This window comes from Bradyrhizobium sp. CER78 (genome assembly GCF_029846235.1).
Taxonomy (GTDB): Bacteria; Pseudomonadota; Alphaproteobacteria; order Rhizobiales; family Xanthobacteraceae; genus Bradyrhizobium.
This window is the reverse complement of record NZ_JARVWP010000021.1, coordinates 1-56475: the sequence shown is the minus strand read 5'-3', so window position 1 is coordinate 56475 and position 56475 is coordinate 1. Positions and strand designations below refer to the sequence as shown.

52 protein-coding genes and 1 tRNA gene (1 of these 53 only partly in view) are annotated in these 56475 nt (G+C 65.1%); 24 read left to right on the top strand and 29 right to left on the bottom strand.

The genetic code is table 11. The features are described from left to right. The 3 genes from QDT69_RS32020 to QDT69_RS32010 all read right to left on the bottom strand — a co-directional run. Positions 1-1304, bottom strand: the start of a protein-coding gene (locus QDT69_RS32020; RefSeq protein WP_279710458.1) for a calcium-binding protein. 3727 nt of this gene lie to the left of the window's left edge; 1304 of the gene's 5031 nt are visible here — the first part of the coding sequence; it begins with the start codon at positions 1302-1304; its stop codon lies beyond the left edge, outside the window. A gap of 399 nt (positions 1305-1703) precedes the next feature. Continuing rightward, on the bottom strand, positions 1704-2591 hold the full coding sequence (locus QDT69_RS32015) for a helix-turn-helix domain-containing protein (RefSeq protein ID WP_279710457.1): 888 nt from the start codon (positions 2589-2591) through the stop codon (positions 1704-1706). Between the two features lie 950 nt (positions 2592-3541). Then, positions 3542-5260: a peptidoglycan-binding domain-containing protein gene (locus QDT69_RS32010; RefSeq protein ID WP_279710456.1), complete on the bottom strand. Its 1719-nt coding sequence runs from the start codon at positions 5258-5260 to the stop codon at positions 3542-3544. Between the two features lie 347 nt (positions 5261-5607). Between QDT69_RS32010 and QDT69_RS32005 the strand changes: the two genes are divergently transcribed. The 4 genes from QDT69_RS32005 to QDT69_RS31990 all read left to right on the top strand — a co-directional run bounded on the left by QDT69_RS32005 (position 5608) and on the right by QDT69_RS31990 (position 8773). Beyond that, positions 5608-6006, top strand: a complete 399-nt coding sequence (locus tag QDT69_RS32005) for a hypothetical protein (RefSeq protein ID WP_279710455.1) — start codon at positions 5608-5610, stop codon at positions 6004-6006. Between the two features lie 22 nt (positions 6007-6028). Next, positions 6029-6244 carry a hypothetical protein gene (locus tag QDT69_RS32000; protein ID WP_279710454.1) on the top strand — a complete coding sequence of 72 codons (216 nt, stop codon included), beginning with the start codon at positions 6029-6031 and terminating at the stop codon, positions 6242-6244. Between the two features lie 121 nt (positions 6245-6365). After that, complete coding sequence (locus QDT69_RS31995; protein WP_279710453.1) at positions 6366-7940, top strand: bifunctional diguanylate cyclase/phosphodiesterase; 1575 nt, start codon at positions 6366-6368, stop codon at positions 7938-7940. Next, positions 7937-8773 (top strand): hypothetical protein, encoded by an 837-nt coding sequence (locus tag QDT69_RS31990; RefSeq protein ID WP_279710452.1) that lies wholly within the window; start codon positions 7937-7939, stop codon positions 8771-8773. Before QDT69_RS31995 ends, QDT69_RS31990 begins: the two co-directional genes overlap by 4 nt. A 75-nt stretch (positions 8774-8848) precedes the next feature. On the opposite strand, the gene QDT69_RS31985 is transcribed toward QDT69_RS31990, so the two are convergent. After that, complete coding sequence (locus QDT69_RS31985; RefSeq protein WP_279710451.1) at positions 8849-10402, bottom strand: winged helix-turn-helix domain-containing protein; 1554 nt, start codon at positions 10400-10402, stop codon at positions 8849-8851. Positions 10403-10547: 145 nt separating this feature from the next. Between QDT69_RS31985 and QDT69_RS31980 the strand changes: the two genes are divergently transcribed. Both QDT69_RS31980 and QDT69_RS31975 read left to right on the top strand, forming a co-directional pair. Continuing rightward, entirely contained in the window at positions 10548-11528 is a 981-nt protein-coding gene (locus tag QDT69_RS31980) for a tripartite tricarboxylate transporter substrate-binding protein (RefSeq protein ID WP_279710450.1), read from the top strand. 155 nt (positions 11529-11683) lie between these two features. Then, positions 11684-11992: a hypothetical protein gene (locus tag QDT69_RS31975; RefSeq protein ID WP_279710449.1), complete on the top strand. Its 309-nt coding sequence runs from the start codon at positions 11684-11686 to the stop codon at positions 11990-11992. Between the two features lie 727 nt (positions 11993-12719). On the opposite strand, the gene QDT69_RS31970 is transcribed toward QDT69_RS31975, so the two are convergent. Both QDT69_RS31970 and QDT69_RS31965 read right to left on the bottom strand, forming a co-directional pair. Continuing rightward, positions 12720-12794, bottom strand: a tRNA-Val gene (locus tag QDT69_RS31970). 79 nt (positions 12795-12873) lie between these two features. Further along, a complete protein-coding gene (locus QDT69_RS31965) occupies positions 12874-13233 on the bottom strand; it encodes a response regulator (RefSeq protein WP_016843340.1) in 360 nt (119 codons plus the stop codon). A 305-nt stretch (positions 13234-13538) separates the two neighbouring features. Between QDT69_RS31965 and QDT69_RS31960 the strand changes: the two genes are divergently transcribed. From QDT69_RS31960 to QDT69_RS31950, 3 genes are all read left to right on the top strand, one after another. Further along, complete coding sequence (locus QDT69_RS31960) at positions 13539-14426, top strand: N-formylglutamate amidohydrolase (protein WP_279710448.1); 888 nt, start codon at positions 13539-13541, stop codon at positions 14424-14426. A gap of 577 nt (positions 14427-15003) precedes the next feature. Then, entirely contained in the window at positions 15004-15783 is a 780-nt protein-coding gene (gene hisN, locus QDT69_RS31955; RefSeq protein ID WP_279710447.1) for a histidinol-phosphatase, read from the top strand. A gap of 85 nt (positions 15784-15868) precedes the next feature. Beyond that, entirely contained in the window at positions 15869-16837 is a 969-nt protein-coding gene (locus QDT69_RS31950; protein WP_279710446.1) for a tripartite tricarboxylate transporter substrate binding protein, read from the top strand. Positions 16838-16905: 68 nt separating this feature from the next. Here the strand turns inward: QDT69_RS31950 and QDT69_RS31945 are convergent, their stop codons facing one another. Both QDT69_RS31945 and QDT69_RS31940 read right to left on the bottom strand, forming a co-directional pair. Beyond that, complete coding sequence (locus tag QDT69_RS31945; protein WP_279710445.1) at positions 16906-17553, bottom strand: glutathione S-transferase; 648 nt, start codon at positions 17551-17553, stop codon at positions 16906-16908. A gap of 17 nt (positions 17554-17570) precedes the next feature. Further along, positions 17571-18464, bottom strand: a complete 894-nt coding sequence (locus QDT69_RS31940; protein ID WP_279710444.1) for a LysR family transcriptional regulator — start codon at positions 18462-18464, stop codon at positions 17571-17573. A gap of 92 nt (positions 18465-18556) precedes the next feature. Here QDT69_RS31940 and QDT69_RS31935 point away from each other — a divergent pair, with 92 nt between their 5' ends. Continuing rightward, positions 18557-19309 (top strand): sulfite exporter TauE/SafE family protein, encoded by a 753-nt coding sequence (locus QDT69_RS31935; RefSeq protein WP_279710443.1) that lies wholly within the window; start codon positions 18557-18559, stop codon positions 19307-19309. Between the two features lie 69 nt (positions 19310-19378). On the opposite strand, the gene QDT69_RS31930 is transcribed toward QDT69_RS31935, so the two are convergent. Further along, positions 19379-20014 (bottom strand): LysE family translocator, encoded by a 636-nt coding sequence (locus QDT69_RS31930; RefSeq protein ID WP_279710442.1) that lies wholly within the window; start codon positions 20012-20014, stop codon positions 19379-19381. A gap of 238 nt (positions 20015-20252) precedes the next feature. On the opposite strand from QDT69_RS31930, the gene QDT69_RS31925 reads away from it, so the two are divergent. Both QDT69_RS31925 and QDT69_RS31920 read left to right on the top strand, forming a co-directional pair. Beyond that, entirely contained in the window at positions 20253-22052 is a 1800-nt protein-coding gene (locus QDT69_RS31925; RefSeq protein WP_279710441.1) for a tetratricopeptide repeat protein, read from the top strand. Positions 22053-22112: 60 nt separating this feature from the next. After that, a complete protein-coding gene (locus QDT69_RS31920; protein ID WP_279710440.1) occupies positions 22113-22772 on the top strand; it encodes a hypothetical protein in 660 nt (219 codons plus the stop codon). A gap of 48 nt (positions 22773-22820) precedes the next feature. Here QDT69_RS31920 and QDT69_RS31915 read toward each other — a convergent pair whose 3' ends face one another. Together QDT69_RS31915 and QDT69_RS31910 are read right to left on the bottom strand one after the other, a co-directional pair. Continuing rightward, a complete protein-coding gene (locus tag QDT69_RS31915; RefSeq protein ID WP_279710439.1) occupies positions 22821-23000 on the bottom strand; it encodes a hypothetical protein in 180 nt (59 codons plus the stop codon). Positions 23001-23037: 37 nt separating this feature from the next. Continuing rightward, the gene (locus QDT69_RS31910; RefSeq protein ID WP_279710438.1) at positions 23038-23985 is read right to left on the bottom strand and encodes an alpha/beta hydrolase; all 948 of its coding nucleotides are present in this window, start codon (positions 23983-23985) and stop codon (positions 23038-23040) included. 220 nt (positions 23986-24205) lie between these two features. Between QDT69_RS31910 and QDT69_RS31905 the strand changes: the two genes are divergently transcribed. After that, positions 24206-24679, top strand: a complete 474-nt coding sequence (locus tag QDT69_RS31905; protein ID WP_279710437.1) for an Hsp20 family protein — start codon at positions 24206-24208, stop codon at positions 24677-24679. Positions 24680-24865: 186 nt separating this feature from the next. On the opposite strand, the gene QDT69_RS31900 is transcribed toward QDT69_RS31905, so the two are convergent. Then, complete coding sequence (locus tag QDT69_RS31900) at positions 24866-25684, bottom strand: hypothetical protein (protein ID WP_279710436.1); 819 nt, start codon at positions 25682-25684, stop codon at positions 24866-24868. 488 nt (positions 25685-26172) lie between these two features. Between QDT69_RS31900 and gltB the strand changes: the two genes are divergently transcribed. Both gltB and QDT69_RS31890 read left to right on the top strand, forming a co-directional pair. Then, positions 26173-30909: a glutamate synthase large subunit gene (gene gltB / locus QDT69_RS31895; RefSeq protein WP_279710435.1), complete on the top strand. Its 4737-nt coding sequence runs from the start codon at positions 26173-26175 to the stop codon at positions 30907-30909. A gap of 137 nt (positions 30910-31046) precedes the next feature. Continuing rightward, the gene (locus QDT69_RS31890) at positions 31047-32504 is read left to right on the top strand and encodes a glutamate synthase subunit beta (protein WP_279710434.1); all 1458 of its coding nucleotides are present in this window, start codon (positions 31047-31049) and stop codon (positions 32502-32504) included. A 178-nt stretch (positions 32505-32682) separates the two neighbouring features. On the opposite strand, the gene QDT69_RS31885 is transcribed toward QDT69_RS31890, so the two are convergent. Continuing rightward, entirely contained in the window at positions 32683-34359 is a 1677-nt protein-coding gene (locus tag QDT69_RS31885) for an outer membrane beta-barrel protein (RefSeq protein ID WP_279710540.1), read from the bottom strand. 246 nt (positions 34360-34605) lie between these two features. Between QDT69_RS31885 and QDT69_RS31880 the strand changes: the two genes are divergently transcribed. Further along, the gene (locus QDT69_RS31880) at positions 34606-35613 is read left to right on the top strand and encodes a KpsF/GutQ family sugar-phosphate isomerase (protein ID WP_279710433.1); all 1008 of its coding nucleotides are present in this window, start codon (positions 34606-34608) and stop codon (positions 35611-35613) included. A gap of 65 nt (positions 35614-35678) precedes the next feature. On the opposite strand, the gene QDT69_RS31875 is transcribed toward QDT69_RS31880, so the two are convergent. Beyond that, the gene (locus QDT69_RS31875; RefSeq protein WP_279710432.1) at positions 35679-36245 is read right to left on the bottom strand and encodes a carboxymuconolactone decarboxylase family protein; all 567 of its coding nucleotides are present in this window, start codon (positions 36243-36245) and stop codon (positions 35679-35681) included. A gap of 87 nt (positions 36246-36332) precedes the next feature. On the opposite strand from QDT69_RS31875, the gene QDT69_RS31870 reads away from it, so the two are divergent. Next, the gene (locus QDT69_RS31870) at positions 36333-36668 is read left to right on the top strand and encodes a helix-turn-helix domain-containing protein (RefSeq protein WP_279710431.1); all 336 of its coding nucleotides are present in this window, start codon (positions 36333-36335) and stop codon (positions 36666-36668) included. Here the strand turns inward: QDT69_RS31870 and QDT69_RS31865 are convergent. The 3 genes from QDT69_RS31865 to hemH all read right to left on the bottom strand — a co-directional run bounded on the left by QDT69_RS31865 (position 36665) and on the right by hemH (position 39528). Further along, positions 36665-37111 (bottom strand): NfeD family protein, encoded by a 447-nt coding sequence (locus QDT69_RS31865; RefSeq protein ID WP_279710430.1) that lies wholly within the window; start codon positions 37109-37111, stop codon positions 36665-36667. The genes QDT69_RS31870 and QDT69_RS31865 overlap by 4 nt on opposite strands. 191 nt (positions 37112-37302) lie before the next feature. Next, positions 37303-38307: an SPFH/Band 7/PHB domain protein gene (locus QDT69_RS31860; RefSeq protein WP_279710429.1), complete on the bottom strand. Its 1005-nt coding sequence runs from the start codon at positions 38305-38307 to the stop codon at positions 37303-37305. Between the two features lie 183 nt (positions 38308-38490). After that, entirely contained in the window at positions 38491-39528 is a 1038-nt protein-coding gene (hemH, locus tag QDT69_RS31855; protein ID WP_279710428.1) for a ferrochelatase, read from the bottom strand. Positions 39529-39641: 113 nt separating this feature from the next. On the opposite strand from hemH, the gene QDT69_RS31850 reads away from it, so the two are divergent. Then, on the top strand, positions 39642-40040 hold the full coding sequence (locus QDT69_RS31850; protein ID WP_279710427.1) for an MAPEG family protein: 399 nt from the start codon (positions 39642-39644) through the stop codon (positions 40038-40040). Between the two features lie 177 nt (positions 40041-40217). Here QDT69_RS31850 and QDT69_RS31845 read toward each other — a convergent pair whose 3' ends face one another. From QDT69_RS31845 to QDT69_RS31835, 3 genes are read right to left on the bottom strand one after another with little or no spacing between them, the layout of a single operon-like run. Then, a complete protein-coding gene (locus QDT69_RS31845) occupies positions 40218-41336 on the bottom strand; it encodes a nickel/cobalt transporter (RefSeq protein WP_347952175.1) in 1119 nt (372 codons plus the stop codon). Next, positions 41327-41953 (bottom strand): DUF1007 family protein, encoded by a 627-nt coding sequence (locus tag QDT69_RS31840; protein ID WP_279710539.1) that lies wholly within the window; start codon positions 41951-41953, stop codon positions 41327-41329. Before QDT69_RS31840 ends, QDT69_RS31845 begins: the two co-directional genes overlap by 10 nt. A 23-nt stretch (positions 41954-41976) precedes the next feature. Further along, entirely contained in the window at positions 41977-44052 is a 2076-nt protein-coding gene (locus tag QDT69_RS31835; protein WP_279710425.1) for a M3 family metallopeptidase, read from the bottom strand. Between the two features lie 129 nt (positions 44053-44181). Between QDT69_RS31835 and QDT69_RS31830 the strand changes: the two genes are divergently transcribed. From QDT69_RS31830 to QDT69_RS31805, 6 genes are all read left to right on the top strand, one after another. Then, positions 44182-44442 (top strand): hypothetical protein, encoded by a 261-nt coding sequence (locus QDT69_RS31830; RefSeq protein ID WP_279710424.1) that lies wholly within the window; start codon positions 44182-44184, stop codon positions 44440-44442. 663 nt (positions 44443-45105) lie between these two features. Continuing rightward, on the top strand, positions 45106-46248 hold the full coding sequence (locus QDT69_RS31825) for a type III PLP-dependent enzyme (protein ID WP_279710423.1): 1143 nt from the start codon (positions 45106-45108) through the stop codon (positions 46246-46248). 130 nt (positions 46249-46378) lie between these two features. Further along, the gene (locus QDT69_RS31820) at positions 46379-46987 is read left to right on the top strand and encodes an N-acetyltransferase (protein WP_279710422.1); all 609 of its coding nucleotides are present in this window, start codon (positions 46379-46381) and stop codon (positions 46985-46987) included. A 10-nt stretch (positions 46988-46997) separates the two neighbouring features. Further along, a complete protein-coding gene (locus QDT69_RS31815) occupies positions 46998-47165 on the top strand; it encodes a hypothetical protein (RefSeq protein ID WP_167351880.1) in 168 nt (55 codons plus the stop codon). 100 nt (positions 47166-47265) lie between these two features. Continuing rightward, positions 47266-47655 (top strand): RidA family protein, encoded by a 390-nt coding sequence (locus tag QDT69_RS31810; RefSeq protein ID WP_279710421.1) that lies wholly within the window; start codon positions 47266-47268, stop codon positions 47653-47655. Between the two features lie 40 nt (positions 47656-47695). Beyond that, positions 47696-49138, top strand: a complete 1443-nt coding sequence (locus QDT69_RS31805; RefSeq protein ID WP_279710420.1) for a homospermidine synthase — start codon at positions 47696-47698, stop codon at positions 49136-49138. Positions 49139-49205: 67 nt separating this feature from the next. On the opposite strand, the gene QDT69_RS31800 is transcribed toward QDT69_RS31805, so the two are convergent. The 9 genes from QDT69_RS31800 to QDT69_RS31760 form a co-directional block, all read right to left on the bottom strand. After that, positions 49206-49946 carry an acetoacetate decarboxylase gene (locus QDT69_RS31800; protein WP_279710419.1) on the bottom strand — a complete coding sequence of 247 codons (741 nt, stop codon included), beginning with the start codon at positions 49944-49946 and terminating at the stop codon, positions 49206-49208. A gap of 118 nt (positions 49947-50064) precedes the next feature. Beyond that, a complete protein-coding gene (locus tag QDT69_RS31795; protein ID WP_279710418.1) occupies positions 50065-50397 on the bottom strand; it encodes a hypothetical protein in 333 nt (110 codons plus the stop codon). Between the two features lie 182 nt (positions 50398-50579). Beyond that, positions 50580-51296 carry an MgtC/SapB family protein gene (locus QDT69_RS31790; protein ID WP_279710417.1) on the bottom strand — a complete coding sequence of 239 codons (717 nt, stop codon included), beginning with the start codon at positions 51294-51296 and terminating at the stop codon, positions 50580-50582. Positions 51297-51347: 51 nt separating this feature from the next. Then, on the bottom strand, positions 51348-52367 hold the full coding sequence (locus QDT69_RS31785; protein WP_279710416.1) for a WD40 repeat domain-containing protein: 1020 nt from the start codon (positions 52365-52367) through the stop codon (positions 51348-51350). Next, positions 52367-53422, bottom strand: a complete 1056-nt coding sequence (locus tag QDT69_RS31780) for a GTP-binding protein (protein WP_279710415.1) — start codon at positions 53420-53422, stop codon at positions 52367-52369. Before QDT69_RS31780 ends, QDT69_RS31785 begins: the two co-directional genes overlap by 1 nt. Positions 53423-53567: 145 nt before the next feature. Continuing rightward, on the bottom strand, positions 53568-54440 hold the full coding sequence (locus QDT69_RS31775; protein WP_279710414.1) for a zinc ABC transporter substrate-binding protein: 873 nt from the start codon (positions 54438-54440) through the stop codon (positions 53568-53570). Between the two features lie 2 nt (positions 54441-54442). Beyond that, a complete protein-coding gene (locus QDT69_RS31770; protein ID WP_279710413.1) occupies positions 54443-55312 on the bottom strand; it encodes a metal ABC transporter permease in 870 nt (289 codons plus the stop codon). Positions 55313-55317: 5 nt separating this feature from the next. After that, positions 55318-56073: an ABC transporter ATP-binding protein gene (locus QDT69_RS31765; protein WP_279710412.1), complete on the bottom strand. Its 756-nt coding sequence runs from the start codon at positions 56071-56073 to the stop codon at positions 55318-55320. 5 nt (positions 56074-56078) lie between these two features. Continuing rightward, positions 56079-56261 carry a hypothetical protein gene (locus tag QDT69_RS31760; RefSeq protein WP_279710411.1) on the bottom strand — a complete coding sequence of 61 codons (183 nt, stop codon included), beginning with the start codon at positions 56259-56261 and terminating at the stop codon, positions 56079-56081. Positions 56262-56475: the final 214 nt, after the last annotated feature.

Here is a 56475-nt window from a genome sequence, read left to right as displayed (position 1 = left end):
TTAAAGCCCCCTGCAAAGGCGTTGGCACCGCCGGCGTTGCTTCCGGCACCTGTAGCGACCGAATTGGTGCCGCCGGAGTTCGCGTTGTTACCGAGCGCGACGCCACTGGTCGCCGTGCTGGCGACAATTGCGCCCGATCCGATCGCGACCGCACCCCCGGTCGCCTGCGCCTGCGCCTGGTTACCCACGGCGACGGCGAAATCGGCCGACGCGCTGGAGAGGTTGCCAGCCGCCAATGAACTGGTGCCCGACGCGGTGGACTGGATGCCGAAGGCGGCGGCGTTGGAGCCGCTCGCATTGGCGAGGTATCCCATGGATGCGGCCCCAACAGCGGAGGCTTTCGCGCCGTTGCCGACCGCGGTGGCCTGGTTTGCCGTAGCCGCGGCCGATGTTCCGAACGCGCTGGCCCCGGTCCCCGTCGCGGATGAACTCGGGCCGACGCTGGTCGACCACGGACCCGTCGCGGTGGAACCGGTGCCGAGCGCAACGGCCTCATACGTGAAACCGGCGGGCGCGGTCCCGCTTGCATTGGCATTCACGCCGATGGCAATCGGAGAGCCGCCGCCCGTCCCGGCGATTGCCCTGGCGCCGGACCCCAAGGCCATGGCCGCACCGTTTGATGATGTCGCCGCGGCGCCCAATCCCAGCGCCATGACGCCGGTGCCGGTCGCGCTGGAGCCGTTGCCGATCGCGGTCGCACCCGGCCCATTTGCAGACGTGTTGACGCCGAAGGCGCTCGAGCCGTCCCCGTTGGCGTGAGCGTTGCCGCCGACGGCAAGGGCATTGGTGCCGACTGCGTTCGCAAAGACGCCCATGCCGATCGCATTGAGGCCGTTCACGGAGTTGGCATAGCCCACGATGATCGAACCATCTCCGGTCGCCGTGTTGGAATCGCCGATCGCAAGCGAGTTCTGGCCATTTGCGTTGGTGCCGGTGCCGATGGCGGTCGCGTTGGCACCAGCGGCGTTGGCGCCGCAACCCATTGCAGTGCTGCCGGCGGTTGCCGCGGTGGGACTGGTGCAGTTGGCGGGGTTGCTCAAAACCCCGTTGCCGATGGCGACCTGCGCGAACGCCCCTTGCGGGGACATCATTGTCATCACGGCAAGCACTGCGCCCGCGCCGAGCGACCCGAGCCCAAGCCGGTCGCGCTTCATGCCGAGCGTCCGATGCGCCTGACGCAGCACGGCGAGCAGCCGACGCCGCAGCGAGCGGCTATCCGCGCCACCGGACGCGACCCAGCTCCGGACGAAGCCGGTACGGCCGTGACGCTTCAGCGATGCAGTCGGAGTCTGTGCGGCAGACATGGTGCGCCCCTTTGATGACATCTGGTCGAGACGTCGGGGGTGCCGTGCCACAGCAGACCGAATGCGGTCCCGCCGGACACGCGTATGGAGACGTCATGAGCACGCGATCCGCGCTCGTCTTCCGGTCCTGGCGAACGATGTGTCAAACTCAACGAGCGCATCTTGCCACCCAGCGCTCGCTCGACTGCCCCACCAATTTGCCCCGAGTCGTCATAACGGAAAATGATAGACACATATTTGACAACGTCACTCAGCAGGCCGTCCAAATAGATGGCAGATCGTCTCACAAGTTGAACGATCATTAAGACACACGGTGCGCGGACGTGTCATATGAATCCGACCGTGCACTACGCACGCCCCGCGTCCACGCCTGCGCCATTGGATGATTCGAGCGGGAGATCAACTTGCGCTTGATGTGCGGCGCGCGTGTTCGCGCATCTCGCGAGGACTGACGCCGAATTCGCGGCGAAACGCGCGCGTGAAATCGGACGCCAGCTTGAAGCCATGGCGATAGGCGACTTCCTGCACCTGCCGGTCGGGACTGCCGACGAGTTCGGCATACGCAGCGTGCAGGCGCTTGCGCATGATGTAGCCGGCTACGCCGCCGACGCTTTCGAATGCCCGGTATAGGTTCGATCGCGAGATTTTCAACTTTTGCGCGATTCGATCCGGCGTCAGGTCGAAGTCGCCGAGATGCGTCTCTATATAAAGACGCGCACGCTCGAACAGCACCGACTCGATCGCACCGCGCGCCTGCTCCAGCCGATCCGAGGACAGCTGAATGCAGGCGGAAATCATCTGCGCAGTCGCCCGTCCCGCCTGCCGCAACTCCTCCGGGGACATCAGGATCAGGCGCGTCTCGAGTCGGTCGAGGTAGTCGGTCAACAGTTCGATCAGGTTGCCCGAAAGGAGGACATTGCTGATCTCCCCAAGCTGGTCCGCCACGCCTGCGAACGACCTGCGCGGCAAAGCCATCAACAGCCCATCATAGTTCGTGATGCTGCCGCGGAAATCGTCATCGAGCGAGATCAGGAACAGCGCGCCTGGTCCGGCATGAATCCGCCGCTCCGCGGTTTCGAACCGGGCTTCGCCGGCGCGCACCCGGAACAGCCACCAGATATCGACCGGCGTGCCCTGCGACGGCTGGGTCGCGCGCGCGAATGTTTGCGCGGCAAATCGGCCTGACGTGAAGACGACATCGGCCATGTTGCAGGTCAGATATTCTACCTCGAAGCCCTGCGCAGGACTGTGCCCCTCGGGCGGCGCGACGTCGACCAGCGAGGCCATGCGCGTCTTCCAGACCTCGAACTGCTCAGACGGCGGATAGGGCCGTGTCGTGAAAAGTCGCGGTGGCGCCGGGGCTACGTCCCTGATGTCTCGAGGTTCGCGAGGCAAGGGAACTTGTTCCAGGAGCTTCGCTGCGCTCACCGGCGTGTTGTCGTCTTGTTGCATGTACTTTCGTCCCCGCTGTCGCAAACGACGAACGTCGTCTCAACGAGGGGGCATTCCCATGGTTGCGTCGCCGGCCACTGGCGGGCTGGCAATTTTCTGGCGGACAAGGAAGCAGCATGTTCTGGATGCGGACATCATCCGCTTATGCCGGCCGCTCCTGATAGGGCCGATGGTTCCTGCGGCAGTCGTGCTCACACATGGCATTCATCATTGTCGCGTCATTGCATTGTCGCGTCACAGCCGATCCGGCTCGGAAGCTCCGTCACCGGGTCGGCTCGACTGATCTAGAGAACAATCTGTGCAAGGACCAGAGGGGCGACGACGTGCGTCGTGCGGAAATTCAAAATTTGCCTTCATGCGATGCGATCGGGCAACGCATCGTCGCGGACTGTTCGGAAAATTTTCTCGATCTCCGCGCCGAGACGAAACGAACGTCATAAGCGAGACGCGATCTAAGCACGGTACATGACACATCGAGAATCCCGCGCACGGGTTCCTCGGCGACCGCGACCAAGGACATTTGCCTAATCATGCAGCATCTCACCAGGTGCAACGTGAATGCAATCCATGCGGACGGCATACGTGAGCTGCACGAGGCGCAAATGTTGTCGCACGTTGCGGCATTCTCATTTGAACGTCGAGATGACGAAGGTCACAACGGCTCATCACGTTGCGAAGAACTTCCCGCTGGACACACGACGCGCGAAAGTAGGGATGCCTCAAGAAAGGAGCCCCGCCATGCGGCGGGGCTCCTGCTCGAGCATCCTGTTTCCGATCCGAATATCCTATTTCCGATCGGGGTTTTGCGCCGGCGTCTGCGTGCTCTGGCCTGCGCCGGACGATGGCGGATTGCTGCTCTGGTCAGGTTGGCTGGACTGCTTGTCCCGGCCGGCGCCTGGCTGGTTGGCGCTGCCCTGACCAACGGTGGACTGGCTGCGCGGCGCAGCCTGTCCTGTCGTATTGTGCTCCGGGGCCTGCTGTTGAGCGGATGGCTCATTTCCGGTCCGGCCGGATGATGACTGGCTCTGCGGCGAGTTCACCTGTCCCGTTGTTTGTCCATCCCGCGTTTGCCCGGTCGTGCCCTGCTCGGCGGGCTGCTGCCGTGCGCCGCCCCGGCCGACCGTCGACGGCTCTCGCCCCGCACCCTGGCCGATCCGGTCCGACAGGCCCAATGCGGCAACCGTGTGCGTGTCGACACTTCCGCTGGTCGCGATGCCCTCCCGGCGCTGGAACGTGATCAACGCCTCGCGGGTCCGCGTTCCCATGACACCGTCAGCCTCGCCGACCAGCAGGCCGCGGTCGATCAGCACCTGCTGCACCTCGCGGATCTGCTGCGGGTTCAGATCCATCATCGCATAGCTATCGCTGCGACCGCGATGGTGGCTGAAGCGCGTCCGCGGTCCGACCGGGACCACGTCGACCACGCGGCGATCGCGGTCGAGGAACACGACTTCATCCTCGACGACGAAGAAGCTGTCGTCGCGATAGTCCGGGAACGCATCGATCAGCACCGGGAAGGCGGCGACCGACACGACGTTGAACCTCCGGGGCACCACCACGCCCGGATTGACCGCGAAGTTGATCGCGTTGACGTTCACGCGCGGCGCGTTGCGCGCCGACAGTACGGAGCGCTGGATCGTGCTTTGCTGTTGCGCGGTCACGGTGCGCCCGGCCTCGGTCTGGACCGCGGCATTCGATTGGGTCTGAGCACTTGCACCGGCTTGTCCTTGGGCCTGACCGGTGGTCTGTCCGGAATTGACCTGTCCGGACTTGGCACCGGAGTTAACCTGGCCCTGCGTCGTGCCGGACTGCGAGGTGGCCGCGCCCGTGGTCTGGCCGGCTCTGGTGTTCTGGCCAGCCGGTGTGCCCTTGCCGGCTGTCGTGCTCTGGCCGGTCGTTGTGCTCGCACCCTTGCCTTGCCCCGACGCCTGGCCCGTTGTGGTGCCCTGACTGCGGTTCGCGGCGTTGGCGCGGTTCTCCTGCTGCTGGCTCTGCCGCGCTGTCGCGTTGCTGCGTTCGCGGGATTCAGATCGGCCCATCTGCTCGCGCTGGCTTCGGCCCTGGCCGACGGTCTGCTCCTGCCGGCCCTGAGCGCGCTCGCTCTGTCGATCGCCTCTCTCCTGCAACCGGCCGCTTTCGCGGGCTTGCCCGGTGGTCTGGCCCTGCACGCGTCCGGCTGCGCCGCCGCCGACCCGACCTTCAGCGCGGCCACCTTCTCTTGCGCCTGCGCCTTCTCTTGCGCCCGCGCCCTGGCCGACCGTCATGCCTTCGCTTCGCGACGGGCCGGGACTTCCATGCATTGCGCCGCCGGCATGTCCGCCTGATGATCCTGCGGACGGTCCGTGTTCGCTAGCACCGGCTCCGGCGCCCGCGCCGCCCGCACCACCACCCATGCCGCCGCCGCCTGCACCTTCGCGCATGCCTTGCGCCGATGCGAGACTGACGCCGGCGAACAGGATGGCTGTCGTCAGCAGCAATTTGCTCTTCATGATTCGGTTCTGCATTGCGGATTCCTCCTAAAAGTTCGACGGCTACCGGGTTCGCGAAAGCTGGCACGTAATGACCAGCGCTATCGCCGCAAAAGCCGCTTTCCAACAGGGCCGGTGAGATGCGCGGCGCAAGCGTGCACGCGACTCGACCAGTGAACCTGCGTTACGAAGAAACAGCGTCGCCGCCCTCGCCGTTCCTAGAAACGCGCTCGACGCGACATTTCGCATCGGGGAACTGCGGCGGAATCGTCCTGATCCCGCTCAAGGAACCGATTGCCGCCTCCCGCAGGCGCGTGGCGATTGGCAACCATTGCCACCCTGCCCCGTTGACCGGCTGGGCAATCACTATCGAGGAGGACGTCATGAGGAAAACAGCCCTTGTTCTTGCAACAGTCGGCGCGCTCGGGGTGGGCGCTATCGCAGCCCCCGCGCCCGCCGAAGCACGATGGGGACACGGAGGATGGGGTCCCGCGCTCGCAGGCGGATTGATTGCCGGCGCAGTCGTCGGCGGCCTCGCCTCGTCAGCCTATGGCTACCCCGGCTATGGCTATGACTACGCGCCCGCCTACTACGCGCCCGGTTACGCTTACGACTACGGCTACGACGCGCCGTATCGCTGGGGCGGCGGCTACACCACGACATATTATAGCGGATACAGCCCGGCCTATTACGGCTACCGCTATCGTCACGTGGTTCGACCGGCATACGCCTTCTATGGCGGCCCCTACCACCGCTGGCATCATCGCTGGCATCGTTGGTGAGACCGGGTAGAAGCTCGCCGAATTGCGCGGGCATGGCGGATGCCCGCGGCGGTTCGTCGGGCATGACGCTGGCGCCGTCAGCGGCAGCAACATCCGCGACATCGTGATCCTGCGCGTGCTCGGAACCATTCGGGATGCCGATCAAACGTCGAACACGTTTGTTCCGAGCCAGGCGCGGGAACCCGGTGTTTTTACCGTCGACGAAAGTCTCAATAAATGGACCGCGCCGCCATCGTAGATTTGTAACCATCTTGCAAATCGTTATCGCGCAAAAGTCGCGGACGGCCTTCACGCAACCTTTTGCAAACTCCAGACTGCCTACCGTCGCCGGATATTTGATTGGTAGTGGGGACGAGGAGATGGTTGGACCGCGGCCCAATATTTCGATGCGGCTCGGGGCCACGATCAGGGAACTGCATTCTGGCGTCGAGAACGATCCCGCCGTTTCGTTGGCCGGGACAAGTTCGGAGGTCGAGCGCCTGCGGGGCGTGATTGCACGCCTGATGCACACGGCGGCGCATGACCAGCTGACCGGGCTTCCGACGCGCAGCCTGCTGCTCGAACGGCTGGATCGTGAGCTGGCGCGCGAGGCCGATGGCGGCGCGCGGGTCGCGGTGCTGTTCGTCGATCTCGACAATTTCAAGCTCGTCAACGATTCGCTCGGCCACAGCAGCGGCGACAAGGTGCTGACCGAGATGGCCCGGCGCATCGTTGCATGTCTTGAACCTGAAGATACCGCGAGCCGGTTCGGCGGCGACGAGATGGTCGTCCTGCATCCGCGCGCCTCGGATTCTTCCGGCGCAGCGCTCGGCCGGCGGATCCTCGCCGCGCTGGCCGAGCCGATCCTGCTCTCCGGCAAGGAAGTCGTGGTCTCGGCAAGCGTGGGGCTCGCGCATTGCAAGCCCGGCACGAAGTGCGCCGAACAATTGCTGCGCGAGGCGGACACCGCGCTCTACGCCGCAAAGGTCCGTGGCCGGGCGCGATTGGCGGAGTTCAACGACGAGCTGCATGCCCGCGCCGAGAAGCGCGTCCAGATCGAATCCGATCTGCGGGCGGCGCTGCGGGAATCACAGCTGTTCGTCGAGTATCAGCCGCAGGTCCGCCTCAAGGACGGATGCGTGGTGGGTGTCGAGGCGCTGGTGCGCTGGCGGCATCCCGAGCGCGGCATCATCTCGCCCGCCGACTTCATTCCCGTCGCCGAGGAATGCGGCCTCATCGTCAAGATCGGACGGCAGGTGCTGCAGGAATCCTGTCGCCAGCTCGCCGAGTGGACGAGGCAGATGCCGGGCTGCCGGCTGGCCATGACCGTCAACGTGTCGCCGCGCGAGATCGCGGAGCCGACCTTCATCGAGGAGCTCCGCCAGGTGCTCGCCACGACCGCCGTCGATCCGACCGCCCTGTGCCTCGAAATCACCGAAAGCGTCATGATGAGCGCGCCGGAGGAGGTCGTCCAGGTCCTCGATCAGATCCGGCAGCTTGGCGTGTTTGTCGCGATCGACGATTTCGGGACCGAGCACTCGTCGCTGTCGCGCCTGCGCGACATGCCGGCGGAAGTCCTGAAGATCGACCGCAGCTTCATCGACGGTCTCAGCAGCGAGCCGGGCGATACCGCGATCGTGTCATCGATCCTGAGCCTCGCCTACGCGATGGGCAAGCACACCATCGCCGAGGGCGTGGAGAGGAGTGAGCAGGCCGCCATGCTGCTGCGCATGGGCTGCGACGTCGCCCAAGGCTATTTCTTCTCGCGGCCGGTTGCTGCCGAACAGATCGCGCCGATGCTGACCAAGGCACTCTGGCATCCAAGTTCGGGACGCGCGCTGCACGCCGCGCAGCCCGTCGAAGGGCCGGTGCGGCGCGGCCATCACTATTTCATCGATGAGTTTCTCGATCACATCGGGGCGCCGATGGGCACCAAGGCGACGGTCTCGCGATGATGTACCTCGTCATTGGCCTCAGCAATCTGGCGATCGGACTGGCCTACGCAGGCCTTGGGCTGTTGTCGGCGTGGGAAACGGTCAGCCTGCATCGCTATCGCGGCTGGTCCCGCTTCGGCATCGGGTTTTCGATGATGGCCGCGAGCTGCGGCCCGCATCATCTGGTGCATGGCTTTCAGGTGCTGCAGGGCGAGAGCGTGTCCTGGTCGATGCTCGCCGTCACCCTGCTTGGGCTGCCGGCGGGACTGACATTCGTGTTCTTGCGGTTCGAGACGGTGTTGGGCGGCCAGGGCGAGCGACTGATCGCGCTCTCGCCGCATCGCGCGATGCTGCTGGTCGGCGGGTTCGCGATCACCGCGGGCTGGCTCGCGGCCTGGGCGATGGCCCAGCCCGGTGCATACGTCCCGTTCCTTTGCACGTCGGCCGAGCTTGCCGCACGCGTGACGACGCCGGGCAGCTGGATCGACGTTGCCTCAGCCACGTTCTTCGCCAACGTGTTCGTGACCGTGACCTACGGCCTGGTCGGCTGGTATCTGGGTGACCATCAAGTGCGCCGCTATCTTGCGACCGGCGTGTGGTCGCTGTCTGGAGCGGCCTTGACTGGCGTGTTCTTCAGCTGCGCATTGATCCACCTGATCGATGCCACGACCCACGGCAGCGGCTCGATGCTCGTGTTCGACCTGATCGGCATTCCCGCCTCGGTGTATTTCCTGTGGGTCGTCGAGCAGCTGCACAGCGACTCCGTGCTGGACTGGAATCGGCGTCCGCTGGTCGGCGCCGCGGCCGCGCCGGCACGGCCCTCACCCTGGAGCGGCGGCGGCGTGCCGCGCTGAGCCGCCGCTTTCGGTCGGCCCGGGGGCGACATACCCGCCGGCGCAAGCACTCGGACGAAAATATCTGGATGCTCTTCACTCCGGAAAGTTCGCCCTGCGCAAGCCCTCGGCGATGCGATCGCTATCGGCCTGCCTCGCAAAACGGTGCAGCTCAAGCCATTTTCCGATCGTGAACGCGGGATCACGCCGAAGCACGGCGGCGGCCGCCTCCTGGGCTTCCTCATGGTTGCCAAGTTGGGCCGCGGCGGCGGCAAGCCATACGAAGGTCGGACGAAAGGTAGGCAAGCGCCGCGCGGCTGCGCGAAGACTTTCGATCGCTTCGGAATAGCGGCCGATGAAGTAATATGCGTTGCCCAGGAAGGTCTGGCAGGCGGGCGGGTGGAAGGGATCGAGCCTCATGATCCGTTCGAGGTGCTCCAATCCGTCTTCAAGGCGCCCCCAATGGATCAGCGCGAGCCCATAGCGATAGTCCACCAGATTCGGATTCAGTTCATATCCGCGAGCGAACTCCGCCTGGCTCTCTTCAGTGCGGTGTAGCCAACGCAAGATATGGGCAAGCGACACGCGTGCATCGGGCAGATGCGGGTCCAGTTCGACTGACTTTTGCGCCAACGTCAGGCCCCGCTCCTGCGTCGCCCGCTGCTGATACTCCGCTGCCAGCATCTCGTAGGGCTCGATCCAGGCCGCATGGCATGTCGAGGCGAGGCCGTGCACCGGCGGCGCATAGTTGCCGTCTGCCGCGATGGCCTGCTCGAAGAATAAGCGGGCAGCGATGATTCTTTGCCCGGTCGGATCGCCATGCAAGGTCTTCATAATCGCGTTGCCGCGCAACCAATAGTCATAGGCGGAGAAAGCGCCAGGCGGCTTGGCCATCGCGCGCTCGACCTCGAACCGCGAGAGATGCGCAACGAGGGTTCCGACGATTTTCTGGGTTACCTCATCCTGGACTGCAAAAATGCCCGTCAGCTCGCGGTCATAATACTCGGCCCACAGCTGCTCGCCGGTTGCTGCGTCGACGAACTCGGCGGTGATGCGAACCCGCGTGGCGTCGTGGCGGACGCTGCCCAACAGCAGGTAGCGGACGCCAAGTTCTGCCCCGATCTGCCGCACGTCGAGATTGGCGCCGCGATAGCGGAACGACGAGTGCCGCGCGATCACGAACAGGCCGGCAAATTTGGACAGGTTGGTGACAATGTCCTCCGAGATGCCGTCGCTGAAATAATCCTGCTGAGGGTCGCCACTGAGATTGGTGAACGGGAGAACGGCGATCGACGGGCGATCGGGAAGCGGCGGCCCCGCGCGGACGATGGGACGTGTGACGGGCACGGCTACCATGTAGCCCCGTCTCGGGATCGTCTTGATGATGCTCTGCTCGGCGTCACCGAGCGCAAGCCGAACGTCACTCATGCAGCGCGCAAGCGAATCGTCGGACACGACGACGTTGGGCCAGACCGCACCGATGATTTCTTCCTTGGAGAGGAGCCGCTCGGCGTTCTCGACGAGATGGCGCAGCACCTCAAAGCTCTTCGGCCGCAATTCGATATCCCGCCCGTCGGCGCGAAGGCAGCCGCGCGCCAAGTCCAGCGTGAACCGGCCGAACTGAAGATTGGTCGTCGCGGAGCCGTTCATCGCAGCCTCAGGAAGGTGACTCCGGCTCACGATAGCCAATCTTCAGCGCAATTTCAGCCGAATTGGAGCGGGCTTTCAGGACGATTTGTGCGGCGCTCCCTATGGTGCCCCTGCACGCCCCCGTGAATCCAATGGGAGAAGACCGATGAATGGGCGGAAATCCATCCTCTTGCTGGCGTCGCTGGTGAGCGCGCTCGCGGCATTCGACTGTGCCAGCGGGGCGGACGGCAACCACGGGGGGCCAGTCAAGATCGTCGTCCCCTATCCGGCTGGCGGCCCCGCAGATTTCGTCGGCCGCATCGTCGCGCAAAAGCTGTCCGAAAAGGCGGGCGCGAGGTACTATGTCGAGAACCAGCCGGGTGCCGGCGGCGCAATCGGCGCTGCCGCGGTGGCGCATGCGCCGGCGGACGGCCGGACGATCTTGCTGATGAATCAGGATTTCGTCGTCGAGCCTGCCGTCAAGGCAAAGGTGCCGTTCGACCCGTTCAAGGACTTTGCGCCGGTCGTCGAGATCGCCACCGCGCCCGAGATGATTTCCGTCAATCCATCGCTGCCGGCGAGCAGCATGCAGGAGCTCATTGCACTCCTGAAGGCCAATCCCGGAAAGTACAATTACGCGACGCCGGGTTATGGAACCTCGCCGCATCTCGGCGCCGAATGGCTGTTCAAGCTCACCTACGGTCTCGACGTTGTGGCTATCCCGTTCCAGGGCGCCGTGCCCGCCGTGCAGGCGACGCTCGCGGGCGATACGCAGATCATTCCCATTGTGGTGACGGCGGTCGCGCCATTGATCGCGGACGGCAAGTTGCGCGGTCTTGCGATCGCAGCTCACAAGCGCTCGCCTGTTGTCCCCGACGTGCCGACACTCGAAGAGCAAGGCATCCAGGGCCACGAGATCGGATTCTGGATCGGAGCCATGGTGCCGGCCGGCACCCCAACGGCGATTGTCGACCTGCTGCACGACCAGATTGCTGAAGCAATGGCACAGCCCGAGGTTCAGAAACGCCTCGCCGAGATCGGCTTCGAGCCGGCTGTGGGCACCACCCAGGACTTCATGACCTTCATCAAGGCCGAATCCGACAAGTGGAAAAAGGTCGTTAGCGATGCGCATGTCCACATCGACTGACGCGCGAGATCCGTCGATGACCGGGTCGGACCAGGCGATGAATGAACCTGCCCGCGCAATCCTTCACAGCGACATGGCCGGCGCCTCCGAGCCAACAGCCAGAAACGTAGCAACCCTTTGGCTATTCGTTCATCGTCGAGTATTGGAGAAAAGCAATGGTTGACGCCGCCTCTCTTGCCGCGCGCACCCCAGCACGTTACCAGCTCTTTTATCTTGTATCCTTTGTATCCTTTGCTGCGCTGATCGCCTTCGGCTTTTGGGCGGCCTTGATCGAGGCGCCGGCCGTGCGCGCGACCGCGCAAGAACGCCACGATCGCGAGATCCTCGCCGAAAATCTCGGCTTCTGCGAGAAATTTGGGATGCACTCCGGGACAAGCGAGTTTCAAGCTTGCGCCAGGGAGCTGGCAATCGTCAGAAAGAGGCAAGTCAGCCGCGACCATGCTGATGAGCTGGGCCTTCTCTGACCGCAACGACGCACGGCCGGCTCATTCGTCCAGAACAGAGAAGTCCAACCTCACGCGATTAGGGCCCGTCGCTCGCGCCTGGTTCGGACTGACGGGAGCGCTCCGCAGGCGTCATCACCACGACGAACAGCATGTTGATCAGCACCCAGATCGAAAGCAGGCTCAGCGCGGTGTGCACGGCGAATTCCGGTGGAACGGGAGGCGTCGATCAGTCGACGCGATGCCACGGCGTATCAGCACCAGAGCCGAAATACGACGCGTAGTAGCGCGGGCGTAATTCTACGGGACGTCACCGGACGACGAACGGGCCGAACGTTTGCATCAGTGAGAGGGTGGACGAAGAGGAAGACTCGGACGATTCATATCGCGAGAGTGCGAGGCTGCATCCCCACCAAAGCTGTCATCGCCCGGCTCGACCGGGCGATCCAGTACGCCGCGGCCCATCGATTCAATCACCGGCGCCTCTGGAATACTGGATCACCCGCTTTCGCTTTCGCGGGTGATGACAGTGAGAGCCTAGTTGTTTGGCAATTGAATCCGAAACCGCGGCCTCGCTATTGCGAAGCGTGGCTTGCCGAGCCGAAGCTCGCGGCCAAAGGCCCGCCTGCGCCCGTTGGGCTTCGGCCGTCGTCCGTCTTCGCTTTCACTTCGTTCAAGCTACGCCGGACACGCTTCGCTGGCGGTCTCCGGCGTGGCTGCGCCACGCGAAGCCCGTCAGGGCGAAGCGTGGTGGGTGCGACAGGGATCGAACCTGTGACCCCTACCATGTCAAGGTAGTGCTCTCCCGCTGAGCTACGCACCCAAAGCCATGTTTGGATCGGGTCCCTATAACGGACACCGGCGGGGCAGGCAAGGATACAAAGTGAAGGTTTTTTGGCGAATCAGGCCGCCAGCAACTTATTCACTTCGCTAACCAATTCCCGGAGGTGCACGGGCTTGGCCAGCACCTTGGCGTTTTTCGGCGCCTCCGAATCGGAATTGAGGGCCACCGCGGCGAAGCCGGTGATGAACATGATCTTGATATCGGGATCGAGTTCCGAGGCGCGGCGCGCCAGCTCGATGCCGTCCATCTCGGGCATCACGATATCGGTCAGCAGCATTTCGAACGGCTCCTCGCGCAGCCGCTGGTAGGCAGACATGCCGTTGTCGTGCGGCGAGACCTTGAAACCCGCATTTTCGAGCGCCTTGACCAGGAAGCGGCGCATATCGGTGTCGTCTTCGGCGAGAAGTATTTTCGGCATGGCAGGAATCGTCGAATCCGGCTGGAGGAGCAGTCCGAACAGTAAGCCCGACAGACGGTAAATTTCGGGTGAAATTTGCGTCAAGCCAGCGGCAAATGCGCACCACCGATTTGTGGACCGAACCACGCGACGAATCAACCGGGTGCGGTATTTCCCGCCTTTAAGACGCGTTCCAGGGCGTGCCACACTCTTTTCACTTGGCAGAATGATCGCGATTACCGACAATGCCTGCCCATAAATCTCCGCTTTTCCGGCAGAATCAGTTCTTGCTGGGCGAGGCGGACGCAAGGGACGGCGCCAAGGGAATGACCGAATTTGCTGGCGAGTTGTCGCCCCCGTTCGAGATCGTTGAGCCGCAGGCTTGGCGCGCGCCGATCATCTTCAATTCCCCGCATTCGGGCTCGGTCTACCCTGCCGAATTCCTCGAGGCGTCGCGTATAGATGTGGCGTCGCTGCGCCGCTCCGAAGACAGCTTCATGGACGAGTTGATCGCCGGCGTGAGCGATCGCGGCTTTCCGATCGTCCAGGTCAACTTCCCGCGTTCCTATGTCGACGTGAACCGCGAGCCCTATGAGCTCGACCCGCGGATGTTCACCGGGCGGCTGCCGAGCTTTGCCAACACGCGCTCGATGCGGGTGGCCGGCGGCCTCGGCACCATCCCGCGCGTGGTCGGCGACGGCCAGGAGATCTACCGCGAACGGCTCGACGTCGACGAGGCGCTGCGGCGGATCGAGGTGCTCTACAAGCCCTACCACCGCGCGCTGCGCCGGCTGATCAACAAGGCACACCAGGCGTTCGGCGCCGTGATCTTGGTCGACTGCCACTCGATGCCGTCGGTCGGCGTGTCGCGCGACGAGCCGCGCCGGCCCGACGTCGTGATCGGCGACCGCTACGGCACGAGCTGCGCGCCGCTGCTGCCCGATCTGGTCGAGGAGATCATGAGTTCGCTCGGCTATTCGATCGGCCGCAACAAGCCCTATGCCGGCGGCTTCATCACCGAGCACTATGGCAACCCGGCGAGCGGCCTGCATACCGTGCAGATCGAGCTCAACCGCGCGGTCTATATGGATGAGCGCCACCGCGAGCGCGGACCGCGCTTCGCCCAGGTGGCCGCCGACTTCGCGACACTCGCCGACGCGCTGGCAAAGATCCCGTTCGGAGATCTCGGCCCGTTCCAGGCGGCGGCGGAGTAGCGCCCTCGAATCGTACTACGGTGATCGACGAAGTCGTGAACCACGAATTCAGTTGGCGGCGTGACCAGATGCGAAATTGGATTCCGCATTCACGCCTGGAAACGTCGAGCCAAGGAAGAGCCAAGAAAAAAGGGCCGCTTGAATGAACAAGCGGCCCAAGTCTAGGGAGGAAACGCCCAAGGAGGGCAGCGATAGCGCGAGGCGCTACCGCACCGCAACAATATGCGACCGCGCTGCACAAAACGCAAGAACTTTCGAAACATTTCTTCTGCAATGTTGGTAAGTCTGGCGAAATTGCAACACGAACGGGATGCCGAATTAATCCGTTAAATATCAACTATTTACGGAGAAATTCGAAATCAGTCAGCGCTCGGCGCATAGCTTGTATACCAGAACTCGCAACTTCGTGATCCGTCCCGGAGCCCTCAAGACTTTCGAATCCGGACCAAATCGAAAGTCCGGAACCGGACATCAGGCTGGGATAACACTCCGTTAATCGTGCGCGCCGCATTGGATTGAGCTAGGCAAGAGCGCATTCGATGCTTTCCGCGTCGTTTGCGCATTTCGGGGACATGCCGTGACGGTCATCGACTTTACCGCCTTCATCGGCCGCCTCGCGACCGCATCCGGCGAAACCATCCTGCCCTTCTTCCGCACCTCGCTCTCGGTCGACAACAAGAGCTCGAACGATTTCGATCCGGTCACCGAGGCCGACCGTGCCGCCGAGGCGGTGATGCGGCGGCTGATCAAGGCGAACTTCCCCCAGCACGGCATCGTCGGCGAGGAGTTCGGCAACGAGCGGGAGGACGCCGACTATGTCTGGGTGCTCGACCCGATCGACGGCACGAAGTCCTTCATCGCCGGCTTTCCAATCTGGGGCACGCTGATCGCGCTGCTGCACAAAGGTACGCCGGTATTCGGCATGATGCACCAGCCCTATATCGGCGAGCGCTTCCTGGGCGACAACGGCTCGGCGAGTTACTCCGGGCCGTCGGGCGAGCGGCGGCTCTCGGTGCGGCGCTGCGCCACGCTGAAAGAGGCGACGGTGTTCACCACGAGCCCGCTTCTGATGAATCCGGATGACCGCGCCCGCTTCGGCCGTGTCGAGCAAGCGGCGCGCCTGTCGCGCTACGGCGGCGACTGCTACTCCTATTGCATGCTCGCGGCCGGCCACCTCGACCTCGTGATCGAGACCGAGCTGAAGCCCTATGACATTGCCGGCCTGATCCCGATCGTCACCGGCGCCGGCGGCGTCGTCACCACCTGGGACGGCAAGCCGGCGCAAGGCGGCGGCCGCATCATCGCAGCCGGCGATCCGCGCGTGCACGAAGCCGCGATGAAGCTGCTCAACGCCTGAGCTTCTCTTCGCTGATTTCTTGAGTTGCCGGCCGATTGATCTGCGCCCATCCTGACGGCAACGAGAAAAGCCAGGGATGGGCGACATGACGATGCGCGGCAGGCTGCTGGCAATCCTTCTCCTGCTTCTCACGCCCGTTGCGGCCCCGGCCCAGGAGTTCCCGACCAAGCCGATTCGGCTGATCGTGCCTTTCCCGCCCGGCGGGCCGAACGACATCATCGCACGCGTGATCGGGCAGAAGATGTCGGAACTGGTGAAGCAGCCGATCATCGTCGACAATCGCGCCGGCCAGGGCGGCGTGCTCGGCACCGACGCGGCCGCGAAGGCCGTGCCCGACGGCTACACCGTTGCGATCGCGAGCGCCGGCGCATTGGCGATCAGCCCGAGCATGGAAAAAGTCGCCTACGACACGCTGAAGGATCTCGCGCCGGTGACGCTGGTCGCGACCGTGCCCGAGATGCTGGTGGTCGCCACCAACGTGCCGGCGAACAACATGAGCGAACTGGTCGCGCTCGCCAAGGCGCAGCCGGGCAAGCTCAACTTCGCGTCCTCCGGCCCCGGCAGCCTGCCGCATCTGGCCTGCGAATTGTTCAAGCTGACGGCGAAGATCGACATCGTCCACGTGCCGTATCGCGGCGCCGCGCCGGCCGTGAACGACCTGCTGGGTCAGCAGGTGCAGATGACCTTCCTCGACCTCCCCGTGATCCTGCCGCAGATCAAGGCCGGCTCGCTGCGGCCGATCGCGCTCGGCGGCCGCGAACGCGCCCCGACCGCGCCCGACGTGCCGACCACGACCGAGGTCGGCATGCCCGACCTGATCATCGAGAACTGGTACGGCATGGTCGCGCCAGCCGGAACACCACCGGCGATCGTCGCAAGGCTGAACAAGGTCGCGACCGATGCGATGGCCGATCCGGCGGTCAAGGCAAAACTCGCCGAGCAAGGCCTGACATTGGCCGGCGACACGCCGGAGCATTTCCGCGACTTCATCGCCGCCGACATCAAGCGATGGGCGAAGGTGATCCAGGACGCCGGCGTGGTGACGGCGAAGTAGAAGCTCTGGATCCTTGTCTTGACGCGTTTTCTTCACGCGAACCGGTGCCCACTTCGCTCGAAAACGCTCTAGTAGTCGAGCCGGCCGCGCAGCTCCTCGAACGGAATCATGACGTGCTTACGAAACGGCGGGCGCTGTTGCAGCGTCCGATACCAGCGCTCGACCGCCGGCAGCGGCGGGCGCGTGATCTCGAGCTCGAAGTAGCGATAGAGCGAGGTTCCGGCGGTGATGTCAGCGAGCGACAGCGTCTCGCCGAGCAGGAACGGATTATTCTCAAGGAGGCGTTCGAGCTTGGCGAAATGCTGCTCGCAGCGGACCAGCGCGCGCTCGATCGCCGGCCGATTGCGCTGGCTCTCCGGCGTGCGGAAGAATCCCCAGAATACGCCGCCGAGAAAATCCGGCTGCAGCGCGGTCTGCGACCAGTCCATCCAACCATCGACCCGCGCCCTTGTGACGGGATCGTCGGACCAGAACGGCCCTGCTCCATGCCGCGCGGCGAGGTAGCGCAGGATGGCGTGGGATTCCCAGACGGTTGCCTCGTCATCCCCGATGACAGGCACCTTGCCGTGCGGGTTCATCGCCAGGAAAGCCGGCGCATCGAGCCCGCCGAACACGCCGCCGGCATCGATGTGCTCGTGCACCAGATCGAGTTCGCCGATCAGCCACATCACTTTCTGTACGTTGAACGAACTGCGCCGTCCCCAGACCCTGAGCATTGCACTCTCCTCGCATGTCAGCGCTGCGCTTCGGCGCGCAGATATTCCACGAGCTGCTTGGCGGCACGCGGCAACGCTTTGAAGCTGCGGGCGCAGATCGTCAGCCGGCGGTTGGCCCAGCCGTCGCGGATCCTGATCGTCGTGATCGCCATCGACGCCGCACAGCGCCGCGCCGCGGTTTCCGGGATCACGGCGACGCCGACATCGGCGGCGACCATCTGGCAGATGGCGTCGAAGCCGCGCAGGCGGGCACGGAAGCGCAGCCGCGCACCAAGCTTTGCCGCGTGGCGGGAAATATGAACCTGCAACGCAGACGTCGCCGTGAGGCCGACGAAATCGCGCCCGACCACCTCCTGGAAATCGATCTGGCGGCGGCCGCCGAGATCGCTGCGGCGCGGCGCCACCAGCATCAGGCGATCCTCGCTGAACAGGAAGCGCTCGACGCTGTCGGGCAGCGCGTGTTCCGCGGCGAAGCCGAGATCGGCCGCGCCGCTGGCGATCGCGGTCGCGATATCGGTGCTCTCGCGCTCCTCGACATCGACGCTGATATCGGGATGCTCGTGCAGGAAGGCTGCGAGCGCCCGCGGCAGATGCTCCGACAGGCCCGAGGTGTTGGCGAGCAACAGCACGTTGGCGCGGACGCCGCTGGCATAGGCGGCAAGATCGCTTTGCAGCGCCTCGACATTGTGAATCACGATGCGGGCGTGGCCGAGCAGGCTCTCGCCCGCCGCCGTCAGCTCGACGCCGCGGCGACCGCGCTTGAGCAGCGCGACGCCGAGCGCCTCCTCGAGGCCCTTGATTCGCTCGCTGGCCGAGGCTAGCGCCATGTTCGCCCGCGCCGCGCCCTGTGTGATGCTGCGCGCATCGGAAACCGCGATGAACAATTGCAAATCGATCAGGTCGAACCGCATGACGTGTCCCGCCCCATTCCTTCGGACAGCCCGAAGGCTAACTCCGTAACCTCCAGATTGTGCCGATCGCGCCGATCGGTCAATGTCCGGCCATGGTCGACCATCTCCTCATCTTCATCGCTTTCGCCTTCCTGCTCGCCGGTTTCGTCAAGGGCACGCTCGGGCTCGGCCTGCCGACGGTCGCGATGGGACTGCTCGCGACCACGATGGCGCCGGGCCAGGCGATCGCGATCGTGATCGTACCGGCGATCGTCACCAATATCTGGCAGACCTTCGTCGGCCCCTATCTGCGCGACATCCTCAGGCGGCTATGGCCGCTGATGCTCGGCACCGTCGCCGGAATCTGGATCAACGCCGGACTATTGACCGGGCCTTACGCCGCCTACGGCACCGTCGTGCTCGGCGTGCTGCTGGTGATCTACGCGATCGTTGGCCTCAGCAGGTTCAACTTCAAGGTCGCGCGGCGCAATGAGAAATGGATCGGCGGCATCGTCGGCGTCATCACCGGGCTGATCTCGGCGGCGACCGGCGTCCAGGTCATCCCCTCGATGCCGTTCATGCAGGCGATCGGCATGGAGAGGGACGAACTGGTGCAGGCGCTCGGCGTCTTCTTCACCACCGCGACCCTGGCGCTCGCCTTCAACTTGACCGCTTCGGGCCTGCTGACCGCGGCCACTGCGCTGCCGGGTGCGGTGGCGATGGTGGCGTCATTCATCGGCATGTTCATCGGCCAGGCAGTCCGCACCCGGATGCAGCCGGATGTGTTCCGCCGCTGGTTCCTGATCTCGATGATCCTGCTCGGCATCTATCTTGCCGGCAGCGCGCTGCTCAAGATCCACGGCTAGATTCTTGTTCGACGCGTTTTCTTCACGCGAACCGGTAAACCGCTTCGCTCGAAAACGCTCTGGCGACGCCTAGCGCGCCTCCAGCATGGCGACGCGGACGCCGAGATAGATGAACAGCGCGCCGAGCGAGCGGTTGATCCAGGCGATCACGCCGGTCGATTGCCGGATGCGGCCGGCGGCCTTCGCCGCAAAGGCCGCGAGGCCAAGGCACCACAGCGTGCCGCCGGTGATGAAGATCAGCCCGAGCACCAGGAAGGCGAGCGTCTTGTGGGCTGAGTCCGCCGCCACGAATTGCGGCAGGAACGCCAGGAAGAACAGCGCCACCTTGGGGTTGAGGATGTTGGTCAGGGCGCCCTGCCAGAACACGCGCGAGATCGAGGTCTCGCCGCCCTGCCCGGCGATCTCGGCGATCGGCTTGGCGCGCGAGAGCAGCATCTGCAGGCCGGTCAGCACCAGATAGGCCGCGCCGATCAGCTTGACGGCCAGGAATGCGGTCGACGACGCCATCAAGAGCGCCGACAGCCCGATCGCCGCGCCCAGCACATGGACCAGGCAGCCGCAGCTGATACCGATCGCCGCAGCGGCACCTCCGCGCCATCCGAGCTGAATCGTGCGCCCGATGATATAAGCGGTATCCGGCCCCGGCGTGACGTTAAGCAGCAGCCCGGACAGGACAAACAGCCAAAGTTCGTGAATTCCCAGCATTCGGCGAGATTATCCTATGTAAGTAACGAACCGGAAAGGACGGTCAGCCAACCTGCGCCATTCCAGCGACACACGAATTCAGTAGAGAAACGGACTGTACGATCCGTTGGTCGCATGCCAATTCCTGCTACTATGCATTATAGGTGCCCGCAAACCGAGCTTCCGCCGGACCCGGCCTGTCTTGTAAGTATCGGATTCGGTCACCTCGGCTAAGTGGCCATTCCAGGGCACAGGAGACATGGAAAGACGGCTCGCTGCCATTCTTTGCGCTGATATCGCCGGCTATTCCCGCATGATGGGGGTTGACGAGGCGGGGACGCATGCCTCGTTCAAGGCGCATCGCAGCGCGATCTACCCCATCATCCTCAACCATGGCGGCCGAATCGTCAAAAACACCGGCGACGGCTTCCTGCTGGAATTTCCGAGCATCATCGGCGCGATCGAGGCCGCCGTGGCGATGCAGACCCTGATGGCCGAGCGCAACGAACATCTGCCGGCCGACCGCGCCATGCATTTCCGGATGGGCGTCCACATGGGCGACGTCATGGCCGACGAGGACGAGGTGTTCGGCGATGACGTCAACATCGCCGTCCGTCTCGAGACGGTCGCGACGCCCGGCGGCATCGCGGTGTCGGACAAGGCCCGCACCGAGGCCGGACGGCGGCTTGCCGTCAGCCTGGTCGATGCCGGCCCGCATCGCTTCAAGAACATTGCCGAACCGGTCAATGTCTGGACCTGGGCGCCGGCCGGGACTGACGCCCAGGAGCACACTCCGGAGGACGGGCCGCATCTGCCGGGGCAGTACCGGACCGCGATCGTCGGCGTGCTGCCGTTCGACAATCTGAGCGGCAGCGCCGACGAATATTTTTCGGACGGCCTGACCGAGGATCTGATCCACGCGCTGTCGCTGCAATCCTTCTATCGCGTGCTGAGCCGCAACTCGACCTTCGCCTACAAGGGCAAGAACGTCTCGACGCGGCTGATCGCGCGCGAGATCGACGCCACCTATCTGATCCAGGGCTCGGTGCGGCGCGCCGGCAACAAGATCCGCGTCACCGCCGAGCTGATCGCGCCCGAGAAGGGCGAGCAGCTGTGGACCGGCCGCTACGACCGCGACATGGGCGACCTATTCGCGATGCAGGACGAGATCACCGCGAATCTCTCCGCCGCGGTCGCGCAGGAGATCTACCGCGCCGAGGCATCGGCGCCGGCACGCTCGCCGAACTCCGAGCTGACCGCGTGGGATCGTTTCCTGAAGGGTCTGTCGCACTACTACCACCAGACCAAGACCGATTGCGAAACCGCGATCGCGCTGTTCAAGGAAGCGATCGAGCTCGATCCCGCGCTGTCGATCGCGCGCGCCTATCTCGCGCTGATCCAGATCCAGAGCATCCAGTTCGGCTGGATTCCGAGCACGCGCGAATTGTGGGCCTCGTCGGTCAGCCTGGCCGAGAGCAGCGTCCGGCTCGATCCGCGCTCCTCGTTCGCATTTTCGCTGCTGGCCTATCTGCATGCGATGCAGGGCCATTACGAAGCCGCGATGGATGCCATCAAGCGGGCGATCGAGCTCAACCCCTACGACATGGGCGCGCGCGGCGTGCTCGGAATCTGCCACATGGTGATCGGCGACCATCGCCAGGCGGTCGAGCTGTTCTCGACGGCGGTTCAGCGCGGCAACAGCGACCCGCGCTACCAATGGGGCGCTCTGAACGCGTTCAGCCATTATCTGCTCGGACAGTATGACGCATCGCTGTCGTGGTCGCGCGAAACGCTCTACCTCAACCCGAACCATTTGCAGGGTCTTGCGGTGCGCGCCGCGGCGCTCGCCCAGCTCGGCCGCGCTGAGGAGGCCGCGCAGGCGGCCGAGGCGCTGCTCGCCAACCATCCCAAGCTGACGGTCGAACGTCACTTGCGCAATTTCCACTGGAAGAACCCGGCCGACATCGCGCATTATCGCGAAGGCCTCTTGAAAGCCGGCCTGCCGTTCGGCAAACTCGCTCTGGTTGCATCCGCATCGAAATTCGCGGTCGATTCCTGAGCGAATTCATCCACCGGTAATGGATGCTTTTTAGGCTGAAGCTTTTCAGGATGTGGTTTGATGTCCGATACGGCTGCAAGCGCGGCGCCTGCCCCGCAGGTCTCCCCTGACAATCCCTGCCCGTTCCTGCGTGCGCTGGTCGCCGGCGGCTATGTCGGTGGCCACATCGTGTCGCTGCCACAGCTCACTGAGACCATCGACCGCGCCACCGGCAAGACCGGGCTTCCGGCGCTCAACGCCGGCGCCAAGATCTTCATGGTCGCGCAGATGGCCAACGGCATCGGCCCGTTCAGCCAAATGCGCAGCCTGTTGCAGGGCGCGATCCTCGACGAATTACGCAACGGCCCGCTCGACAAGCACGGCGCCGGCTCGCGCATCCTCGACCAACATGCCGTCGTGCATGAGGACGAGATCGCGCGGCTCGCGACCTTCGGCAGCGACTACAAGGCGCCCGACGGCAGCGTCGAACGCGGGCTGTCGGCATCCGAGATCAAGACCTTCATGGCCGCGAACTTCCAGCGCGCCAAGGACGAGCATCCGCCGTCCTACGCCATCCTGCACTGCTACTACCCGCTCCTGATGCTCGGCGAGTGGCCGGTGCTGCTCGACATCATGGGCAAGGGCGAAGGCAAGGACCGCTATCTCAGCGTCGCCGAGGTCAGGACGCTATTCGTCGAGAAGCGCTTTCCCGACCGCATCGTCGCGCTGCTCAAGACTTGAGCTGCGGACGTCGGACACCATCCGGCCGAAACACTTGCCTCGTTGGGACTACCAGATCGCGCGCGGCTTATCCGTTTCTGTGAGGCGATCGCGGCCGTGAGCAAATGCCTTTCTGAGCGCGGCTTGAATCTGGACTTTCATGTAGTCTTCTCGATGCTCCGCGGGTGCGAGCAATCCCATTCGAACGATCCGGTCCGCCTCGACATCGATCCATTCTCCGAAGTTCATTGGATGATCCCCCTGGTTAGCTCGGGAAGCGGCGGGGCTATTTGAACAGCGGCGTGCCCGGCACGAAGGCGTCGAACGCCGCCCAGAACTGCGCGCGGTAACGATCCTGCTCCTGCAGGATCTCGTGCTTGGAGCCGGCGATCACCAGATGCGAGCCGGCGCGCAGATGATAGGCGAACTCCTCGATCGCGGCCGTCGACACCACCTCGTCATTGCTCGCCGCCAGCATCAGGATCGGCTGGCGGATTTCGGAGGGATACGACATGCCGCGGAAGGTGCGCATCGCGGTGAACGCGGTGTCGGCCCATGCGATCGTCGGCGCAGCGATGCCGAGCGTCGGGTCTTCCTCCAGGATCGCCGCGTTGCGGGCGTGGCGCACCGGATCGCTGGTGACCGGATTGCCGATGAAGGGCGCGAGCCCGACCAGCTCGCTGCTGCCGCCCGGAACGTAATTGCCGCCCTGCCCGGTCCAACGCATGATCCGAAGCAGCGCGCTCGGAAAGAACGACACGCGCTTGCGCGGCAGGTCGATCATTGGCGCCGACAGCACCATGCGGTCGAACCAGCGCTTGCCGGCATGTGCGACCCGCAGCAGCACCGCGCCGCCCATAGAATGCGCCAGCGCGAAATAGGGCGGCGGACAATCCGGCAGCACCACCTGCTGCACGAAGGCTTCGACGTCGGTCTCATAGTCAGCGAAGTCGCGCACATAGCCCTTGCGCGGATCACGTAGCCGCCGCGACGAATGGCCCTGCCCGCGCCAGTCGATCATCGCCACTGCAAAGCCGCGGTCGCGCAGGTCGCGCACCGTCTCGAAATATTTCTCGATCATCTCGCCACGCCCGCCGAACACGCAGACCGTGCCCTTGCGGCCGGGCGGCGGCGCCCAGCGCGCGAAGCGCAGCTCGGCTCCATCTGATGCTTTGATGGTGCCACTGACAACGTCGTCCGGAACCGGGTTGGCGGGAATCGAGACGAGCGTCATGCGGGAGACCGGCGTGGTGAGACAGGGTGGAGATCAAGGACGCCTGCGCCAAAAAAAGCGACGCGGTTTCGGCCTCTTGAACGCGACGTGCCCCCTCCCATATCACTTCAGTGCAGGCCGCTACCAGTGTTTCGGACCCGGAACATCAGGCTGCACACATCTAGGCCCGGCCCGATGGCGGGCGGGTAACTGAAACAGTCGCTCATTGGAGGACTACCCTATGCGTAGCTACGACCTCACTCCGTTCTATCGTTCCACCGTCGGCTTCGACCGCCTCTTCAATCTGCTTGATCAGGTGACCTCGGACGGCAGCCCCGGCTATCCCCCCTACAACATCGAGCGCACCGGCGAGAATGCTTACCGGATCAGCGTCGCGGTCTCCGGCTTCTCGCAGGCCGAGCTTTCGATCGTCGCGAAGGAGAACACGCTGACGATCAAGGGCGAGAAATCCGCCAACGAGAACTCCGGCAACGGCTCGGAAGTGCTCTATCGCGGCATCGCCTCCCGCGCGTTCGAGCGCGTCTTCCAGCTTGCCGACTTCGTGCAGGTGAAGAACGCTTCGCTCGAGAACGGCCTGCTCCACGTCGATCTCGTCCGCGAGATTCCCGAGGCCAAGAAGCCCCGCAACATTCCGATCGGCGGCGGCGAGAAGGCCCCGCAGGTCGTCGACGGCTCGGCGAAGGTCGCGGCCTAAGGAATGCCCCCCGCGTCAGCAGATATTGGCTGAGCGCGAAAACGCCCCGGGAAACCGGGGCGTTTTTTTGTTGCGCGCTTAACTTTCGTAGCCTGGATGGAGCGGAGCGAAATCCGGGAGGGTCGTGCCGCGGGGAGCGATCCCCTAATTGCGCTTCGCTCCATCCGGGCTACGCGGCGACCTTGGTCACTCCAGCCCCTGCACCTTGGGCATTTCCTGGGTCGGCAGAATCGCGGGCGGGGGCGCCGCCGGCGGTGGCGCGGCCTGACCGACGGTCGGGACCTCGGCTTGCTGGACGGGCTTCGCCGCCGCCTGGGTCTCCGCCGGCTTCGGGGCAGCCGCGGCCTGCTCGGGTGCTGCGGCCTGGGCGGGCGCAGGCTGCGGCGCGGCAGTCAGTGGTGCGGCGGCCCGGGCCGCCGCAGCGGGAGCCTGGGCCGCCGGAGCAGCCGCCTGGGCCGCGGAAGCAGCAGCGGGAGCCTGCGCCTTGGCGTTGAGCGGGCTGCGCTTCGGCACCGGGACGCGGCTCGCGACATGGGGGATCGGGAGCGGCGGCCGCGGCACCCGGGCCTGGATCACCCGCGGCATCGGGCCAACCGGGCCGTAGGTCGCGCTCATCTCCTCCTCGTAATTGTCGCCGAGCCGATAGGCCGGGGTGAAGCGGATGATGTGCCCGTCGCGGGCGTCGATCACCAGCCGGCCGTCGTCGCCGCCCTCGTCGATCACCGAGATCGTGTAGACGAAGCCGCGCTGCTGCAGGGCGCCGAGCGGCAGATAGCCGTTCTCGCGCAGCACGGTGTACACCTCGACCGGCGGCAGCAGGCTCGGGACGCGGCCAAAGCGCGGCGGCGGCGGAACCTCGGGCATGGCGGCGTACGGCCCGTCCATGTCGGAGACCCTGACGAAAGCCGGGCTGCCGATCCGGGCGGACGTCGCGAGCTGCGCCTCGGCCGAGGCTGCGCTGAGCGCGAGGGCGGCGGCTGCAACCGAACCTGTGAACAACTTCATCGCCGTAACTCCTGTCTGCCCCGCCCTAAGGAGCTTCCCGCTCTCTTGGAGGCTTGCCCGGGGCAAAATTTCAGTTTGAAATTCGGCGGTCCTTGGTCGCTCCTTGGGCCAGATCACGGCGTGTTTGCTTCGAATCGGGGGCGCGGCGGGCCAGCCGAGCCGTTCATTCCGAGCATGCGGGCGAGGACTTCCTCGCGCTTGTGTGATAGACAAAAATTTGGCAAGGTCGAGGTTAGGACAGTAAGGCTGTCTCAATTTCGAGGCCATCCCGGCATGGGGATTGCAACGAGAACCTTCGCGAGAAGGACCTCGGCGCCCCGGGCTCCGAGAATGCTGCAGGCAGGGCCGTCCCCTAGGGGACGTTGAAACGCCCGTCGTCTGAATTTAGGAAAATGCGGCTCGCGGCGGACGAGCGGTGGCCCGGTGGGTGCCGCAACGTCCAAGGTGCGCCAAATAGGGTGAGGCCCCTTACGCAAGGGAGAGGACACATGAGCGGGTCGGAATTCGAGCGCGAAATCATCGTGGCAGGTGCGCTGTCGGCGACCGCGGACTCGAAAGCCGCCGAACCCGCGCGTGAGCTGCATACATGGCGTCCTGAAGCCGAAGGCCTGTTTGATCCGAGCCTGGAAAAGGATTCCTGCGGCGTCGGCTTCATCGCCAACATCAAGGGCCAGAAGTCGCATCAGATCGTCTCGGACGCGCTGAGCATCCTGTGCAACCTCGAGCATCGCGGCGCCGTCGGCGCCGATCCGCGCGCCGGTGACGGCGCCGGCATCCTGGTACAGATCCCGCACACCTTCTTCGCGCGCAAGACCTCCGAGCTCGGCTTCAAGCTGCCGCAGCCCGGCGAATACGCCATCGGAGCACTGTTCATGCCGCGCGATGCCGCGTGGCGGAACGTGATCAAGAGCATCATCGCCGACGAGATCAAGAACGAGGGCTTCAAGCTGCTCGGCTGGCGCGACGTGCCCAGCGACAATTCCTCGCTCGGCGTCACCGTGAAGCCGACCGAGCCCTACCACATGCAGGTCTTCATCGGCCGCAACGGTGCGGCCAAGAACGAGGACGATTTCGAGCGCCGGCTCTACATCCTGCGCAAGTCGATCTCGCAGGCGATCTACCAGCGCCGCGACCGCGGTATGGCGGGCTACTATCCGTGCTCGTTCTCGTGCCGCACCGTGATCTACAAGGGCATGTTCCTCGCCGACCAGCTCGGCAAGTACTATCCCGACCTCCACGAAGCCGATTTCGACAGCGCGCTGGCGCTGGTGCATCAGCGCTTCTCGACCAACACTTTCCCGACCTGGTCGCTGGCGCATCCCTACCGGATGATCGCCCATAACGGCGAAATCAACACGCTGCGCGGCAACGTCAACTGGATGGCGGCGCGGCAGGCCTCGGTGCATTCCGAGCTCTACGGCAAGGACATCAGCCGCCTGTGGCCGATCTCCTATGAAGGCCAGAGCGACACCGCCTGCTTCGACAACGCGCTCGAGTTCCTGGTGCAGGGCGGTTACTCGCTGCCGCACGCCGTGATGATGATGATTCCGGAAGCGTGGGCCGGCAATCCGCTGATGGATGAGCAGCGCCGCGCCTTCTACGAATATCATGCCGCGCTGATGGAGCCGTGGGACGGCCCGGCCGCGATCGCCTTCACCGACGGCCGCAAGATCGGCGCGACGCTCGATCGCAACGGCCTGCGCCCGGCGCGCTACCTCGTCACCAAGGACGACCGCATCGTGATGGCGTCCGAAATGGGCGTCTTGAAGATTCCGGAGGACCAGATCGTCACCAAGTGGCGGCTGCAGCCCGGCAAGATGCTGCTCGTCGATCTCGAGCAGGGTCGCCTGATTCCCGACGACGAGATCAAGGCCGACCTCGCCAAGAGCCACCCCTACGCCGACTGGCTGCATCGCACCCAGATCCAGCTCGAGGAGCTTCCGGATGCGCCGGCCAAGGGCGTGCGCTCCAACCTGCCGCTGCTCGATCGCCAGCAGGCGTTCGGCTACAGCCAGGAAGACATCAACATCCTGATGACGCCGATGGCGTCGACCGGCGAGGAAGCCGCCGGCTCGATGGGCAACGACACGCCGATCTCGGCGCTGTCGGACAAGCCGAAGCAGCTGTTCACCTATTTCAAGCAGAACTTCGCGCAGGTGACCAACCCGCCGATCGATCCGATCCGCGAGGAAATCGTCATGAGCCTCGTCTCGATCATCGGGCCGCGGCCGAACCTGTTCGACCTGCAGGGCGTCGCCTCGACCCAGCGCCTCGAGGTGCGGCAGCCGATCCTGACTGACACCGACCTCGAAAAGATCCGCTCAATCTCCGACGTCGCCGAGACCCACTTCAAGTCGCGCACGCTGGACACCACCTTCCACGCCGGCTTCGGCGCGGCGGGCATGGAGCAGGTGCTCGATGAGCTCTGCGCGCGCGCCGAGGGCGCGGTGCGCGAGGGCATCAACATCATCATCCTGTCGGACCGCATGACCGGCACCGACCGGATCCCGATCCCGTCGCTCTTGGCCTGCGCCGCCGTGCATCACCACCTGATCCGCACCGGCCTGCGCACCTCGGTGGGCCTCGTCGTGGAATCCGGCGAGCCGCGCGAAGTGCATCACTTCGCCTGCCTCGCCGGCTACGGCGCCGAAGCGATCAACCCCTATCTCGCGTTCGAAACCATCCTCGCGATGAAGGACCGGCTGCCCGGCGCGCTCGACGACTACGAGATCGTCAAGCGCTACATCAAGTCGATCGGCAAGGGCCTGCTCAAGGTGATGTCCAAGATGGGCATCTCGACCTACCAGTCCTATTGCGGCGCGCAGATCTTCGACGCGGTCGGCCTCAAGGCGGACTTCGTCGCCAAGTATTTCGCAGGTACCCACACCCGCATCGAGGGCGTCGGCCTCGGCGAGATCGCCGAGGAGACCGTGCGGCGCCACACCGACGCGTTCGGCGACAGCCAGATCTACAAGAGCGCGCTCGATGTCGGCGGCGAATATGCCTACCGCACCCGCGGCGAGGACCATGCCTGGACCGCGGAATCGGTCTCGACCTTGCAGCATGCGGTGCGCGGCAACTCGCAGGAGCGCTACCGCGCGTTCGCCAAGATCCTCAACGAGCAGTCCGAGCGTCTGCTGACGCTGCGCGGCCTGTTCCGGATCAAGGGCGCCGAGGACGACAAGCGCAAGCCGGTCAAGCTCGAGGACGTCGAGCCGGCCAAGGACATCGTCAAGCGGTTCTCGACCGGTGCGATGTCGTTCGGCTCGATCTCGCGCGAGGCGCACACCACGCTCGCGATCGCGATGAACCGGATCGGCGGCAAGTCGAACACCGGCGAAGGCGGCGAGGAGTCCGACCGCTTCAAGCCGATGCCGAACGGCGATTCGATGCGCTCGGCGATCAAGCAGGTCGCCTCGGGCCGGTTCGGCGTGACGACGGAATACCTCGTCAACTCCGACATGATGCAGATCAAGATGGCGCAGGGTGCCAAGCCCGGCGAAGGCGGTCAGCTGCCCGGCCACAAGGTCGACGCGACGATCGCCCGCGTCCGACACTCGACGCCGGGCGTCGGCCTGATCTCGCCGCCGCCGCATCACGACATCTACTCGATCGAAGACCTCGCCCAGCTGATCTACGACCTCAAGAACGTCAATCCCGACGGCCAGGTCTCGGTCAAGCTGGTGTCCGAAGTCGGCGTCGGCACGGTTGCCGCCGGCGTCGCCAAGGCGCGCGCCGACCATGTCACCATCGCGGGCTTCGAGGGCGGCACCGGTGCCTCGCCCCTCACCTCGATCAAGCATGCCGGCTCGCCGTGGGAGATCGGTCTTGCCGAGACCCATCAGACGCTAGTGCGTCAGCGGCTGCGCAGCCGCATCGCGGTGCAGGTCGACGGCGGCTTCCGCACCGGCCGTGACGTCGTGATCGGCGCGCTGCTCGGGGCCGACGAATTCGGCTTCGCCACCGCGCCCTTGATCGCAGCGGGCTGCATCATGATGCGCAAGTGCCACCTCAACACCTGCCCGGTCGGCGTCGCGACCCAGGATCCGGTGCTGCGCAAGCGCTTCACCGGCCAGCCCGAGCACGTCATCAACTACTTCTTCTTCGTCGCCGAAGAAGTCCGCGAGATCATGGCGCAGCTCGGCTACAAGAAGTTCGACGACATGGTCGGCCAGGTCCAGATGCTGGACCAGACCGCGCTGGTCTCGCACTGGAAGGCCAAGGGCCTCGACTTCTCCAAGCTGTTCGTGCGGCAGAAGGAGGAGAAGGGTCAGACGATCTATCACTCGGAGAGCCAGAACCATCACCTGGAAGCCGTGCTCGACCGCCGGCTGATCGAGCAGGCGCAGGCCGCGCTCGATCGCGGCGCGCCGGTCAAGATCGAAGAAGAGATCAACAACACCGACCGTTCCGCCGGCGCGATGCTGTCGGGCGCAGTGGCCAAGATCTACGGCCATGCTGGCCTGCCGCTCGACACCATTCATGTCGGCCTGAAAGGCACGGCCGGACAGGCGTTCGGCGCCTGGCTGGCCAAGGGTGTCACCTTCGAGCTCGAAGGTGAAGGCAACGACTATGTCGGCAAGGGCCTCTCGGGCGGCTGCATCATCGTCAAGCCGCCGAAGATCTCCGGCATCGTGCCGGAAGAGTCGATCATCGTCGGCAACACCGTGATGTACGGCGCGATCGCGGGCGAGTGCTACTTCCGCGGCATCGCCGGCGAGCGCTTCGCGGTGCGCAACTCGGGTGCGGTCGCGGTCGTCGAAGGCGCCGGCGATCATTGCTGCGAATACATGACCGGCGGCATCGTGGTGGTGCTCGGCAAGACCGGGCGCAACTTCGCGGCCGGCATGTCCGGCGGCATCGCCTATGTACTGGACGAGACCGGCGACTTCGACAAGCTCTGCAACCTGTCGATGGTCGAGCTCGAGCCGGTGCTGTCGGAGGAGATGATCAACGCCGACACCTACCATCACTCCGGCGATCTGGAGGCGCATGGCCGGGTCGACGTGTTCCAGAACCTGCTCGACTCCGACGTGGAGCGGCTGCATGTCCTGATCACCCGTCACGCCAAGCTGACCGGCTCGAAGAAGGCGGCGGAGATCCTCGCCAACTGGAAGGCCTGGCTGCCGAAATTCCGCAAGGTGATGCCGGTGGAGTACCGCCGCGCGCTGAAGGAAATGAAGGCCAACGCCGACGCCGAGCCGAAGATCGCGATCGGCGCGTAAGTCACGACCGCGCGTCATTCCGGGTCGTGCCAGGCGCGAACCCGGAATGCGCAAAGCCACTTCGAGACTTCGGGTCTGCGCCATGCGGCGCAGCCCGGAATGACGGAACAACTGAGATGCAGGGGCATCGGGTTTCAATGGGTAAGATCACAGGTTTTCTCGAGATCGAGCGGCATGACCGCAAGTACGAGCCGGTCGCCGATCGGCTCAAGAACTTCAACGAGTTCGTCATTCCGCTGAGCGAGAAGGACACGCGCGACCAGGCCGCGCGCTGCATGAATTGCGGCATCCCCTATTGCCACGGCACAGGCTCGGTCCAGCCCGGCACGCCGGGCTGCCCGGTCAACAACCAGATCCCCGATTTCAACGACCTCGTCTATCAGGGCAACTGGGAAGAGGCCTCGCGCAACCTGCACTCGACCAACAACTTCCCCGAATTCACCGGCCGCATCTGCCCGGCGCCGTGCGAAGCGTCCTGCACGCTGAACATCGACGACAACCCGGTCACCATCAAGACGATCGAATGCGCGATCGTCGACCGCGCCTGGGACAATGGCTGGGTCAAGCCGGAGATCGCCACTGAGAAGACCGGCAAGAAGGTCGCGGTGATCGGCTCGGGCCCCGCGGGCCTTGCCGCCGCGCAGCAGCTCGCGCGCGCCGGCCACGAGGTGCATGTCTACGAGAAGTTCGCCAAGGCCGGCGGCCTGCTGCGCTACGGCATTCCCGACTTCAAGATGGAGAAGGGCATCATCGACCGCCGCGTTCAGCAGATGGAAGCTGAAGGCGTCACCTTCCACTATGGCAAGGCCGTCGGCGGCTCGACGCCCGGCGCGATCGACCCGCAGGAGCTGGCCAAGCAGTATGACGCCGTGGCGCTGACCGGCGGCGCGGAAGCCCCGCGCGACCTGCCGATCCCGGGCCGCGATCTCAGCGGCATCCACTTCGCGATGGACTTCCTGCCGCAGCAGAACCGCCGCGTCTCCGGCGAGCCGCTGAACGGCGCCGCCGACATCCTCGCCGGCGGCAAGCATGTCGTCGTGATCGGCGGCGGCGACACCGGTTCGGACTGCATCGGCACCTCGTTCCGTCAGGGCGCCAAGTCGGTGACCCAGCTCGAGATCATGCCGGCGCCGCCCGAGCACGAGAACAAGGGCGTCACCTGGCCGAACTGGCCGCTGAAGATGCGGACGTCGTCGAGCCAGGCCGAAGGCGCCGTGCGCGAATACGCCGTGCTGACGCAGAAGTTCGAAGGCGTCGACGGCAAGGTGACAAAACTGCATTGCGTCAAGGTCGACGACAAGTTCAAGCCGCTGCCCGGCACCGAGTTCACGCTCGACGCCGAGCTCGTGCTGCTGGCGATGGGCTTCGTCCATCCGGTGCACGAGGGCTTGCTCAAGACGCTGGGCGTCGAGCTCGACCAGCGCGGCAACGTGCGCGCATCCCTGCAGGACTACCAGACCTCGCGCGCCAAGGTCTTCTCGGCCGGCGACATGCGCCGCGGCCAGTCGCTCGTGGTCTGGGCGATCCGTGAAGGCCGCCAGTGCGCGCGCTCGATCGACACCTTCCTGATGGGGAAGACCGACCTGCCGGGGTAGTCGCCCCGGCCGTTGCGGCAATCCACATCCACACACTGAACTGTCATCGCCCGCGAAAGCGGGCGATCCAGTATTCCAGAGACGTCAGAGATCAAACCGAGAGGCCGCGGCGTACTGGATGCCCCGCCTGCGCGGGGCATGACACCTGATGTGGGGAGCGACTAACGCATCCTCACCGCTAGTTCTGCACCCGCACGCCGAGCATCACCACCGTCGATGCCGAGCTCTGTCCGGCCAAATTCGAATCCAGCCAGTCGCGGCGCAGGGTGCCCTTGATCCAGAGGCTGCGGGTCATCTTGTAGATCAGGTCGGCCGACACCGAGTAGGTCGTGTCATTGCGGTTGTCGCCCTTGTACTCGAGCGTGCCGTAGGTGAACTTGCCGATCGCGGTCAGCCAGCGGCGGAAGTCGTGATCGACCTCGACGGTGTAGGTGCGCGACAGCACGCCGGAGGTGCCGGGCAGCGTGGTCTCGCCGAGCTGGGTGTCGGAATAGAATTTGGCGGTGGTCAGCGGCGTCGCCGTCCAGGTCAGCGAGGCGGTGGTGAGCAAGCCTTCGAGTGGGCTCAGCCGCGGGTCGACATAGTCGCGCCTAGCATAGCCGATCGAGACCTCGCCGAACAGCAGCCGCGTGAATTCGAACGAGGTGCCGGCCTTGACGTAACCGCCCGAGGAATTGCGCGCGTAACCGTTGCGGTCGAGATAGAGATCGTGGAAGCGGCTGTCGCCCTCCACCTCGACGAACGGCTTCACGGCCGGATTCAGCTCATAGCTCATGCGGCCGACGCCGCCATATTGGGTGAAGTTGCGGTCGTCGTTCGATGACGAGGTGCCGTCGGTGAGCTTCGACCATTGATAATCGGTGCGGTCGACAGTAGCGCCGAGCGACACCTGCATGCGGTTGAAATGCTGGTCGATGCCGAAGGTGCCGCCGACCGTGCTGTAGAGCGGATATTTGGCAAGGCCCGCCTGCACGTTCGGGCTGCCGGGATTGTCGGTCGAGACCAGCAGGCGGGCCTGCGCCGTGAGATGCGTGTCCTTGCTGACATCGAGACGGCCGTCGATATGGCCGGTGAAGCTCGGACGGTCGACATCGAGCGGCGCCGACAGCGGCGTTCCGTCGATCGGCGTGAGCTGCGAGCCGTAGCCGGTGAAGGAGCCGCGCAGATCGGCGACGACGGCGTGGCGTTCCCAGTCCGACATCGCGACGAATTCCGGCGCGACCATGTAGAACGCCTTGCCCTGCGGCGAATTCAACCGGCCCGGGTTGGTGTCATAGCCGGCCATCACCTCGGCCGCGGTTTTGACCATGAACGAGCCGGCGTAGTCGCCGACTGCGCCGAACGGATCGTCGTCGAGCTTGAGCCGCCGGCGCGGCGGCTGGCCGACGATGGTGCCGGCCATCGCCGGCGGCACCGGCGGTTTGCTGGCGGTCTCCGACGGCGGGATCGACAGCCGCAACTGCCCGGCCGCGGTCAGCGGCGGCGGCGTGGGCACCGGCGAGCCGGGTCCCGGCGGCGGCTTCGGCTTGGCCTGGCCCGGGTAATATTTCGGCTTCAGCCGTTTTCGATTGAGCGAGTCATAGCCTGATGTCGAAGCGCCGTTGGCGGCCGGAAGACCGTAGGTCGGCACCTGTCCGACACGCTCCGATGGTGTTGCCGACGACGAGGCGCGCCGGCTGGAATCGCCGTCCGGAAGCTTGAGGCCGTTGAGCGGATCCATGGCGTCGGCCGTGGTCCGGCGCAGCGGCGAATCCTGCGTGATCACCTGGCTCTGCCGGTTCGGGCTGAACAGATCCGGCGTCACGGTCTGGGCGTTGGCGAGCCCGGTCGTCGCAGCGAGCGCAACGCATGGCAAAACCACGCGAACGAGACGTCCACGTCGATTTGGGCCGCTTGCTGGCCGCCGCCACACGATGGAAATACCCCAACGAATTCATGCACTTGACGTACGCATCTCGCCGGGCGGCGAAAAACGTCGTTAATGGAGTTAAAACAATTATGGTTAATGAGCCGTTGAGGATCCGCCGCCGCGCGTCGCATCGCGGAATCGAACGTGCTAAGGGAGACGCCCGGGTGCAAAACCCCTCCCCTGGAATCCGAAATGGCCAAACCGAAACCGCTGATGACCAAATCATCCGGCCCCGATGACGGCGCCGTCCAGTCGGCGCTCCGCACCCTCGATGCCGAAGCAAGCGGCGTCGCGGCGATCTCTGCGGCACTCAAGTCCGACCTCGGCGCGCCGTTCACCGCGGCGGCCGAGCTGATCTGCAAGGCCAAGGGACGGCTGATCGTGACCGGGCTCGGCAAGTCCGGCCATATCGGCCGCAAGATCGCCGCGACCTTCGCCTCGACCGGCACGCCGGCGTTCTTCGTGCACGCGGCGGAAGCGAGCCATGGCGACCTCGGCATGATCACCGCCGAGGACGTGATCCTGGCGCTGTCATGGTCCGGCGAGCAGCCGGAGATGCGCAACCTGATCGCCTATGCGGCACGCTTCGGCATTCCGCTGATCGCGATGACCGCCGACAAGGATTCGACGCTGAGCAAGGCCGCCGACGTGCAGCTGACGCTGCCGAAGGCCCGCGAGGCCTGCCCGCATAATCTGGCGCCGACCACGTCCTCGCTGATGATGCTGGCACTCGGCGATGCCTTGGCGATCGCGCTGCTCGAGGGCCGCGGCTTCACCTCGACCGATTTCAGCGTGCTGCATCCGGGCGGCAAGCTCGGCGCGCTGCTGAAATATGCCCGCGACCTGATGCACAGCGGCGACGCGCTGCCGCTGAAGCCGCTCGGCACCAAGATGTCGGATGCGCTGGTTGAGATGACGTCCAAAGGCTTCGGCTGCGTCGGCATCGTCGACAGCCACGGCCATCTCGTCGGCATCGTCACCGACGGCGATTTGCGCCGGCAGATGCGCCCCGACCTGCTGACGCTGTCGGTCGACGAGGTCATGACCCGGACGCCGAAGACGATCAGCCGCGACACGCTCGCCGGCGAAGCGCTGGAACTGCTCAACGCCTCACAGATCACGACGCTGATCGTGACCGACGCGAAGAAGCCGGTCGGCATCATCCATCTGCACGATCTGCTGCGCGCGGGCGTGGCGTAATTTCGCTCCGTCATTCCGGGGCACGCGAAGCGTGAACCCGGAATCTCGAGATTCCGGGTTCGATGCTATGCATCGCCCCGGAATGACTGTGGCTGTGCCGGAAACCGCGCCGCGGTCGCCTCCAGCGGCAAGGCCAGCGCGTTGGCGAGGTAGGAGACCGTGCGGTAGAAGCCGCACAACAGGATGATCTCCAGCACCTGATCGTCGTCGTAGTGCGCCGACAGCGCCGCGAATTCCGCCTCACTCAACGTCGCGCGCGCATGCAGCGCGTCGACCGCCGCGATCATCGCCTGTTCGGCCGGCGACCAGCAGCCGGCATCGGCCGCACCATGCACGGTGGCGTGGACCTGCTGCTCCGACAACCCGGCGGCCGCGCCGAACGCGGTGACATGCACGCCCCATTCATATTCGCATGCATTGAGCGCGCAGGTGCGGTCGATCACGATCTCCCGTTCCCGCAACGACAGCGGCCCGCGGTCGAGCAGGCCGCCGCCGCGAAACTTCTCCCAGGCGCGCGGATGGCCGGCCATCATGCGGAACAGCACCAGCGGCGGCTTGCCGCGCATGATGCGGTCGAAATGCTGTTGAATGTCCGCCGCATAGGGCGGATCGAGCGGCGCGATGCGTGACATGGGCTGATCCCGTTGCTACATTTAATGTAGCAACGCTACAATATCTGTAGCGATCGACGCAAGCGAGATTCACGAAGGGTTCGCGATATGGCGAAGCAGGTTCCGACCGCAAAACCCGGCGTCCGCGGCTCGCGGTCCGGCCGTCCGATCATGGCGCTGCTCGATCTGCTGGGCCGGCGCTGGACCTTGCGCATCGTCTGGGAGCTGCGCGAGGGCGCGTTGACCTCGCGCGCGCTGCGCACCGCCTGCGACGAGGCGTCACCGACGATCCTGCAGACGCGATTGACCGAATTGCGCGAGGCCGGGTTCGTCGAGCTGACGGATGATGGTTACAGCCTCACCGCGCTCGGCCGGGAGCTATTTGCGACCTTCACGCCGCTCAATCGCTTCGCCGAGCGCTGGAGCAAGCACGCTGGCAGCTAGACCGCGGCCACCGTCAGGCTGGCGCCGTCGGCGCGGACGACCTTGACCCGGCTGCCGGCCGGCGCATCGGGGCCGGCGACGCGCCAGACCGTGTCGTCGATCCGCACCGTGCCTGAGCCGTCGATGATCGGCTTCTCCAGCGTGAACTCGCGGCCGACCAGGGCTTCGTTGCGGCGGTTGAGGAACGGATTGGTCTTGCTCGCCGCGGTCGCGCCTTTGGCAAAATGCCGCCAGGCCGGCACCGCCAGCGCGGCGAACACAGCGAACATCAACAGCTGCATCTGCCAGGACGGCGTAAACACGAACGACAGCAGGCCGACCACGAGCGCCGCGAGCCCAAGCCAGAACAGGAACACCCCGGGCGCTGCGAGCTCCAGCGCCATCAGGATGAAGCCGAAGATCAGCCAGTTCCAGGTACCCAGTGTCGAAAACATCTCGGCCATGACGACCTCTATAGTGCCTCCCCAGCGGAGGCGCGCTCCCTCTTCCCTTGTGGGAGAGGGTCGGGGTGAGGGGTGACAGTCTCTCCGCGGAGAGAGACCCCTCACCCGGATTGCATCTGTCGATGCAATCCGACCTCTCCCACAAGGGGAGAGGTGAAGTGAGTATGCCGCACAACCTCCGTCAACAAACCTCACCGCTGCGACGGCACCGGCGGTGGCGGGGTCGGACCAGCCGGCGGCACCGAGCCGCCGCGCCGCGCCGCTGCGCTGGCGGATGCCGCGCTCTCGCCGAAGGTGGCGCGGGCAATCTCGCCGATGCCGGCCAGCGAGCCCAGAACGCTCGAGGTCTCGATCGGCAGCATCAGGACCTTCTGGTTCGGCGACTCCGCGAGCTGGCCGAACGCCTTGATGTATTTGTCGGCGATGAAGTAGTTCAACGCGGCGACGTCGCCCTTGGCGATCGATTCCGACACCATCTGGGTCGCCTTGGCCTCGGCCTCGGCAAGCCGCTCGCGCGCCTCGGCGTCGCGGAAGGCGGCCTCGCGGCGGCCCTCCGCCTGCAGGATCTGGCCCTGCTTGGCGCCCTCGGCACGCAGGATCTCGGACTGCCGCTGGCCTTCCGCCTGCAAGATGTCGGCGCGCTTGACGCGCTCGGCCTTCATCTGCCGGCCCATCGCCTCGACGAGATCGGCCGGCGGCACGATGTCCTTGATCTCGATGCGGTTGACCTTGACGCCCCACGGCGACACCGCGGCATCGACCACGCGCAGCAGCCGCTCGTTGATCTCGTCGCGATGCGACAGCACCTGGTCGAGATCCATCGAGCCCATCACCGAGCGGATGTTGGTCATGGTCAGCACGGTGATCGCCTGGTTGAGATTGGCGACCTCGTAGCTCGCCTTCGCGGCATCGAACACCTGGTAGAACGCGACGCCGTCCACCGTCACGGTGGCGTTGTCCTTGGTGATCACCTCCTGCTCGGGGATGTTGATCACCTGCTCCATCATGTTGATCTTGCGCCCGATGCGATCGAAATACGGCACGATCAAATTGAGGCCGGGCGACAGCGTGCGGGTGTATTTGCCGAACCGCTCGATGGTCCAGTCAAAGCCCTGCGGAACGGTCTTGATCCCGGCGAACAGCGTGACGATGACGAGAAGAACAAACGCAATCGCGAAAATGTCGAAGCCAGTCATAAAGTCCTCCAGGGCCGGCGAGACCGTCGCCGGGCGCGGTCGTGCATTGGTCGGCAGGACCGCCGCGCCGGTTCAGCCGGCTGTCGTTCTACCTAGCACATAGGAAGCTGCTGCGAGACTACCAGATGCAAATGAATGGCTGTGTCCGGTGTCACCGATCGTTAACAATCAGCTCCAGCCTTATTATATCCAGCCCTGAAGCTCGCGCAGCACGAGCTGGCGGATCACGTCCATGCCGCCGTCGCTGTCGTTGAGGCAAGGGATCGCCGCGAACTGCTCGCCGCCATTGTGCCGAAAGATCTCGGCGTTCTCCTGCGCGATCTCCTCCAGCGTCTCCAGGCAATCGGCGGAGAAGCCGGGCGTGACCACGGCAATGCGTCGCACTCCGTCCTTGGCCAGCTTCTCGACCGTCTTGTCGGTGTAAGGTTGCAGCCACTCGGCATTGCCGAAACGCGACTGGAAGGTGAGAAGCAACCGCGAGGCATCGAGCCCGAGCCGCTTGCGCAGTGCGTTGGTCGTGGCAATGCAATGCGCCTGATAGGGATCGCCCTTGTCGACGTACTCCTTCGGCATGCCGTGGAACGACGCGAGGATGACCTCGGGCTGGAACGGCAGCGTCGCAAGATGGTCATTGATCGAGACCGCGAGCGCCTCGATGTAATCGGGATCGTCATAATAAGGCGGCGTCACCCGCAGGATCGGCTGCGCGCGCATGCCGGCCAGCACGCGAAACGCTTCGTCGCAAACAGTCGCCGACGTCGCCGCGGAATATTGCGGATAGAGCGGCACCAGCAGCAGCCGGCCGCAGCCCTGCGCCGCCAGCGCTTCGATGCGCTGCTTGATCGACGGATTGCCGTAGCGCATCGCCCAGTCGACCACGACATGGTCGTGATCGGCGATCGCCTCCGCCAGCTTGTCGGCCTGCGAGCGCGTGATCGTCTTCAGCGGCGACTCGTTCTTCTCGGTGTTCCAGATCTTCAGATAGTCGCGCGCCTTGCGGGCCGGGCGGACGCGCAGGATGATGCCGTTGAGGATCAGCTTCCAGACGAGGCCCTGATCCTCGATCACCCGCGGATCGGACAGAAATTCCTTGAGATAAACCCGCACGCCCGCGGCATCCGCCGTATCCGGCGTGCCGAGATTGACCAGGAGCACGCCGACGCGCTCCGACTTCGGCGCCGCGGCGGGCTTCGCGCTCTCGAAGGGGATCACCGTGCTCATGATGGCTTTGCGCTTGGTCCTTCGCCTGGGGGCTTTGGGCTTCGCGCGTTGCTCCAACCTTGTCAAGCCAAGCGGCGGTTGGCTACGTTCCGCTCCGTGAATTGGGAGGAACCATGACGATCGCCGAATGGTGCGTCTTCGGGACGCTGCTGCTCTCACTGCTGACGATCGTGTCGGTGAAATGGGCCGGCATCCGTGGTTTCGACAATTCGAAACCTCGCGATCCCAATTTCTACGACGACCCGATCCGCTCGCGGGCGCTCGGCGCTCACCAGAACGGCATCGAGGCCTTCCCGTTCTTCGCCTTCGCCGTGCTGCTCGCCGAATTCCGCGTCGGCCCGCTGCGGCTGATCGACGAGCTCGCGGTGCTGTTCCTGATCGTGCGGATCGCCTACGTCTTCACCTATATCGGCAACCGCCCGACCTTGCGCTCGATCCTCTGGAGCATCGGCTTTGCGATCAACATCGCGATCTTCCTGCTGCCGGCGATACGGGGATATCTGACGAGCTGAGCCCCGACTCAACTCTCTCCCCGTCATCCTGAGGAGCCGCGAAGCGGCGTCTCGAAGGATGCACGGCCCGGTCGGTGGCCGTCGACCCTTCGAGACGCGCTACGCGCTCCTCCAGCGACAAAGGCGAAGCCTTTGCGCGGGGGTGACGGATCACGGGACAGATCGGGACCAAGGTCTTCACAAACACGTCGCCCGTTCGGCCGCGACATAGCCGAACAGCAGGCCGAGCCCGAACAGCAGCACAAGCGCGGCGGCCGCGAATTCCAGGCCGCGCATGATCACCATGCCGCCGCCGTCGCGCGCGCCGCTGAGCCGCTCGGCCACGCCGCGCGCCGACACCGCAACCAGCGCGATCGCCGCCACCGTGATGGCGGTACCGAGCCCCATCACGAAGGTCGCGGCAATACCGGCCCAGAACAGGCCCTGCGCCAGCGCGAACACCAGCACCAGGATCGCGCCCGAGCACGGCCGGATCCCAACCGTGAGGATCGCACTGAGGCCGCGCCGCCAGCCGCCGGGACCGGCAAGTTCGGCCGGCGTCGGCCCGTGCGAATGGCCGCAATGCTCGTCATGGACATGATCCGCGTCATGGCCGCGGCCATGATCGTGATGATGGCCGTGATCGTCATGCGCGTGACGATGGTGTTCATGGCCATGATCGTGGTGGTCGTGATCACGGTGGTCGTGACCGTGCTGCTGCGCGCCGGCCATCGCCAGCGCCGGACGCGGCACCTGCAGCGTGCGGAGGAAGCCGCCACCCTTGACCCAGACCAGCCGGGCGCCGAAGGCTGCGATCAGCGCATAGCTGGCGATCTCGATCGCCTTCTCCGCCCCGCACATCGTCTTCGCCGTTGCATTGAGCAGCCAGGCGCAGACACCCACGATCAGAACGGCGACCAGCGACTGCATCAGCGCCGAGGCGAACGACAGCACGATGCCGCGCCGCGCGGTCTCGCGATTGGCGACCATGTAGGACGAGATCACCGCCTTGCCGTGGCCGGGCCCTGCGGCATGGAAGATCCCATAGGCAAACGAGATCGCGAGCAGCGTCCAGACCGCTGATCCGTCGGATTTCGCGGCGCGCATCGTCTGCGACATCTCGCGATAGAACTCCGACTGTTTTGCCAATAGCCAGCCGACCAGCCCGCCCTGCGGCTCCGCTGCGCGCGGCGCGCCGAACGGATTTTGCGCCAGCAGCGTATGGACCGCGCCGTCGAGCAGCGCGAATGCCGCGAGCACCGCAGCGCTGACAGCGAAGCCGCGCATCAGGCGAGAGGCAATCGGCGTCATGGGCAATCCACCGTGATCTTGTTGGCGAACATCATGCCGAAATTGGCGTTGCCGCCGTCGAGGAAGTTCTGCTCGCCGAGCTTCTGCGCTGCGGCGGACCCGTCATTCGGCCGTTCGAACTGCATCTTGCAGTCGGAAGCGGCGCCGACCAGCTTGACCGGCTCCTTCTCGGCGAACTGGAAGTCGATGAAGTAGGTCGGGTCGAACACTTCGAGCGAAAGCTGCTTGGCCTTGAACGGCGTCTTCACCGGCAGGGTGAAGTGCAGCGTCAGCGCCGAGTCCTTGTATTCGAGGAAGTAGTCGACCGGCTCGGTGAATTTCTGCTTCTTGCCGTCGCCCTTGGCGAAGGTGAAGTAGGCGTATTCCTTCAGCGACTCGACATTGGTCTGGGCCAGCGGCGCCAGCTCCTCGCGGCTGTAGGCGCCCTTCACCTTGGTCTCGATGCCCTGCAACGCGTAGGTCGAGAACATGTCGTCGAAGGTCCAGGCGTGGCGGACGCCGGTGATGGTGCCGTCAGGCGCGTAGACCAACTCGCTCTTTGCGACGATCCAGACATGCGGATGCGCCTCGGCAGTCGCCGTGCCGAGCACGGCGGACACCGCGAGCACGAACCCGGCGATCAGCCGGTTCAGTGACGGCCGCACCTTCAGGCCGCCTCTGATGTCTCGAGCAGGCCGCGGCGGCGCAGCAGCGCATCCGGCTCGGGTTCGCGGCCGCGGAAGGCGACATAGGCCTCCTCCGGATCGCGCGAGCCGCCCGACGAATAGATGTCGTCATGCAGCCGCTTCGCGGTGGCGGGATCGAAGATGTCGCCGGCCTCCTCGAAGGCGCCGAAGGCGTCGGCGTCCATCACCTCCGACCACATGTAGCTGTAGTAGCCCGACGCATAGTGGTCGCCGGAGAAGATGTGGCCGAACTGGGTCGGCCGGTGCCGCAGCGAGATTTCGGCCGGCATGCCGATCTTCTCCAGCTCCTTCTGTTCGAAGGCGCGGACATCCCAGCTCGCCGCCGCCGGCTGGGTGTGGAACTCGAGGTCGACCAGCGCCGAGGAGACGAACTCCACGGTGGCAAAGCCCTGGTTGAACTTGCGCGCAGCGAGGAAGCGCGTGAGCAAATCGTCAGGCAACGCCTCCCCGGTCTGGTAGTGGCGGGCGAAGCGCTGCAGCACCTCGGGCCGCTCCTGCCAGTGCTCGTAAAGCTGCGAGGGCAGCTCGACGAAGTCGGTGAACACCGAGGTCCCCGACAGTGACGGGTAGGTCACGTTGGAGAGCATGCCGTGCAGGCCATGGCCGAACTCGTGGAACAGGGTCCGCGCATCGTCGGGCGACAGCAGCGATGGCGCGCCGTCGGCGCCCTTGGCGAAGTTGCAGACATTGATGACCAGCGGCGCGACGTCGCCGTCGAGCTTCTGCTGGTCGCGCAGCGAGGTCATCCAGGCGCCGGAGCGCTTCGAGGACCGCGCGAAGTAGTCGCCGTAGAACAGTGCCTTGTGCTGGCCGTCGCGGCCCTTGACCTCCCAGACCCGGACGTCCGGGTGCCAGACCGGGATGTCCTTGCGCTCCTCGAAGGTGACGCCGAACAGGCGGGTGGCGCAGTCGAAGGCGGCCTCGATCATGTGGTCGAGCACCAGATAGGGCTTGATCGCGGAATCGTCGAAGTTGGCGCGGCGCTGGCGCAGCTTCTCGGCGTAATAACGCCAGTCCCAGGACGCCAGGGTGAAATTGCCGCCCTCCTCCGTGATCAGCTCCTGCAGCGCGTCGCGGTCGGCGAGCGCCCGCGCCCGCGCCGGCTTCCAGACCCGCTCCAACAGGCCGCGCACCGCCTCCGGCGTCTTCGCCATGGAATCCTCCAGGCGATAGGCGGCGTAGGTCGGGAAGCCCAGGATCTTCGCCGTCTCCTCGCGGAGCCTGAGGATCTCCACGATGGTCGCATTGTTGTCGTTGGCGTTGCCGTTGTCGCCGCGTGCGATGAAGGCCTTGTAGACCTTCTCGCGCAGGTCGCGCCGCTGCGAGCTCTGCAGGAACGGCTCGACCGAGGAGCGCGACAGCGTCACGATCGCCTTGCCGGGCATGCCGCGCTCTTCCGCCGCAGCCTTGGCGGCCGCCACAAATGTGTCGGACAGGCCGGCGCGGTCGCCCTCGCCGAGTTCCATGGACCACTCCTGCTCGTCGCCCAGCAGACGATGGCTGAACGAGGTGCCGAGATGGGCGAGCCGCTCGTTGATCTCGGCCATGCGGGCCTTGGCCGCGTCGTCGAGCCCGGCGCCGGAGCGACGGAAGCGGGTATAGGTGCGCTCCAGCAGCCGCATCTGCTCGCCGGTCAGGCCGAGCGAAGCGCGCTTCTCGTGCAGCATGGCGATGCGGCCAAACAGCACAGCGTTCATCATGATCGGATTCCAGTGCCGCGCCATCCTCGGCGACACCTCCTTGTCGATCTCCAGGATCGCCGGATTGGAGTGGGCCGAGACCAGGTCGTAGAACACGGCCGAAACCTTCGACAGCAGTTTGCCGGAGCGCTCCAGCGCCGTGATGGTGTTGTCGAAGTCGGGCAGCGCCGGATCGTGGGTGATCGCAGCCACTTCTGCCGAATGGTCGGCGAAGGCCTGCTCGAAGGCGGGGAGGAAATGCTCCGGCTTGATCTCGGCGAAGGGCGGCGTCTCGAGCGGCGTCTGCCACGCCTTCAGGAGGGGGTTGGCAATGGCTTCTGCGCTGGTCTCTGACATCGAATATCCCGTTTTTCGCCTTGAAATTGCGGCCTAATCTATATCACGCGATACGGCATTTTTGGGCCTTTTGCGCTTGATAGATGGGCACTTTTCGGAGAGATTGCGCCCCTGAACAGGACCTATTTCATGACCATGCAGCCCACCGCCTCAGCCAACAGCCGGATCTACTGGCCGAGCGTCATCACCGTGATCTCGGCAGCGATCCTGATCGGCGCCGAAGTGTTCGGCGCGGCGTTTGCGGGCGGCTGGGCGCTCGCGATCCTGCTCGGACTCGGCGACACCGCTGCGCACATCCTGCAAGCCGTGCTGTTCGGCCTCGGCGTCCTGATCATGATCGCCTTCATCCGCGCTGCGCAACGCGTCGAGCCGTTCACGCGTCGCGCGTGAGCTTTACGCGATTCAAGAAAGCGCTGCGGCACAGGGCTAAAACGCACACGCTTCGTTAGTCATTCTTAACAGCTGTTCATCTCCAACACGTGCTGCGCGCGAGATCGCAAGCACGCGTTAGGGAAATTTGCCGCTATCGCAAAAAAATTCTTGCGCCGCGAAGTCAAAAGACTTATTTCCTGCCTTGCCCAATTTCGCACGTGCCTGTGGTCGTGTGTCAGTCGGTAGGTATCCGGACAAGAGGCCGGACAGCCGCCAAGGGGTGGAAGAACCGAGGGTCGCTTACGTCCGAGAGGACACGAGGCGGCCAGCATCTCTCTCCAGGGATGCCTTGTTGAAGGTCTCACCACTCTTTGCAACCGTGACTGGCAGCCGGAGGCGAACCGGCGCACCCCGCTCTCAACGGGGGACGCGACTTAAAGCAACGACGGATCGGGCTTTTTTGGTCTCTACCGGCGGTCCAACGCCGGCGCGGGCTACTGAAAAGGCTTGTCCTTCATTGCCAGGTGAGCGGGCGGGAAACTCTCCCAACCAATCCACGGCAGCACAGTCTGGTTTGAGTCTCTTGGCCTCAACGCGCCTCCATCGCGCGATGTGGCCGAAGCGCTCTTATCCGACGTCACGTTGATGCGGATCCCGTCGCTGGGGCCGTTGGAGAGTGCCATGACCGAACGTATCCAGGAATTCCTGCGCAACCGCCGCCAGGATGGACTCGACACCGAGCCGTGCCTCGTCGTCGACCTCGAAGTCGTGCGCGACAACTACCAGACCTTCGCGAAGGTGCTGCCGGACAGCCGCGTGTTCTACGCGGTGAAGGCCAACCCTGCGCCCGAAGTGCTGTCGCTGCTGGCCACGCTCGGCTCCTGCTTCGACACCGCGACCGTCGCGGAGATCGAGATGGCGCTGGCCGCCGGTGCGACCCCGGACCGCATCTCCTACGGCAACACGATCAAGAAGGAGCGCGACATCGCGCGTGCCTTCGCGCTCGGCATTCGCCTGTTCGCTGTCGACTGCGCCGCCGAGGTCGAGAAGGTCGCGCGCGCCGCTCCCGGCGCCAAGGTGTTCTGCCGCATCCTCTATGACTGCGCCGGCGCCGAATGGCCGCTGTCGCGCAAGTTCGGCTGCGACCCGGAGATGGCGGTCGACGTGCTCGACCTCGCCAAGCGCCTTGGGCTCGAGCCGTGCGGCATCTCGTTCCATGTCGGCTCGCAGCAGCGCAAGGTGAAGGCGTGGGACCGCGCGCTGGCGATGGCCTCGACCGTGTTCCGTGACTGCGCCGAGCGCGGCATCAACCTCACCATGGTCAACATGGGCGGCGGCTTCCCGACCAAGTATCTCAAGGACGTTCCGCCGGTGCTGCAATATGGCCGGTCGATCTTCCGCGCGTTGCGCAAGCATTTCGGCAACCAGATCCCGGAGACGATCATCGAGCCGGGCCGCGGCATGGTCGGCAATGCCGGCATCATCGAGACCGAAGTCGTTCTGATCTCGAAGAAGAGCGACGAGGACGAAGTGCGCTGGGTTTATCTCGACATCGGCAAGTTCGGCGGTCTCGCCGAGACGATGGACGAGTCGATCCGCTACGCCATCCGCACTCCGCATGACGGGGCGGACATGACGCCGTGCGTGCTCGCGGGCCCGACCTGCGACTCTGCCGACGTGCTGTACGAGAAGCTGCCGTATCCGCTCCCGGTGACGCTCGAGATCGGCGACAAGCTGCTGATCGAAGGCACCGGCGCCTATACGTCGACCTACTCGTCGGTGGCGTTCAACGGCATTCCGCCGCTGAAGACCTACCACATCTAAGCCGCCTCCCGATCGAGGCCTGATAAACCGGGAGCCGGCCCCGCCGGCTCCTTCCCGATCATTTTTGATTTTTCTGAACGACGCTTGCCGCGGCGTACGACATGCCGTTGCAAGCGAGGACTGACGTGCCATGACTGCAAAACGGAACACCCCCGTTGCCCTCATCCGAGAAGCCGCCCCGTTCGCGATCCGTGCGGAGCGTGCCTCGGACGTCGTCGCGCGCGAAGCGCTGCTGGATGCCTGCTTTGGCGAGGATCGCCATACGCGGACCTGCCAGCGCCTGCGTGACGGACGCGCGCCGGCTCAAGGCCTGAGCCTTGCGGCCGTGCGCCAGGACGGCCGATTGGTTGGAACCGTGCGGCTGTGGCACGTCAGCGCGGGGGGCCGCAGCGCGCTGATGCTGGGGCCGCTGGCAGTCGATGACGGCTGCCGCGGCCTCAGCGTCGGCGCCGCGTTGATGCGGCGCGCGCTGGCTGTCGCCAAGACCCGGGGCCATGGCGCGGTGATCCTGCTCGGCGATGCGCCCTATTACGCCCGTTTCGGCTTCACCGCCGCCAAGACCGGGGAGCTGTCGCTGCCGGGCGCCTTCGCGCGCGAGCGGCTGCTCGGCCTCGAGCTGGTCGAGGGCGCGCTCGACGGCGCCTGGGGCATGATCGTGCCGACCGGCGCATTGCTGCCCAGCAAGAGCAGGGCCGCCCGTACCCGGAAGGCACCGTTCGCCGTGCCGCACGCGGCGTAGGGCGGGCGCCATGTCGGAGAACCTTCCCGCAATCGACGGCGCGCGCCCGCGTTGGCGCGGCCTCGTCACCACGGTCATGCTGGTCCTGATCTCGGTCATGATCGTCAGGGACATCCTGATCCGCCGCTGGGCCGGCTCGCCGCCCTCGCCGCCTGACACCACGCAGCAGTCCCGCTAACCACCGGCCGCCGGCCAGAAGCCCAGGTCAGACTCCAAGGGGTTGCGCGGGCGCCAAAAATGCCCGTAAACCCCGCGCAAAGCCTTTTTCGAGGTCCAGCATGTCCCGCCGCCTGATTTCCACCGGCTCGCCGTTCGAGAAGACCGCCGGCTACAGCCGTGCCGTGATCGACGGCGACTTCGCCTTCGTCGCGGGAACCACCGGCTACGACTACACCACGATGACGATGCCCTCAGATGTCACGAGCCAGTCACGGAACTGCTTCAAGACCATCGAGGCCGCCCTCAAGGAGGGAGGCTTTGCGATGGCAGACATCGTCCGCACGACCTATTACCTCACCGATGCCCGTGACGCGGACGCCCATTTTGCGGTCTGCGGCGAGGTCCTCGGCGACATCCGCCCGGCCGCGACGCTGCTGATCGTCGCGGGGCTCTACAAGCCCGAGATGAAGGTCGAAATCGAAGTCACCGCAAAGCGTCGCAACCCCTGATCCACTCTACCCGCCGCTAGGCGTTCTCCTGGAGAAAATGATGAGCCCCTCCTCGCAGATCTACGCGAAAATCACCGGCCCCATTGTCATGATCGGCTTCGGCTCGATCGGCAAAGGCACGTTGCCGATGATCGAGCGGCATCTCGATTACGACAAGTCGCGCATCACCGTGATCGATCCCAAGGACGAGGGCCGCAAGGCGCACTGCGAGCAGCAGAACGTCAAGTTCATCCAGAAGGCCGTGACCAAGGATAATTATCGCGAGTTGCTGACCCCGCTGCTCACTGAAGGCGGCGGCCAGGGCTTTTGCGTCAATCTCTCGGTCGATACCGGCTCGACCGACATCATGGAGCTCTGCAACGAGGTCGGCGCGCTCTATATCGACACCGTCAACGAGCCCTGGCTCGGATTCTATTTCGATGCGTCGAAGGGCCCGGAAGCACGCTCCAACTACGCGCTGCGCGAAGTGACGCTGGCCGCCAAGAAGGCGCGCCCGGCGGGCTCGACCACGGCCGTCTCCTGCTGCGGCGCCAATCCCGGCATGGTCTCCTTCTTCGTCAAGCAGGCGCTGCTCAATGTCGCCGCCGATCTGAAGCTCAATGCGCCGCGGCCGAAGACCAAGGGCGAATGGGCGGACCTGATGCGGCAGGCCGGCATCAAGGGCATCCACATCGCCGAACGCGACACCCAGCGCGCCAAGTCGCCGAAGGAGCCCGATGTCTTCGTCAACACCTGGTCGGTGGAGGGTTTCCTGTCGGAAGGCGTGCAGCCGTCCGAACTCGGCTGGGGCACCCATGAAAAATGGATGCCCGAGAATGCGCATACCCACGAAGCCGGCTGCGGCGCTGCGATCTATCTGATGCAGCCCGGCGCCAACACGCGGGTGCGGACCTGGTGCCCGACCCGCGGCGCGCAGTACGGCTTCCTCGTCACGCACAACGAGTCGATCTCGATCTCCGATTATTTCACGGTGCGTGACGCATCGGGCAAGGCGATCTACCGGCCGACCTGCCACTACGCCTATCATCCCTGCGACGACGCCGTGCTGTCGCTGCATGAGATGTTCGGCCGCGCCGCGAAGATGCAGGAGAAGCACCACATCCTCGACGAGAACGAGATCGTCGACGGCATCGACGAACTCGGCGTGCTGCTGTTCGGCCACGACAACAACGCCTACTGGTACGGCTCGCAGCTCTCGATCGAAGAGACCCGCGAGCTCGCGCCCTATCAGAACGCGACCGGCCTGCAGGTGACCTCCGCGGTGCTCGGCGGCATGGTGTGGGCGCTGGAAAATCCGAACGAAGGCATCGTCGAGGCCGACGAGATGGATTTCGATCGCCTGCTGGAAATCCAGCTGCCGTATCTCGGCCCGGTGAAGGGTTTCTACACCGACTGGACCCCGCTGACGGATCGTCCGGGACTATTCCCGGAAGATATCGACACGTCGGATCCCTGGCAGTTCAAGAATATCCTGGTGCGCTGACCGCGAAGCGCGCCTTGAGAACGAAAATGCCCGGCCTCACGCCGGGCATTTTGCTGTCTGGCGCGGCTCATCTCGCCATGTAGTCGAACGCGACCGAGCCGAGGCCGAGCGTCAGATCTGCCTTGAAATGCAGCGCCGAGACCACCTCACGCACCGGCAGGCGGGCGACGTCGCACAGCGCGTGGGGAAAGAGACCGAGCGCGGCGGGGCCGGTCCAGGCCTCCTTCAAGGTGATGTCCTCGAGATGAAACCGCACCAGCTCGCAGATCCGCGGGCTGCCGTCGACATGCGGGATGATCTTGAGAATAAAGTTCGGCGCCGTCATCGATTTCAGCACGGTGTCGTGGTCGACCTTGCGGTGCTTGTAGCCCATCGTGGCGGAGGCGCAGAGCACCGAGCCGTAGTGCAGCGAGCCGACCAGCACGTCGCTCTCGACCTCGATCTTGGGCCTCGCCAGCTTCTTCGGAAATCCCCACAGCTCGCGGCCGCCGGCGATCGGGCCCTCGTCGTCGAGATACATCGCGTGGGTGTAGGCGCCCTCCTCGCCCCTGAAGCGGACCGGGATCACCTGCCCGGTCTCGGTGTAGTCGCCGAAGCCGGTCGAGTCCGGCATGCGGATGAATTCATACTTCACCACGGGCTCGGCGACCTCGAGCGGCTCCGGCACCACGGCCTGGAGCGCTTCCAGGTCGGTCTTGTAGGTGATGATGAAATATTCGCGGTCGAAGAACCGGTACGGCCCCGGCGGAAACGACGGGTTGGTGAGCGGCATCGAATAGGCGGTGCGCCGGACGTCCTCGATCTTCATGAAAGGCCCCATCTGTCGTTGGCAAGACGACGGATTATGACGGGCTGGGATGACGGAGGCGAGACCGTATAATCGGCAGCAGCAGTCAAATGCGCGTCACATGCGCTGACCCGAGAGGCTATTTCTTCTCGATCGGCGGGGCGGTCTTCTCGGCGGGCGCTGGCGGCAGCATCGGCTTGGCGCCGGCCTTCTGCGCTTCGTCGTCGGGACGAGCAGGTTGCGGCGCCGGCGTGGTCGGCCGTTCGCCCCCCGGCTTCGATTCGGCAGGTGCCGTCGTCTTCTGTGGCTCGGGCGTCGGCGACGACTGCAGCGGCTGGGTCGCCTGCGCCAGTTCTTGCGGCGCAGATGCGTTGATCGCATGCAGTGCCAGCGCCGCGATCGCGACGCCGGCCGCGACCAAGGTCGAGGCGATCAGGATGTCCTTCCGCAAGCTGGTCCGATCCGCAGCCATCTCGTTCACCCCGCGTCGTGTCAGCGAGATCAACGATCCGGTTACCGCATGGTTCCTGGGCGCGGCCTGCGGGAACCTGGCCTCAGAGCCGTTTCCGTTCGATTGAATCGGAACGGGGCTCTTGATTTTGTTTTGACGCGTTTTCTTCACGCGAACCGGTATCCACTTCGCTCGAAAACGCTCTAATCCGTGGTGCTGATTTCCCAGGTCGCGTGGCGCACGCCGGGCTGATGTTGGATGTCGACCACCACGGCGTTCAGCTCGTTGGGCTCGACCGCGGTCGAGACCAGCTCCGCCACGATCTCGAGGAAGTCGTCGCCGGCCTCGACCACGTTGACATCGGCGACCGGATAGTTCGCGGCCTCGAGCTTCTCCACGACGGCGTCGCGCATGTCGGGCAGCATTTCCGGGGTGACCACGACCTTGAAATAGTAGGTCGCCTCCAGCGCCTTCTCGTTCAGCGGGATGCGGTTGATGGCGTTAACCAGCGGACGCAGCAGCGTGTTGCCGGCGATCACGAACACGGTCAGCGCCGCCGCCTGCGCCACGAGGTCGGCGCCGGCGCAGGATCCGACTGCGGCCGAGGCCCATAGCGTCGCCGCGGTGTTGAGGCCGCGCACGTCCATGCCCTGCTTCATGATGACGCCCGCGCCGAGGAAGCCGATTCCGGACACCACATAGGCGATCACCCGCACCGCGCCGTCGGCGCCGGCCAGATGCATCGCGAGGTCGACGAAGGCGGCCGCCCCGACCGCGACCAGCACGTTGGTGCGCAGCCCGGCAGTGCGCTGCCGGTACTGCCGCTCGGCCCCGATCAGGGTGCCGAGCACAAAGGCCGACGTCAGGCTGATCAGCGTGTCGATGAAATCGGCGAGCTGGAATGTCGTGAGGAATCGCATGACGCTGCCGGTACTCAGTTCGCTCGAATACGCTTCGGATGCAGCGATCTCTTACATTTCCAAAATGCCCGCGTCACCATCTTCCGTGCCGAAGGCGAGCAGCGTGCCCTTGGCATTCCAACCCAGCGCGGACACCGCCGCGCCGGTATTCCGGCGCACCAGGATCTCGGCGCCGTCCTCGAGCCGGACCATCAGCACGGTGCCGTCGGCATAGCCGACCGCCATGATATCGTTCTTCGGGTGGCAGGCGACCACGGCGACCCGCGCCGGCATCGGCGCCAGCATAGCCGGCTCCTTGCCCATCGGCCCGTCCTTGCTGGTGAACGGCCAGACGATCACGGTATCGGCGCCCGAGGTCGCGAGCCCCTTGCCGCCGACGCTCCACGACATCGAGCGCACGCGGCCGGGATAGCCGCTCATCCGCATGTGCCGGTTGTCGGCGAGCCGCCAGCCATGCATCGCGGCCTCGTGCATCGCGGTGACGAGGAATTTGTTGTCCGGACTGAAGGAGACCGCGAGGTGCGAGCCGGCCCATTCCAGGAATTCCGGATTGGCGGCCATGTTGGGAAACCACAACGTCACGCCGTTGTAATGCGCGATCGCAAGCCGCAGGCCCTTCGGCGCGAACGCCAGTCCGCCGACGGTCGACGGCACTTCGAAGGTTTTCTCTTCGCCCTTGGGATTGCGCACGAAGGCGGTCTTGCCCGCCGACCATGCCACGGTGCCGTCGCTGTGCAGCGCGACGTTGTCGATCCAACGCCGCTTGGCGTCGGTCGCCACCGTCGAGATCTCGCCCCTGGCGTCGATCGCGAGCAGCTTGCCGTCGTCACCGCCGGTGACGAGCCGCTTGCCGTCGGAGGCCGCACACAGGATGGCGCCGAAATGCGTCTCGGTGCGCGTGATCTCGCCCTCCAGGGTGGCGATCGCAACGCTCTCCTCGGCGCCGACGAAGAACGCGCGGTCGCCGAGGAAATGCACCGAACCGACCGCCGCGCCGAGCGGAAGGTGCTTGACGCGGTCGGTGATCGACACGATGGAAGAAAGGGCCTCGCCCGGATCGAACTCTTTCATCACGTGGTGATGCACTGCTCGAAGCCGTCGCGGATCGCTTGCTCAGGCAGTTCGCGACCAATGAACACGACGCGGCTCTCGCGCTTCTCGCCGTCCTTCCATTTGCGCTGGTGGTCGCCCTCCAGCATCATGTGGACGCCCTGGAACACGTAGCGGTCGTCATCGCCGGTGAAGGCGAGGATGCCCTTCGAGCGCAGGATCTTCTGGCCCTCGGTGGCGACGAGGTTCTGCAGCCAGGGCATGAACTTGGTGGGATCGAGCGGCTTCTCCGAGCGCAGCGACAGCGATTGCATGTCCTCGTCGTGATAGTGCTTCAGCCCGCCATGGCCGTGATCATGATCATGGTGCTGGTGATCATGGTCGTGATGGTGATGATCGTGATCATGGTCGTGATCGTCGCCGGCCTCGAGGAAATCCGGCTCGATCTCCAGGATGCGATCGAGGTCGAACGCGCCGCGCTCCAGCACGTCGGTCAGCCCGACCTGGCAACGCTCGGTACGGTGCAGCTTGGCATAGGGGTTGATGCCGCGGATGCGGGCCTCGACCTCGGCGAGCTCGGGCTTGGAGACCAGGTCGGTCTTGTTCAGCACGATGACGTCGGCGAACGCGATCTGGTTCTTGGCTTCCGGCGCATCCTTGAGGCGATCGCTCAGCCACTTGGCGTCGGCAACGGTGACGACGGCATCGAGCCGGGCGTTCTTCTGCACGTCCTCGTCGACGAAGAAGGTCTGCGCGACCGGCGCCGGATCGGCAAGGCCGGTGGTCTCGACGATGATAGCGTCGAACTTGCCCTTGCGCTTCATCAAGCCGTCCATGATGCGGACGAGGTCGCCGCGCACCGTGCAGCAGACGCAGCCATTGTTCATCTCGAACACTTCCTCATCGGCGCCGATGATGAGGTCGTTGTCGATGCCGATCTCGCCGAATTCGTTGACGATGACGGCGTATTTCTTGCCGTGGTTTTCCGACAGGATGCGGTTCAGCAGCGTGGTCTTGCCGGCGCCGAGATAGCCCGTCAGCACGGTCACAGGAATTTTTTGCGAAGCTTCAGCCATAACAACTCCGGGAACGTTGAACTCACGATGCCAAATCGCATCATGATCTCAACTCTTTGTTTGGGCATGATCTTTTCGGAAAACCGGTTCCCACTTTTCCGGATCATGCCATACGCGCTCGACCCCGGCAGGGAGGCCCCTGCCCCTAGTCGGCGAGCGCGCTGGTCAGGGCCTTTATATTGTGCCTGACCATATCAATGTAAGTGGGTGCATCGCCCTTTTCGCCCGTCAAACTGTCCGAATAAAGGGTGCCGCCGACCCGGGCACCGGTCTCGGCCGCGATCCGCTCGATCAGGCGGGGATCGCTGATATTTTCGAGAAAAACTGCCGGAATTTTCGCGGCCTTGATCTGGGCGATGATGGCCGCGATATCGCGCGCGCTGGGCTCGGAATCGGTGGAGACCGACAGCGGCGAGAAGAACGTGATCCCGTAGGCGTCGGCAAAATAGCCGAATGCGCCGTGGGTCGAGATCACCTTGCGCCGCGCCTCCGGCACGCGCCCCACCGCCTCGTGCACCTCGCGGTCGAGTGCCTCGAGCTTGGCCAGATAGGCGTCGGCATTGGCCTTGAAGACGGCCGCTTGGTCGGGGGCCACGGCGATCAGCCCGTCGCAAATATTGACCACGTAGATCTTGGCATTGGCGACGGATTGCCAGGCATGCGGATCGTCATGGCCGCCCATCTTCCGGGGCATGATGCCCTTGGTCGCTACCGCGACCGGCGCCTTGCTGCCGGAGGCCTGCAACAGCCGCGGCAGCCAGCCTTCGAAGCCGAGGCCGTTGATGACCAGCAGCCTGGCGTCGGCGACCTTCTTGGCGTCGGCCGGCGTCGGCGCGTAGACATGTGCATCGCCATCGGGACCGACCAGCGCCGTCACGTCGACGCTGTCGCCGCCGACATTGCGCACCATGTCGGCGAGGATCGAGAAGCTCGCGACGACATTGATGCGATCGGCGGCGCGCGCCGTGCCGCTCGCCAGCACCAGCGCCAGACCGATCAACCCAAGCAAACGCCGCATCATCATGCCTCGAGATGGCGGCCGGGAAACAGCTGCCGCACCAGGCCGCTGACATTGCCGAACAGCAACGACAAGATATAGAGCCCCGCCGCAACCAGGATGATCGCGGGGCCGGAGGGAATCCGGGTCTGGTACGACAGCACCAGCCCGGCATAGCCCGACAGCATGGCGCTCGCGACCGCGATGCAGATCATGGTGGTGATGTCGCGCGACCAGAACCGCGCGATGCCCGCGGGCAGGATCATCAGCCCCACGCCGAGCAAGGTGCCGAGCGCGTGAAAGCCGTTGACGAGGTTGACCACGACCAGCGCGAGGAAGGCGAGATGCGCCGGCGCGCCGGCCCGGCTCACGGTGCGCAGGAACACCGGATCGACGCATTCGATCACCAGCGGCCGATAGATCACCGCGAGCACCAGCAACGTGAGGGTGGCATTGAACGCGATCACCAGCAGGGTCTGGTCGTCCATCGCCAGAATATTACCGAACAGCACATGCAGCAGGTCGATATTGGTGCCCTTGATGGACACGATGGTGACGCCGAGCGCGAGCGAGACCAGATAGAAGGTTGCCAGCGAGGCGTCCTCCTTCAATTCGGTGGTGCGGGCGACGAGGCCGGCGAGCAGCGCCACCGCAAAGCCCGCGATCAATCCGCCGGTCGTCATCGCGAACAAATTGAGTCCTGACAGCAGGAAGCCGATCGCAGCGCCCGGCAGGATCGCATGCGCCATGGCGTCGCCGACCAGGCTCATCCGCCGCAGCATCAGGAATACGCCGATCGGCGCACCGCCGAGCGACAGCGCGATCACGGCCGCGAGCGCGCGGCGCATGAACTCGAATTCGATGAAGGGCGTGATCAGCGCGTCTGATAGCATCGGCGTCAGGCAGCCCTCGAGCGCGGATCGGCGCCGCAGGCCGCGGCGCTGTCGTCAAACGCCTCGCACATCCGCATCGCGACCGTCAGATTGTCCGCCGTCAGCGTCTGCGCGGTCGGGCCCCATTCCACCGGGCCGCGCGCCAGCAACAGCGATTCCGGGAAATTGTTGCGCACCATGTCGAGGTCGTGCAGCGCCGCCAGCACCGTACGCCCCTCGCCGTTCCAGCGCTTCACCAGCGCCAGGAGATCGGCGGTGGTCTTGGCATCGATGGCATTGAACGGCTCGTCGAGCACGATCAGGCGGGCGTCCTGCAGCAGCACGCGTGCGAACAGCATGCGCTGGGTCTGGCCGCCGGACAGCGTGCCGATCGGCCGGTTCTCGAAGCCGTTGAGGCCGACCGCGGCGAGCGCTGCCAAAATCTTGCCGCGCGCGGCCCTGCCGATGCCGCCGAAGAAGCCGGTCGAGCGCCACAGCCCGGTGCCGACGAAATCGAATACCGAGATCGGAAACGTCCGGTCGATGTCGGCGGATTGCGGCAGATAGGCGATGTCACGGTGCTCGAGCCCGTCGAGATCGATCACGCCCGACAGCGGCTTGAGCACGCCGGCAATGCCGCGCAGCAGCGTCGACTTGCCGGCGCCGTTCGGGCCGATCACGGCCAGCAGCGCGCCCGCCTCGACGGCGCCGTTGAGATGATGCACCGCCGGGTGGCGGTCATAGCCGAGGGTGACGTCGCGGAAGGTGACAAGAGCAGCCACAGGTCTCACCTCATCGCCAGCCAGACCACGCCCCACAGGCCGGCAGAGACCGCGAGCGCGGCGAGCAGCCGGGCCGGCACCGGCATGCGCAGGATCGACCAGTGCGCAGTCTGGGCCGGATGCGCAGCCGGGCCATGGCTGTGCCCGTGGCCGTGATGGTGGTGGTCGTGGGTGTGCGTATGCGCCATGGAAAGACTGTTATATTATAACATAACGCGAGTCTACAAACGCGGAACTCATGGCCGATCCGCAAAACCGGGAGGGATTTAAGCCGCGCCGGCGCGGGATCCGCCCGGATGGAACCCCCGGCGGGGATCGCGCACAGGCCGGCCCTGGAACGCGCCGCCGGCCGACCGGGGCGACCATCCGGGCAAGCCGACCCGTGTGCAGCTCTCTCCGACA

Excerpts from the sequence above, each read along its gene's own strand:
- QDT69_RS31980 (WP_279710450.1), top strand. The coding sequence starts at position 10,548 with ATGAATGGGCGGAAATCCATCCTCTTGCTGGCGTCGCTGGTGAGCGCG.
- QDT69_RS31935 (WP_279710443.1), top strand. The coding sequence starts at position 18,557 with ATGGTCGACCATCTCCTCATCTTCATCGCTTTCGCCTTCCTGCTCGCC.
- QDT69_RS31800 (WP_279710419.1), bottom strand. The coding sequence starts at position 49,946 with ATGAAGATCGAGGACGTCCGGCGCACCGCCTATTCGATGCCGCTCACC.
- QDT69_RS31870 (WP_279710431.1), top strand. The coding sequence starts at position 36,333 with ATGGCGAAGCAGGTTCCGACCGCAAAACCCGGCGTCCGCGGCTCGCGG.
- QDT69_RS31995 (WP_279710453.1), top strand. The coding sequence starts at position 6,366 with ATGGTTGGACCGCGGCCCAATATTTCGATGCGGCTCGGGGCCACGATC.
- QDT69_RS31830 (WP_279710424.1), top strand. The coding sequence starts at position 44,182 with ATGACCATGCAGCCCACCGCCTCAGCCAACAGCCGGATCTACTGGCCG.
- QDT69_RS31805 (WP_279710420.1), top strand. The coding sequence starts at position 47,696 with ATGAGCCCCTCCTCGCAGATCTACGCGAAAATCACCGGCCCCATTGTC.
- QDT69_RS31825 (WP_279710423.1), top strand. The coding sequence starts at position 45,106 with ATGACCGAACGTATCCAGGAATTCCTGCGCAACCGCCGCCAGGATGGA.
- gltB (WP_279710435.1), top strand. The coding sequence starts at position 26,173 with ATGAGCGGGTCGGAATTCGAGCGCGAAATCATCGTGGCAGGTGCGCTG.
- QDT69_RS31795 (WP_279710418.1), bottom strand. The coding sequence starts at position 50,397 with ATGGCTGCGGATCGGACCAGCTTGCGGAAGGACATCCTGATCGCCTCG.
- QDT69_RS31950 (WP_279710446.1), top strand. The coding sequence starts at position 15,869 with ATGACGATGCGCGGCAGGCTGCTGGCAATCCTTCTCCTGCTTCTCACG.
- QDT69_RS31790 (WP_279710417.1), bottom strand. The coding sequence starts at position 51,296 with ATGCGATTCCTCACGACATTCCAGCTCGCCGATTTCATCGACACGCTG.
- QDT69_RS31860 (WP_279710429.1), bottom strand. The coding sequence starts at position 38,307 with ATGACTGGCTTCGACATTTTCGCGATTGCGTTTGTTCTTCTCGTCATC.
- QDT69_RS32010 (WP_279710456.1), bottom strand. The coding sequence starts at position 5,260 with ATGCAGAACCGAATCATGAAGAGCAAATTGCTGCTGACGACAGCCATC.
- QDT69_RS31810 (WP_279710421.1), top strand. The coding sequence starts at position 47,266 with ATGTCCCGCCGCCTGATTTCCACCGGCTCGCCGTTCGAGAAGACCGCC.
- QDT69_RS31930 (WP_279710442.1), bottom strand. The coding sequence starts at position 20,014 with ATGCTGGGAATTCACGAACTTTGGCTGTTTGTCCTGTCCGGGCTGCTG.
- QDT69_RS31915 (WP_279710439.1), bottom strand. The coding sequence starts at position 23,000 with ATGAACTTCGGAGAATGGATCGATGTCGAGGCGGACCGGATCGTTCGA.
- QDT69_RS31920 (WP_279710440.1), top strand. The coding sequence starts at position 22,113 with ATGTCCGATACGGCTGCAAGCGCGGCGCCTGCCCCGCAGGTCTCCCCT.
- QDT69_RS31770 (WP_279710413.1), bottom strand. The coding sequence starts at position 55,312 with ATGCTATCAGACGCGCTGATCACGCCCTTCATCGAATTCGAGTTCATG.
- QDT69_RS31945 (WP_279710445.1), bottom strand. The coding sequence starts at position 17,553 with ATGCTCAGGGTCTGGGGACGGCGCAGTTCGTTCAACGTACAGAAAGTG.
- QDT69_RS31925 (WP_279710441.1), top strand. The coding sequence starts at position 20,253 with ATGGAAAGACGGCTCGCTGCCATTCTTTGCGCTGATATCGCCGGCTAT.
- QDT69_RS31785 (WP_279710416.1), bottom strand. The coding sequence starts at position 52,367 with ATGAAAGAGTTCGATCCGGGCGAGGCCCTTTCTTCCATCGTGTCGATC.
- QDT69_RS31835 (WP_279710425.1), bottom strand. The coding sequence starts at position 44,052 with ATGTCAGAGACCAGCGCAGAAGCCATTGCCAACCCCCTCCTGAAGGCG.
- QDT69_RS31780 (WP_279710415.1), bottom strand. The coding sequence starts at position 53,422 with ATGGCTGAAGCTTCGCAAAAAATTCCTGTGACCGTGCTGACGGGCTAT.
- QDT69_RS31910 (WP_279710438.1), bottom strand. The coding sequence starts at position 23,985 with ATGACGCTCGTCTCGATTCCCGCCAACCCGGTTCCGGACGACGTTGTC.
- QDT69_RS31850 (WP_279710427.1), top strand. The coding sequence starts at position 39,642 with ATGACGATCGCCGAATGGTGCGTCTTCGGGACGCTGCTGCTCTCACTG.
- QDT69_RS31775 (WP_279710414.1), bottom strand. The coding sequence starts at position 54,440 with ATGCGGCGTTTGCTTGGGTTGATCGGTCTGGCGCTGGTGCTGGCGAGC.
- QDT69_RS31820 (WP_279710422.1), top strand. The coding sequence starts at position 46,379 with ATGACTGCAAAACGGAACACCCCCGTTGCCCTCATCCGAGAAGCCGCC.
- QDT69_RS31985 (WP_279710451.1), bottom strand. The coding sequence starts at position 10,402 with ATGAACGGCTCCGCGACGACCAATCTTCAGTTCGGCCGGTTCACGCTG.
- QDT69_RS32005 (WP_279710455.1), top strand. The coding sequence starts at position 5,608 with ATGAGGAAAACAGCCCTTGTTCTTGCAACAGTCGGCGCGCTCGGGGTG.
- QDT69_RS31975 (WP_279710449.1), top strand. The coding sequence starts at position 11,684 with ATGGTTGACGCCGCCTCTCTTGCCGCGCGCACCCCAGCACGTTACCAG.
- hemH (WP_279710428.1), bottom strand. The coding sequence starts at position 39,528 with ATGAGCACGGTGATCCCCTTCGAGAGCGCGAAGCCCGCCGCGGCGCCG.
- QDT69_RS31865 (WP_279710430.1), bottom strand. The coding sequence starts at position 37,111 with ATGGCCGAGATGTTTTCGACACTGGGTACCTGGAACTGGCTGATCTTC.
- QDT69_RS31940 (WP_279710444.1), bottom strand. The coding sequence starts at position 18,464 with ATGCGGTTCGACCTGATCGATTTGCAATTGTTCATCGCGGTTTCCGAT.
- QDT69_RS31960 (WP_279710448.1), top strand. The coding sequence starts at position 13,539 with ATGACCGAATTTGCTGGCGAGTTGTCGCCCCCGTTCGAGATCGTTGAG.
- QDT69_RS31990 (WP_279710452.1), top strand. The coding sequence starts at position 7,937 with ATGATGTACCTCGTCATTGGCCTCAGCAATCTGGCGATCGGACTGGCC.
- QDT69_RS32015 (WP_279710457.1), bottom strand. The coding sequence starts at position 2,591 with ATGGCCTCGCTGGTCGACGTCGCGCCGCCCGAGGGGCACAGTCCTGCG.
- QDT69_RS31900 (WP_279710436.1), bottom strand. The coding sequence starts at position 25,684 with ATGAAGTTGTTCACAGGTTCGGTTGCAGCCGCCGCCCTCGCGCTCAGC.
- QDT69_RS31890 (WP_279710434.1), top strand. The coding sequence starts at position 31,047 with ATGGGTAAGATCACAGGTTTTCTCGAGATCGAGCGGCATGACCGCAAG.
- QDT69_RS31880 (WP_279710433.1), top strand. The coding sequence starts at position 34,606 with ATGGCCAAACCGAAACCGCTGATGACCAAATCATCCGGCCCCGATGAC.
- QDT69_RS31760 (WP_279710411.1), bottom strand. The coding sequence starts at position 56,261 with ATGGCGCATACGCACACCCACGACCACCACCATCACGGCCACGGGCAC.
- QDT69_RS31905 (WP_279710437.1), top strand. The coding sequence starts at position 24,206 with ATGCGTAGCTACGACCTCACTCCGTTCTATCGTTCCACCGTCGGCTTC.
- QDT69_RS31815 (WP_167351880.1), top strand. The coding sequence starts at position 46,998 with ATGTCGGAGAACCTTCCCGCAATCGACGGCGCGCGCCCGCGTTGGCGC.
- QDT69_RS31965 (WP_016843340.1), bottom strand. The coding sequence starts at position 13,233 with ATGCCGAAAATACTTCTCGCCGAAGACGACACCGATATGCGCCGCTTC.
- QDT69_RS31875 (WP_279710432.1), bottom strand. The coding sequence starts at position 36,245 with ATGTCACGCATCGCGCCGCTCGATCCGCCCTATGCGGCGGACATTCAA.